This is a genomic window from Aurantiacibacter odishensis (assembly GCF_003605195.1).
Classification (GTDB): Bacteria; Pseudomonadota; Alphaproteobacteria; order Sphingomonadales; family Sphingomonadaceae; genus Alteraurantiacibacter; species Alteraurantiacibacter odishensis.
Window position 1 is genome coordinate 167,374 of sequence record NZ_QYOS01000021.1, and the last position, 55,540, is coordinate 222,913.

A 55,540-nucleotide genomic window follows, 5' to 3' on the forward strand; every position below is an offset into this window, starting at 1 on the left:
ACCCTGCGCTGGGCCTTCCGGCAGAAGCCCGGCGGCTCGCCCTAGCCGAATGCCTCCGCGCGGCGGAGAAGCTGGTAGGCCTCCACCACCCGCTGCAGGCGGTTCTCGTAGGCCCGGTCCCCGCCGTTGCGATCGGGGTGATAGCGGCGCACCAGTTCGGAATAGCGTCGCCGCAATTCCGGGCGGTCGGCCTTCGGGCCGAGGCCCATGACGTTCAGCGCCTCGCGCTCCTTCGGGGTGAAGCGGCTGTGCTCGGCATAGGTGCGCCCCTGCGCCGCCTTGCGGATATCCGCCGCACGTGCGCCGATGGCGTCCAGCGGATCGTGGAAGTCCGCCCAGCGCGGCATTCCGTCCATTCCCGCCGTCGGCCTGAACGCAGGGCTCTCGCTGTTCCACCCGGCACCCGGAGCCTGCGCAGCATAGATCTCGTCCGCGTTCATGCCTTCGAACCAGTCGTAGCCCGCGTTGAATTCGCGCACGTGTTCCAGGCAGAACCAGCGCCATTCGCCCGGCCCGTCGAAAGAGTTGCCGCGCGTGCCAGGTGCGCGGAATTCGCCCGGTTCGCGGCAGGTGGGGTGCTCGCACACTCTCCCTTCGCTCTCGTAGCGGCCGTGGAATCGCTGGTTACGCATGAACGCCCCTTGATGGGGATTGCACCGCGCGATTGGAACCCCCAATTGGGGCGCATGAGCGGACCTGTTGCACAAGAAATCGAAATGCTGCTGCGCGGCGCCCTTGCCCCCACGCGGCTGGAAGTCATCAACGATAGCGCGAAGCATTATGGCCATGCCGGGGACGACGGCAGCGGCGAATCGCACTTTACCGTGATCGTCGAAAGCCCGCACTTCGAAGGGAAGAACCGCCTTGCCCGGCAGCGCATGGTGCTGGGCGCGCTGGGCGACATTCCGGGCGAACGCGTCCATGCCTTTGCCATGAAGTGCTATGCCCCCGGAGAAGCGTCTTGAGCATCGAACTGTGGTACTGGCCGCAGATTCCCGGCCGCGGCGAATTCGTGCGCCTTTTCTGCGAGGCGTTCCAGCTCGAATACACCGACATGGCGCGAGAGCAGAACGCCGACGCGCTGGTGGAGCACATGCATTCGCTGGAAGGCATCCGGCCCTTCGCCCCGCCCTACATCGTCGATGACGAGGTGGTGATCGGCCAGACCGCACTGATCCTGCAATATCTCTCCGACAAGGAAGGGCTCGGCTCGGGCGAGATGGAAGTCGACCTCGGGCTGTTCCAGCTGCAACTCGACATTGCCGATTTCGTGGAGGAGATTCACTCCGTCCACCACCCCGTTGCGAGCGAGCTCTACTACGCCGACCAGATGGAAGCCGCTTTCGAGAAGGCCGGCTATTTCCGCGGCCAGCGCATCCCGAAATACCTGATTCATTTCGACAACGCGCTCGCCGCCAACGGCGGGCCGTTCATGCTGGGGCAGCAGCCCACCCATGTCGACACCAGCCTGTTCCAGATCATGGAGGGGCTGGATTACATGTTCCCCAATTACATGAAGGAAATGCAGGGCACCTGGGCAAACCTGGAAGGGTTGCAGGGCGCGGTGCCGGAAATCGAGCCGCTGGCCGATTACCTCGCCAGCGAGCGGCGCATGGAATTCAACGAGGATGGCATCTTCCGCCATTACGAGGAACTTGACGAACAGTAGGAGCGTCTTCCCACTATGAGCACCGCATCGGACAACATCCTCAAGACCGTCACCCCCGTCAGCCACGACCTTGGCGATTTCACCGTCCGGCGCGCTGTACCGTCGAAGGAATGCCGCATGGTCGGCCCATTTGTGTTCGTGGACCAGTTCGGCCCTGCCCAGCTCGATCTTGGCAGCGGAATGGACGTGCGCCCGCACCCGCACATCAATCTCGCCACGGTCACATGGCTGTTCGACGGTGCGATTGACCATCGCGATTCCATCGGCACCTTCTCCACCATCCATCCCGGCACGGTGAACCTGATGACGGCGGGCAGCGGCATCGTCCATTCGGAGCGCAGTCCGCAAGGGGAGCGCGCCAAGGGGCCGAGCCTTTACGGGATGCAGACCTGGCTCGCGCTGCCCGACGGCAAGGAAGAGATCGACCCGGCTTTCGAGGCGGTGAGCGACCTGCCGTGGATCGACGGCGACGGCGCGCGGGCGCAGGTGATCATGGGCAAGCTGTGGGGCGAACGCGCGCCCACCACGTGCCATGCAGAGACGATCTACGCCGAAATCCTGCTTCAGGAAGGCGGCTCCATCCCAATCGACGCCGAGGCAGACGAGCGCGCGGTGATGCTTGTAGGCGGCGATGCCACCATCGATGGCGTGCCCTTGCAGCTTTACGATCTCGTCGTTCTGAAGCCCGGCGCCGCAATGACGCTCGCCAGCCGCAGTGGCGGGCGTGTGATGCTTTTGGGCGGAGAGGCCTTTGCGACCAAGCGCCACGTCTGGTGGAACTTCGTCAGCTCCGACAGGGAGCGCATCAATCAGGCCAAGGAAGACTGGCGCGAAGGCCGCTTCGCCAGGGTGCCGGGCGACGAGGCGGAGTGGATACCCCTCCCCGACGGCCAGCCCAAGACTGTCAGCTATCCCTGACGGGCGCGATCAGCCTTACTGGCTGGATTGCGCCGCTTCGATGTGCGCGTTGGCGGCAAGGTTCACCCTTTCTGCCAGGGCAGGATCGTTCTGCGTTGCACGGGCCAGCGTGTTGTAACGCTGCGGAGCGACGCCGATCTGTTCCACTGCTTGCTGGACAGTCGCCTGCTTCTCTTCCTGCGGAATGGCCTCGTCTGCGGCGATCTGCTGCACGATCAGGGCAGCAAGAGCGAACTGCGAGACTTCCTCATCCGAAATGTCCGCCGAAGTGGGGAGCGCCTGCTGCGGCGCCTGGGTGGCGGGCGGAGCCGTAGTGGCACTCTCCTGCGCTGCCACCCCGACCGGCGCTGCCAAGGCGATTGCGGCAAGGCTCGAGCAAATAAAACGCATAAATTATCTCCGTTTGCGTGGCGACAGACCTAATTCGGGTGAACTCCCACGCAATTCGAGTTGGGCGGACCGTGGCACCATCAGGTTGGGCCGAGCAGTATCTGCAATTCATCTTCGCACTGCGGCCGAAAGTGATTAAGGCAGGCTGATGCACAAGATTCCCCTGTTTCTCTCCGCCCTCTTCCTTGCCGCTCCCGCCATCGCGCAGGACGCCCCGCCGCAGCCCGAACCGGGCGCGCCGGGCTCTATCGAATGGCACAACGAACAGCAGGCGGCCCTGCATTCGCGCACTCGCGCCGATGGCTGGGCCACGCTGGAAGGCGCGATCAAGTTCCGCCGCATTGAAGGCGACGGCAGCGGCCCCGCCCCGACCGTGCGCGACGAGATCACCATCCACTACACCGGCAGCTTCATCGACGGCGAAGTGTTCGACAGTTCGGTGGAGCGCGGCGAACCGGCCACTTTCCCGCTTTCGGGCCTGATCCGCGGCTGGCAGGTCGCCATCCCCTACATGGGCGTGGGCGACACGGTGGAAATCGCCATCCCCGCCACCTCGGCCTACGGCCTTCAGGGTCGCGGCCCCATCCCCGGCGGGGCGACGCTGCTGTTCACCATCGAACTGCTCGGCATTCCCAGTAAGGACGTGTGAGCGTGAGCGACCTCATCCGCGTGAAGCTGCCCACCGGCATCGAACTGGACGTGTGGGATAGCGGCCCGCGCGATGCGCCCGCGCTGGTATTCCTGCACGGCTTTCCCGAAAACCACCGCACCTGGCGCAACCAGATCGCGCACCTGAACGGCCGCTACCGCTGCATCGCGCCGGACCAGCGCGGATACGGCAATTCGTCGAAGCCCGAAGGGGCCGAGCATTACGAGACGATGGCGCTGGTGCAGGACATCTTCGGCCTGGCCAAGGCGCTAGAGGTCGAGACTTTCACCATCGTCGGCCACGACTGGGGCGGCGCGCTGGCGTGGCTAGTTGCCGCGTTCGGGCAGTCGACCGGCACCGTTACCCGCGCTGTGATCGCCAATGCCCCGCACCCGGTGATCTTCCAGCGCCTGCTGCTGACCGATCCGGACCAGCGCAAGGCGAGCCAGTACATGCGCACGTTCCGCGATCCCGCGCACGACGCGGTGATTGCCGAGCACGGCCTTGCCGGGCTGCTCCAAACGGCGCTGACGTGGAGCGACCGCCCGCAGTACGATCCCAACGAGTTGCCTCTGCTGATGCAGCAATGGCGCGATCCGCAAACCAGCTTCGCCATGCTCAACTGGTATCGCGCCAGCGGCATCTCGGTGCCGTCGATGGACGATCCCTTCGGCCTGCCTCCGGAATATGCGCCGCCGCCTCTGCCGAAGATCGATATCCCCACGCTGGTTGTCTGGGGCACTGGGGACGAAGCGCTGCTGCCCGCCAATATCGACGGACTGAACGAGGTGGTGTCGGACCTGACTCTGGAAAAAATCCCCGGCGTCGGCCATTTCGTACCGTGGGAAGCCCCCGACGCCGTCAGTACGGCGATGGACGGGTTCCTCGAGAGGACTGCTTAACCCTTCTCCTGCCACTCCACCCATGCCCCGTGCGGATGGGCCTCGGCCAGCTTCACTTCGTCCGCCCCGCCGGGCCAGTATCGCACGCGCAATTCGTGCTTGAAGGTCGCGCGGTTGGTCTCGACTTTGATCCATGCCAGCGGTTTTTCCGCCGTTGCCCGCTCGCCCGCAGCCTCCATCGCGGCGGTGATCCGCTCGCGCGTCGCCTGCGGCATGTATTGCCACATCACCGTGTGGAACAATACGCGGGTGACGCCTTCCTCCTGCGGCGCGGCGAGGCGTTCTTCCACGAAGTCACCTGCATCCATCTGCACGAGGTCGGGCGCGGCGCGCTCTGCCATCGCGATCGCTGCGTCCATCCGGGCAAGGCGCTCCATTGCTTCGGGCCAGATATAGCTCTTCAGCCGGATCGCCTGCCGCTCGTCCGTCAGGTCGATGGGCTTGATGTCGCAGCCCTTGATCCCGACGATCTCGACCGGATTGGCAGGCGGCGGATCGCCGCGCCACTCGGGCGCAATCGTGATCGAGGACAGGCTCGGCCCGGCCTTCACGCCGCCAAGATTGTAGAAATAGCGCGCCATCATCGTGTTCACGCCCGCGCTCGCGCCGATTTCGGTCAGCTCGAACTTCGGGCCCAGCTTGCCAGACAGCCACAAGAGCCCCGCCATAACGCTGGCGCTGCGCCCGGCCTCGTTGGTCTGCGGCGGGCCGTCCAGCCACGGCAGCAGGGTGTGATCGTGACGCTGGACGATCTCCACGACGAGGTCGTCCACCTGCCCCTGGTCGGTGATCGCGCCGCGGTACACATCGGCCAGCCGCTCCTCCTCGCCCTTCAGCAGCAGGTAGTGAAACCCGCCTGCTACGCGCAGCGGCATGGCGTCTTCCAGCGTCAGCCCCTGCCAGTTGGCGATGCGGCGTCCGGTGGCGGTCTGCGTCTCCATCACGGCGAGCAGCGAGCGCAGGATGCGCGCGTTGTTGGGAGAGCCCGCACGCTCCATGTGCTGCGCCTGCCACTCGATCGCCTCTGCCACGCTGGCGATCTCCATGACGTTGCCGGTTTCGTTTTCACTCGCCATTCGCATTGCCCTTTTTGCCTCGTGCCCCTAAATCGCGCGGCGATGACCGACAGTTCCGACGAAAACCGCTATGGGCCGCTGATCTTTGCCGTGCCCAAGGGCCGCATCCTCGATGAAGCCCTGCCCGTGATGGCCGATGCCGGCGTCGTGCCGGAAAGCGCCTTTCACGACAAGATGGATCGCTCGCTCAGTTTCGCAGACGAGACGGGCACCATGCGCATCCTGCGCGTGCGCGCTTTCGACGTGGCGACTTTCGTGGCCTTCGGTGCGGCGCAGGTGGGCATCGTGGGGTCCGACGTGATCGAGGAGTTCGACTATTCGGAGCTTTACGCGCCTGTCGACCTCGGCATCGGTGCCTGCCGCCTTTCCGTGGCCGAGCCGAAGGAACCGGTGGAATACAAGTACGGCAAGGCCAGCCACCTGCGCGTTGCGACGAAGTATCCCAGTATCACCAGCCGCTATTTCGAGGCGAAGGGCATCCAGGCCGAGTGCATCAAGCTGAACGGCGCGATGGAACTGGCACCTTCAACGGGTCTCGCGGGCCGGATCGTGGACCTTGTTTCCACGGGTGGCACGCTCAAGTCCAACGGCCTCGTCGAGAAGGACACAATCATGCAGGTCAGCGCCCGGCTGATCGTCAACCGCGCCGCGATGAAGACCGACCCGCGCGTTGCCGCGCTGGTGGAACGTTTTCGCGCGGGCGCCGAAAGGAAGGCCGCCTGATGCGCCGCCTCGATGCCAAGGCCGAAGACTTTGCACCGCAGTTCGCCCGGATCGTGAACGACCGGCGCGAGAGCGACGAGAATGTCGCCACGGATGTGCGCGGCATTATCTCTGCTGTGCGCCAGAAGGGCGACGATGCGCTGGTCGATCTGACCATGCGCTACGACAAGCACGCGCTGACGGCTGACCTGAGCAGTTGGCGCATCGGCAAGGACCAGTGCAAGGCCGCGTTCGACATGCTGATGCCGGACGTGCGCAAGGCGCTCGTCATGGCGGCTGAGCGCATCCGCGCCTATCACGAGGGGCAGCTCCCCAAGGACCGCGACTACCGCGACGAGACGAACGTGCGCCTCGGCGCGCGGTGGAGCGCTGTCGAGGCCGCTGGCCTTTACGTTCCCGGTGGCCGCGCCGCCTATCCCTCCAGCCTGCTGATGAACGCCATTCCGGCCAAGGTCGCGGGCGTCGATCGCCTTGTCGTCACCACGCCCACTCCGCGCGGGCAGATGAACGACCTGGTGCTGGCCGCCGCGCACATCTGCGGCGTGGACGAGGTATGGCGCATTGGCGGGGCACAAGCCGTGGCCGCGCTGGCCTACGGCACGCAGCGTATCCAGCCTGTCGACGTCATCACCGGCCCCGGCAACGCCTGGGTCGCCGAAGCCAAGCGCCAGCTTTACGGCGTGGTCGGTATCGACATGGTGGCAGGCCCCAGCGAAATCCTGGTGATCGCGGACGAGAAGAACGACCCCGACTGGGTCGCCGCCGACCTGTTGAGCCAGGCCGAGCACGATCCCTCCAGCCAGTCCATCCTCATCACCGATAGCGAAGGCTATGCCGCCGCCGTGGAAGACGCGGTGGACGTCCTGCTGGCGCAGCTCGATACGAAGGACGTGGCCCGGCAGAGCTGGGAGGCCCACGGCGTCGTGATCGTGGTAGACAGCCTGCTCGACGATGCGCCCGCGCTGGCGGACCGCCTCGCCGCCGAACACGTGCAGATCGCCACCGACGATCCCGAGGCCATCTTCGACCGCATCCGCCACGCGGGCAGCGTCTTCCTTGGCCGTCACACGCCGGAAGCCATCGGCGATTACGTTGCCGGGCCGAACCACGTTCTTCCCACGGGTCGCCGCGCTCGCTTTTCCAGCGGGCTATCGGTGCTCGATTTCATGAAACGCACCAGCTTCATCTCGCTGGACGAAAAGGCGCTGGGCGAAATCGGCCCCGCCGCCGTGGCACTGGCCGAGATCGAAGGCCTGCCTGCCCATGCCGCCAGCGTAAAGGTCAGACTGTAATGAACACCCCCGCCCGCTCACGCGCCCGCTCAGCGTCGCGCCTCGCCGCCGTGCAGGCGCTCTACCAGCGCCACATGGAAAAGACGCCGACGGCCCGCCTGCTGGACGAATTCCACCAGCATCGCCTCGGCAAGGAAATCGAGGACGAGCAGTACGAGGAAGCCGAAGTCGATTTCTTCGATGACATCGTATCGGGCGTGATCGCCCGCGACGAGGAGATCGACGCGGCATTGACGGCGAAGCTGGCCGAGGGGTGGACGCTGGCGCGGCTCGACAAGACCATGCTTCAGATCCTGCGCTGCGGCACCTACGAACTGATGGCCCGGCAGGACGTGCCAGTTGGCACCGCGATCAGCGAATATGTGGACGTTGCCCACGCCTTCTTTGACGAGCGCGAGGCGAAATTCGTGAACGGTGTTCTCGACGCCGTGGCGAAGGACGTGCGGAGCTGAGCCACGACAGGGGGGTAGTGGCGTGAACGAAACAGATTTCATCGCCGCCCTGCGTCGCCTGCCGCTCCATGTCGGGGCGCGCGGGCTGGAGGATGACGCCGCCGTCCTCGAAATTGGCGGTAAGACACTGGTTCTCACCCACGACACGATGGTGGAGGGCGTTCACTTCCTGTCCGCGCAGGACATGGCCGACGTCGCCTGGAAGCTGGTCGCCACCAACCTGTCCGACCTTGCCGCCAAGGGCGCAGCGCCTGTCGGCGTGTTGCTGAGCCACACTCTTGGCGACGGGGACGAAGCTTTCCTTGCCGGGCTGGACGATGTGCTGGCGCACTACGGCGTGGGCATCCTCGGCGGCGATACCGTTCGCGGCAATGGCCCGCGCACGCTTGGCCTTACCGCCATTGGCGGCGCGACGCATACTCCCGTCCCCAGCCGCGCAAGTGCGCAGGTTAGCCACGGCCTCTACGTCACCGGCACGCTGGGCGCAGCCATGCTGGGTTTCGAGGTGCTGCGCGACGGCACCGATGCAAACCACGCCGCCTACTCCCGCCCATTGGCCCGCGTGGCCGAGGGAGAGGCGCTCGCCCCGCATGTCAGCGCGATGATGGACGTATCGGACGGCCTGCTGCTCGATGCGTTTCGCATGGCCGAGGCAAGCGCGGTAAGCATTGCCATCGATACGGCAGCCTGCCCTGTCGCGGAGCCTGCGCGCATGATGGAATGCCTGACTTGGGGCGACGATTACGAACTCCTGTTCACCCTGCCCGAAGGCATCGCGCCCCCGGTGCAGGCCACCCGCATCGGCACGGTGGAGCCGCGCGGCTTCGCGCCGCTGTTCGTGGATGGAGAGCCCGTGACCAACCGCGACGGCCTAGGCTACACGCACGAGTAGGCCGTGTAACACCCCTAAGTGGATAACGTTCTTTCACGCTTGTGAAAGCCCGGCATTGTGTTAGCCCTATGCCTCTAGGCGGACCCGGCAAACCGGGCCGCTTTCATTTTGGGAAGAGGGGAATAGCAGGTCATGGACCTAATCATCATCGCTATTGTCCTGGGACTGCTGGCCGTCGTCTACGGCTTCATCACCAGTCGCCAGGTTCTCGGGGCCGATGCCGGTAACGAGAAAATGCAGGAAATCGCAGGCGCCATCCAGGAAGGCGCCAAGGCTTATCTCAACCGTCAGTACACCACCATCGGCATGGTTGGCGTGGTCGTCGCGATCCTCGTCGGGGTCTTCCTCGGCCTTTATCCGGCCATCGGCTTCATTATTGGCGCGGTGCTTTCCGGCGTTGCGGGATTCATCGGAATGAATATTTCCGTGCGCTCCAACGTGCGTACGGCAGCCGCAGCGCAGAAGGGGTTGCAGCAGGGTCTTACCCTCGCTTTCCGCGCAGGCGCCATCACCGGCATGCTTGTTGCCGGCCTTGCCCTGCTCTCGATCGCCGTGTTTTTCTGGTTCCTGATCGGTCCGGCAGGCTTTGCCGTAGATAGCGATGAAGTTGTCTACGGCCTCGTCGGCCTCGCTTTCGGCGCCTCGCTGATCTCGATTTTCGCTCGCCTGGGAGGCGGTATCTTCACCAAGGCGGCCGACGTCGGTGCCGACCTTGTCGGCAAGGTGGAAGCGGGCATCCCGGAAGACGATCCCCGCAACCCCGCCGTGATTGCGGATAACGTGGGTGACAACGTGGGCGACTGCGCCGGCATGGCTGCCGACCTGTTCGAGACCTACGTGGTCACCGTCGGCGTGACCATGGTGCTCACCGCCCTGCTGTTCAGCGATGTTCTGGGTGACCTGTTGCTGCCGATGATGGCGCTTCCGCTGCTGATCGGCGGCGCGTGCATCGTCACCAGCATCATAGGCACCTATTTCGTGAAGCTTTCCAGGGGCGGCACGAACGTGATGGGTGCGATGTACAAGGGCTTCATCGTCTCGGCCGTGCTCGCCATCCCGCTGATCTATTTCGTCATCAGCTACGCGCTGGGCGGAATGGGCACTGAAATCGGCGGCGCTGTCGCAGGCGTCGATCCTGGCGCACCGCTGGCCGAGGAAGGCACCGCAGAGCAGGTGACCGGCTTTACCGGGATGGACCTGTTCTGGTGTTCGCTGATTGGCCTCGCCATCACCGGACTCATCATCTGGATCACCGAGTACTATACCGGCACGAACTATCGTCCGGTCCGCTCGATTGCCAAGAGCTCGGAAACGGGCCACGGCACCAACGTGATTCAGGGGCTGGCCATCAGCCTTGAATCCACCGCGCTGCCGACAATCGTCATCGTGGCGGGCATCATCGCCACCTTCCAGCTCGCTGGCCTCATGGGTATCGCCTATGCGGCAACGGCCATGCTGGCACTGGCAGGCATGGTCGTGGCGCTCGACGCCTACGGTCCGGTGACGGACAATGCCGGGGGCATTGCCGAAATGGCAGGTCTGGACGACTCCGTTCGTGAAAAGACCGACGCGCTCGACGCTGTGGGCAACACCACCAAGGCCGTGACCAAGGGCTATGCCATCGGTTCTGCAGGTCTTGGCGCGCTGGTGCTTTTTGCGGCCTACACCACCGACCTTGCAAAGCTGTTCCCCGATGCTGACGTCGATTTCAGCCTGGAGAACCCCTACGTCATCGTCGGGCTGCTGCTGGGTGCATTGCTGCCGTACCTGTTCGGGGCAATGGGCATGACAGCCGTTGGCCGCGCAGCGGGTGACGTCGTGGTCGATGTGCGCGAACAGTTCGCCGCCGATCCCGGCATCATGGCAGGCACCAGCAAGCCGAACTACGCCAAGACGGTGGACCTCGTCACCAAGGCGGCGATCAAGGAAATGATCCTTCCGTCGATGCTGCCGCTGCTGGCACCCCTCGTGGTCTATTTCGCCATCCTGCTCCTCGCCGGGCAGGAGAACGCCTTCGCAGCGGTCGGCGCGCTGCTGCTGGGCGTGATCATCGGCGGTATCTTTGTCGCGCTTTCCATGACTGCCGGCGGCGGTGCCTGGGACAACGCGAAGAAGTACATCGAGGACGGCAACCACGGCGGCAAGGGCTCCGAAGCCCACAAGGCCGCCGTCACCGGCGATACCGTGGGCGATCCCTACAAGGATACCGCGGGCCCGGCCGTGAACCCGATGATCAAGATCACCAACATCGTGGCGTTGCTGCTGCTCGCCGCACTGGCCGGAGGGGCGTAAGACCCTCTCCAGCCTGCCCGAAAGGGTTAACGAAAACCCTGCCCGGTTCGCGCCGGGCAGGGTTTTCTTTACCTTTGCCATTAAACCTTCCTTGTCGCCCCGCCCCCTAGAAGGCGCAATGTCCTTCGACCGATTCCGCGACGAGAGGTTAACCTTTTTCCTTGGCTTATGACGCACCTCTTCCCCGGCTAGGCGCTTTCGACGGCGGCACCATCGCTGCCGTCCGCGGCGTGGCCGCCCCGCGCGTGGCGGTGCAGCAGCGGGCCTGGCGTGAGTTCGACCGGCGGGACCGGATCGCGGCGTGGGATGCGCTGGCCGAGTGGGCGAGCGAGCCCAATCCGTTCTACGAGAGCTGGTATCTGCTCCCCTCCCTGCGCGCGCTGGACAAGGCCGGGGACGTCACCATCCTCACCTTCGAGGCCGATGGACAACTGGCGGGGCTGATGCCCGTGATCCGGTCCGGCGACTACTACGGCCATCCCATTCCCCACCTCGCTAACTGGGTGCATCCCAACGTCTTCCTCGGCCAGCCGCTGGTGGCGCAGGGGTTCGAACACGAATTCTGGCGCGCGCTGCTGGCATGGTGCGATGGACATACGCGCCTGCCGCTTTTCCTTCACTTTGCCCACGTTCCGACGCAGGGCCGGATGCACGATGCCCTTGCCGCCGTGCTGCGCGAAGGGTCGCGCCCGGCAGCCACGGTGTTCGAAGAAGAGCGCGCCATGCTGCGCTCGGCCCAGGATTCCGAAAGCTACTTCGACGCCGCGCTCTCCGCCAAGAAGCGCAAGGAACTGCGCCGCCAGCATCGCCGCCTGTGCGAGGAAGGCGAGATCACTTTCGAGCGCCTGACCGACTACAGCCGCGTTGCCGAATGGACAGCGGAATTCCTGGAGCTGGAGGCGCGCGGCTGGAAAGGCGAAGGGGGCTCCGCCATGCGCAGCCACGCCGCCACGCGGGAGCTGTTCCAGTTCGCAATAGCCGGTTCCGCCGCGCGCGGGCGGCTTGAGCGGCTGGCCCTGCGCCTCGACGGCAAGCCAATCGCCATGCTCGCGAACTTCCTCACGGCGCCTGGAGCCTATTCCTACAAGACCGCGTTCGACGAGGACTACGCCCGCTTCTCCCCCGGCGTCCTGCTGCAGCGCGAGAACCTCGCGCTGCTGGACCGCGACGATATCCAGTGGGCCGATAGCTGCGCCGCGCAGGATCACCCCATGATCGATCATCTGTGGCGCGAGCGCCGGGTGATCCAGCGCCGTTCCATCGGCATCGGAGGTGGCCTGCGCCGTGCCGCCTTCAGAGCACTGATCCGGCTCGAAACCGGACGCGGCGCAAGAGGACTGCAATGAGTCACTACGTCGGCAACCTTCACGGCCGTTCCATCGGCGGAAAGCAGATTTTCCCGGCGCGCAGCCGCGCCTATTTCGCCGCGTCCTATCCCGAGGGGCCGCACAAGCTGACGCACGACATGGTGGAACACCCGCTGCTGGAACTTGATGCGCTGGCCCTGCTGGGCGAAAGCCTGCCTGCCGCGAGCGTGGAATACAATCGCGGGGACCTGCCCATCGGGGTGACCGGAAAACCCGCCGTGCCCGCTCGCAGTATCGGCGACACCATCCGCGAGATCGGCACCGCGAACAGTTGGGCCGTGCTCAAGAACATCGAGCAGGATCCCGCCTATGCCGGACTGCTGCACGAACTGCTGGACGAGCTGCGAGAAGAGATCGAACGAGCCACGGGCGAGCTGCTGACGCCGCAGGGCTTCATTTTCATCTCCAGTCCCGATGCCACGACGCCCTATCACTTCGATCCGGAGCACAACATCCTGCTGCAACTGCGCGGCACCAAGGCGATGACGGTGTTTCCCGCAGGGGAACAGCGCTTTGCACCGGACGAAGTTCACGAAACCTATCACACCGGCGGCGGGCGCGAGCTTGGCTGGCGCGAAGATTTCATGGATTCCGGGCTTACGTTCCAGCTTCACCCTGGCGATGCGATCTACGTCCCCGTAATGGCGCCGCATTACGTGCGCAACGGCCCCGAACCGTCGATCTCGCTGTCGATCACATGGCGCTCTGCCTGGAGTTACGAGGAAGCCGATGCGCGGGCGTTCAATCACCTGCTGCGCCGCGCGGGGATGTCGCCATCATCGACCCGCCGCTGGCCCCGGCGCAACATGGCGAAGGCGCTCGGCGCACGCATTGCCCGGCGGATACCCGGCTTGCTTTAGTCTGCCCGCGCTTGACGAAGGCAAGCGGAAGGGTAATGGCGCACGCAATGGCATCGCAATCAGCCCACACTCCCGAACAACTCGTCGCAGACCTCGTCCTGCTGCTGGATCTGGAACCCAAGGGCGGAGACCGCTTCATCGGTCGCCGCCGCCCCGACGGAACGGGCCGCGTTTTCGGCGGGCAGGCCATTGCGCAGGCGCTGGGCGCAGCGCGGCGCACGGTGGATGACGCGCGCGAGGCGCATTCGCTGCACGCCTATTTCCTGCGTCCCGGCAGCGACGACCTGCCGATCGAATACCGGGTGAAGCGCGACCTTGACGGGCGCAGCTTCTCCAACCGCCGGGTGGTGGCCAGCCAAGAAGGCAAGCCCATCCTGAACCTGACCGTGTCCTTCCAGTTGCCGGTGGACGGCCCTTCCCACCAGGCGCCGCAGATGCCCGACGTTCCGGGGCCGGAAGATCTCGTCTCCGACGCAGAAATTCGCCAAGAGATTGCGGCAGCGCTTCCCGAAGGGCAGTTGCGCACTCTCGCCATGCGCCCCTCACCCGTCGATTTCCGCTCGGTAGAGCCGCGCGACTGGGCACGCCCGGAGCAACGTGACCCGATCAGCCACGTGTGGTTTCGTACGGTGGCAAACCTTCCGGTAGAGGCCGCCGTTCACCGCGCCGTTCTGGCCTACATCTCCGATTTCCAGCTGCTGGCGACAGCTCTCCAGCCGCACGGGAAGAACATTTTCAACCCCGCCGTCAAAGGTGCGAGCCTCGATCACGCGATCTGGTTTCACGAATCTTTCCGGGCGGACGAGTGGATGCTCTATGTCACCGAAAGCCCATGGTCCGGCCACGCTCGCGGACTGGGGCGCGGACAGATTTTCACCCGCGACGGCAGGCTGGTGGCCAGCGTGGCGCAGGAAGGCATGCTGCGCCACACCTGATGCCGTCGCTGGCGCGTTAGTGCGCCATCAACACCGGCATCGGCGGCTCCGCCAGCACGTTACGCGTCACCCCGCCGAACAGCGTTTCCACGATGCGCGGCTGGCCATAGGCGCCCATCACCATGAAGCCCGCCTCGCGCGCCTCAGCCGCCTTGCGCAGCGTTTCGTGAACCGGCTCCTTGCCCAGAGGCAGCTGCACGATCTCGCAATCGATGTCGTGCCGTTCCAGGTAGTCGGCGGCGGAGATTGCCGGAAGCTTCTCGTCCCCCTCCTCCGCCGGGTCGCCCACGCACAGGATATGCACCGCACTCGCTGAGGCCAGCAGCGGCACGGCGGCGCGCATCGCGCGGGCGGCTTCCATCGAGCCGTTCCAGCAAAGGGCCGCTGCCGTGTCGGCGGGAAACCCGTTTGCCGTGTGTGGCACGGCCATGATCGGCGTGCGACAATGAATGGCGAGCGTGCCAGCAATCGAGAAGGAGCGGCGGCCTTCACTGCCGTCGGGAGCACCGCCCACCAGGACGAGATCGTTCAGGGCGGCATGACGGATCAGGCATTGCACCTGGTATCCGGCCTCGACGTGCCAATCCCAGCGCACGTCCTCCTGCTTCAGCTTGCCCTCGATCTTCTCGCGAAACTCCTCGGCCAGTTTCATGCTCGCCTGGGAAACCTCGACCGCCGAAACCCCGAAAGGATCGGTCGGCACGACGAGGTCGAATGTGATCGTCTGCAACACGGTAAGGTGGCCGTTAAAGCGGCGGCACAGGTCGAGCCCCACCTGCAGGCGGGCATCGAAACCGGCATCGTTCATCGCATGGACCAGAATAGAGCGCATGGTGTCTTCCTCCTCGATGCGTCCTTATACCAGACTGGCGGGCCCGATCATTGATGCGCGTCAACAAGGGGAACGCGCTTCGTCCACCCTCGTTATTTCGCCATGGATTTCGCAAAAGAGCAGGCGCGCTTCCGCCGCAGCAAGCCCTCCCGCCTCGGCCGGGGGATCGAGCGGCTGACCCATCCCTTCGGCAAGGCGATTGCCAGCGTGGTGCCCAAGTGGCTGGTGGAGTCGGTGCTGAAAGGTCTCGACACCGCCGTGGCCATGCCGCCGCTGGTGAAATTCACCCACGATCCGGCAGACCTCGAAGCAGCACGCAGGGCCGCGAAAGGCGTTGCTCGCGCGGCCAGCGGCATCAGCGGTGCCAGCGGCGCGGCGGCGGGTTTCGGAGGCGTGGTGACGGCGGGACTGGATATCCCCGCCACCATCGCCATCGCGCTGCGCGTCATCCGCGATACCGGCAAGGCCTATGGCTACCCCGGCGACGGCCCGCGCGAGAAGCTGTTCCGCCTGCAGGTGCTTGAACTTGCCGCACTCAACGAAACCGACGAACGCGACAGGCGCATCGCCGCGCTGGTGGCTGCCATCGGCCCCGACGGCGAACTGATCGAGGCGGACCACGAGGAGATCACCCCGGTGATCGATCAGGCGGTGGAGCGCGTCTCGCGCGCCATCGCGCTCACCTCCTTCCGCAGCCGCGCGGGCATGATCGTGCCCGTCGTCGGCTCGGCCATCGGCGGCATCGTGAACTCGTCGTTCCAGAGCGACGTGGGCAAGGCCGCCCGCTTCGCCTTCCAGGAGCGGCGACTGCAAGCACAGGCCGGCACCACAGGGAGCGCGACATGAGCGACGACATCAAGATCACCGTCACCGAAGATGGCCCCTACAAGGTAGAAGGTCGTGTGCCGCTGGGCGAGCAGAGCATCGCCGTGAACGAACGCGGCGAATCCATCGAATGGCAACCCACCGGCGATTTCGAGCAGAAGAAGACCTACTTCCTCTGCCGCTGCGGCAAAAGCGGCAACAAGCCGTTCTGCGACAACAGTCATGCCGAGGGCTTCGACGGCACCGAAGTGGCGGACCGCGCGCCTTATGCGAAGCAGGCCAAGCGATTGGAAGGCCCGCGTTTTACCCTGCTGGACCAGGAAGACCTCTGCGCCCTCGCCCGCTTCTGCGACACGCACCAGACGGTGTGGGACGAGGTGGAGAAGACCGACGACCCCGAAGTCGCGGCCATTTTCCTCGATCAGGTATCGAACTGCGTGTCCGGTCGCCTGGTGGCAATCGACAATGCCACCGGAGAACCCGTTCACCCGCAGCGCGATCCGCGCATCTCCACCACGCAGGACCCGGCGGAGGAATGCTCCGGCCCGCTATACGTCGAAGGCGGCGTGCGCATGGTTTCCGCCCACGGCGAGAACTACGAACGGCGCAACCGCATGGCCCTGTGCCGCTGCGGGCAGAGCGGCAACAAGCCATTCTGCGATGGCACCCACGTGAAAATCGGCTGGTCCGACAAGGATTGATCGGCGCTAACCGCCGCTTCTAACCACCCGCGTGGTAGAAATCGTAAATCGTCTGCGCCACGCTTTCGCTGACGCCGGGGACGCGCTTCAGATCGTCCAGCGCGGCGGCACGCACCTTGCTGGCCGTGCCGAAATGCAAGAGCAGCGCGCGCTTGCGGCTTGGGCCGATACCCGGAATCTCGTCCAGCGGTGAGGCGGAGATTGCGCGGCTGCGCTTGGCGCGGTGCGCGCCGATGGCGAAGCGGTGCACTTCGTCACGCAGGCGTTGCAGGTAGAACAGCACCGGCGAATTGGTGGGCAGCATCTTCTCGCGCCCATCGGGGAAGTGGAACACCTCGCGCCCCTCGCGCCCGTGGTGCGGCCCCTTGGCAATGCCGATCAGCGGCACGTCCTCGATGCCCAGTTCCTCCAGCGTATCGCGCACGGAGGACATCTGGCCCTTGCCGCCGTCGATCAGCACGAGGTCGGGCCACATGCCCCCTTCGCGGTCCGGGTCTTCCTTCATCGCGCGGTTGAAGCGGCGGGACATGACCTCGCGCATCATGGCAAAGTCGTCGTTCGTCTGCGCTTCGCGGATATTGAACTTGCGATACTGGTTTTTCAGGAAGCCTTCCGGCCCCGCCACCACCATTGCGCCCACGGCCTTGCTGCCTTGGATGTGCGAGTTGTCGTAGATCTCGATGCGCGCCGGAATATCGGGCAGTTCGAGAAAATCCGCCATTTCGCGCATGATCTTCGCCTGCGTGCCGCTTTCCGCCAGCCGCCGGTCGAGCGCCTCCACCGCGTTGCGGCTGGCCTGCTGCATCAGCTTGCGCCGGTCACCGCGCTGGGGGACGCTGATCTCCACCTTGCGGCCCGCAAGTTCGCCAAAGGCTTCTTCCAGCAAGGCTTGTTCCGGCAATTCGCGGTCCACCAGGATGGTGCGCGGGGGCGGCACTTCCTCGTAGAATTGCGCCAGCACGCGGGCCAGCACCTCGTCGAGGTCCGTCTCCTGCGTGTGGGTGGGGAAGAAGGCCTTGTGCCCCCAGTTCTGCCCGCCGCGCACGAAGAATCCCTGGATGCCGATCTGGCCTCCCTTTGCCGCCAGCGCGAACACGTCCGCATCGCCCACGCCATCGGCGTTGACGGCCTGCGAGCCCTGGATGAACGTCGCCGCGCGCAAACGGTCGCGCAGCAGGGCGGCGGTCTCGAAGTCGAGGTCCTCCGCCGCCTTCTGCATCTGCTGCTCGATCCGCGCCTGCACCGCACCGGACTTGCCACCGAGGAAGTCCTTCGCCTCGCGCAGCAGCTCGTCATAGCCTTCCTTGTCAATTCGCCCGACGCATGGCGCGCTGCACCGCTTGATCTGGTAGAGCAGGCAGGGCCGATCCCTGCGGGAGAAAAAGCTGTCCGTGCAGGACCTTAGCAGGAACAGCTTCTGAAGCGCGTTAATCGTCGTGTTCACCGAACCGGCGCTGGCGAAGGGGCCGTAATAGCTGCCCTTGGCCTTGCGCGCGCCGCGGTGCTTCATGATGCGCGGGAAGTCGTGCCCCTCGCGCAGCAGGATGAAGGGGAAGCTCTTGTCGTCGCGCAGCAGCACGTTGTAGGGCGGGCGGAAGCGCTTGATAAACTGCGCTTCCAGCAGCAGGGCCTCTGCCTCGGAATTGGTGGTGACGATCTCCATGCCGCGGCACTGGCTGACCATGCGTTGGAGCCGGTTCGTCAGGTTCTTCACCTGCGTGTAATTCGCCACCCGCGCCTTCAGGCTGCGCGCCTTGCCCACATAAAGCACGTCGCCGCGCGCATCCAGCATTCGGTAGACGCCTGGCTTGGGCTTCAGTGTCTTCACAACTTCGCGGATCGCGGTGACGCCCGCCTCGATATCGGGCTGCGTGCTGCCCTTCACGGTGTAGGTGGCGCGTTCCTCGTTGAAACGCTCTGCACCACGGGGGTCTGAAGGGGATCCGGCTTCGGTTCGCGACATGGTGCCTGAGATAGGTTGTGATGTGGCGCTTGGCAAAGCTTGCGCTCGCCCTCCCCACAGGGCAGCGTGCGTTTTTCCAAGGACAACGGGGCCAGCGCATGAACGAGAAGACTGCCACCCTGCCGCGCACGGTAGGTTTCTGGGGCACGGCGCTGTTCCCGGTGAACGGGATGATCGGATCGGGCATTTTCGCAATGCCTGCCATCCTCGTTGCCGCCGTGGGCAATTTCGCGCCGTGGATGATGCTGCTGGGCGCGCTGCTGATCCTGCCGCTGGCCTGGGTCTTCGCGGCGCTGGCCATGCGGTTCGACGGGCACGGCGGGCCGGTGCTCTATGCCAACGCCGCGTTCGGGAAGTTCCTCGGCTTCCAGTCCGGCTGGATGCGATATGCCAGTGCGGTGGTGGCCGTGGCGGCGAATACGCACGTCGCCATCGCCTATCTCGCGGTGCTGTTTCCGGTGCTGGAAGACCCGCTGATCGGCTCTGCGGCGGTAATCGCTTTCATCGCCTTCGTCACCATCATCAACCTCGTGGGGATGCGCGCGTCGGTGGGGACCCTGGGCGTGATGACCGTGGTAAAGCTGGCCCCACTGGCAGTGCTCGTCGTGTGGGGCCTCGCGACGCGTGACCCGGCGATCGGGTTCACCCTGCCCGAGTTCAGCGATTTCGAAAGCGTCGTGCTGCTGACGTTCTACGCCTACATGGCCTTCGAGAACGGCAACTTCCCAGCAGGTGAACTGAAGAACCCGCGCCGCACGATCCCGCTGGCGCTGATGACCACGCTGGCGGCGGTCGCGCTGTTCTACATGGCGGTAATCTGGGCCTATCTCGCCATCGCGCCCGATGCGGGCGGCGGGGAGAGCGCGCTGGCGGCCGCTGCGAACGAGGTGGCCGGACAGGCAGGTGTTATCGTCATTTCACTGGCGGCGGCGTTCTCCATTTCCGCCAACACCCTGAGCGGCGGCATCGTGGTGCCCCGCATGACTTTCGGCATGGCTGAGCAGGGCACCCTGCCCGCTGCTTTCGCGCACGTTTCGCCCCGCTTCCTGACGCCCGATGTCTCGGTGCTGTTCTACGGCGGCGCGGCTATCTTTTTCAGCTTCTGGGGTGGCTTCGCAGCGCTGGCCGTGGCGAGCACGCTTTCGCGGCTGGTGATGTACCTGCTGTCCGCCCTCGCCCTGCCGGTGCTGGAACGCCGCGATGGTGACAAGGCACCGTGGTGGCACCTGCCCGCCGCCGGGTTGGCCGTGATTGCCACCATCTGGGTCTCCACCCACGCCAGCGTGGAGGCCTACCAGATGCTGGGCCTGATCTTCGTGGTGGGCACAGGGCTTTATTTCGTCGCGGCACGGCAGGACAGAACGGTCGACGCCTCAACACAGGCCTAGGTGCTGGCCCCTAGCTGAAGAGGGCGTGTGCGCTGCCGTCCTCAGCCGCATGAGACACCACAGCAAATCCACTTCCCCCGGTGCCGGCAATGGCTTGCTCGGATGGCTGGGCCTTGGCCGCTACGATCACGGCGAGGACGAACGGCAATCGCGCGAGGACCTGGCAAGGCAGGCCCGCGCCCGCCTGCTGAAGAAGATCGGCGCCTTCCTGCTTGATCACGACCTGGAGATCACGCAGGCCAACCTCGCCGCCGCGCATGGCGCGTTCGCGGGCCTAAACCCGGGGTTGGAACGGCGCATCCGACGACGGCTGGAACGCGGTGAGAGCATCAGCCAGTCATGGCTGGACCGCGCGACTGCCGCAGAAGAGCCGCTTCCGGACGACGCCGTGGACCAGCTGGCGCAGCAACTCGAGGCCGGGATAGACCAGTTCTCCCGCAGCACGCGGACCGCGCGCGATGCCACCAGCGACTATGGCAACGCGCTGGCCGAACACGTCGACGCGCTGGACGCGGCGCCCGGCACGAACGACGTGATCGCCAGCCTCGCCGACTATGCCCGCGCCATGCTGGAACGCTCGCGCAAGGCGGAGGAGGAGTTGCGCATGGCGGAAGAGGAAGCCGCCTCCCTGCGTCGCAACCTCGACCGCGCCCGGCGCGATGCAGAAGTGGATTTCCTGACCGGCCTGCCCAACCGCCGCGCGTTCGAGGCCCTGCTGGAACAGGAATACCGCGAGGCGCAGGCCGCGGTCGAACCGCTGTGCGTCGCCTTCTGCGATATCGACCTGTTCAAGCAGGTGAACGACACCCATGGCCACGATGCGGGCGACAGGGTGATCTGCGTTGTGGCGGACCTGCTGCGCGCGATTTCGGGCGAAAAATGCCACATCGCGCGCCACGGTGGCGAGGAATTCGTGCTGCTGATGCGTGGATGCGGGCCGAAGGACGCCGTCGCCCTGCTGGATGCGGAGCGCGAAACACTGGCCTCTCGCAAACTGGTGAACCGCCGCACCAAGGAGCCGTTCGGCCTGATCACGTTCAGCGGCGGCGTGGCGGACGTGTTCGCCTATCCCGATCCGCGCGCCGCGCTGGCCGCAGCGGACGAGGCCTTGTACGAGGCGAAACAGTCGGGCCGCAATCGCATCATGCTGGCGAAACCGGGCGCATAGGCTTGGACGCGGCCGCGTTTCGCGCCTAACGCCGGGGCCATGAATGCAGGCTACGATGCGATAATACTCGGCGGCGGCGCGGCAGGACTGTTCTGTGCCGCCATTACCGGTCAACGCGGACGAAACGTGCTGGTGCTCGAACGCGCCGCTTCGGTCGGCAAGAAGATCCTCATCTCAGGCGGCGGACGCTGCAATTTCACCAATATCGGTTCAGGCCCTGCCAACTACCTGTCCGCCAATCCGCATTTCGCCAAGTCGGCGCTCAGCCGCTACACCGCGCGCGATTTCCTCGTGCTGGTGGAGAAACACGGCATCGCCTGGCACGAAAAGACGCTTGGCCAGCTGTTCTGCGATGGTTCCGCCAAGCAGATCGTGCAGATGCTGCTGGACGAATCCGCCGCCGGGCCGGGCGCGGTGGACATCCGCTGCGGCGAAGACGTTCGCGACGTGACGCGAGAGGGCGAGTCTTTCACCGTCACCACGCAGAACGGTACCTTCGCCGCCCCGTCGCTGGTGATCGCCACCGGCGGTCCGTCCATCCCCAAGATGGGCGCAAGCGATTTTGCCTACGGTCTTGCCCGCCAGTTCGGCCTGAAAGTGGTCGAGCCGCGCCCTGCCCTCGTGCCGCTGACGCTTGGCGGGGAGGACCTCTTGTTCCGCGAATTGTCCGGCGTCTCCGCAGATGTCGAGGCGACGGCGAACAAGACCACCTTCCGCGAGGCAGCGCTTCTCACCCATCGCGGGCTTTCCGGCCCTGCTATCCTGCAGGTGAGCAGTTACTGGAAGCCCGGCGACCCGGTGACGATCCGCTTCCTCCCCGATGCGAAGCCCGGCTGGCTGCTGGAGGAAAAGCGCGCCCGTCCCTCCCTTCCCCTGCGCGCCGTACTGCGCGATCGCCTGCCGGACCGGCTGGCCGATGTGCTGGCAGATCGGCTCGGCATCGAGGGCGATCTCGGCAACGTGCCCGACAAGGCGCTGCGAACGGCGGAAGATAAGCTCGCGGCGTGGTCCTTTCATCCCAGCGGCACCGAGGGTTTCGCCAAGGCCGAAGTCACCGTGGGCGGCATCGACACGCGCGAGCTTTCGTCGAAGACGATGGAAGCTCGCAAGGTGCCGGGCCTGTTCGCCATCGGCGAAGCGGTGGACGTGACAGGCTGGCTGGGCGGCTACAATTTCCAGTGGGCCTGGGCCAGCGCCCACGCCTGCGCGCAGGCGCTGTAGAGACACTGCCAGGACCGCTCGCAGCGGGCGCAGCTTGCCTGCGCGTCAAGCGAGGACGAAGCCGCACAGGCGGCTTCGTCATCACATCAGAACATCTTGCGGAACTCGATCTCGAAGCTGCGTCCGCGCGGATCGACCAGGAACGGCTGGTAGCGCAGCGGCACCGCGCCGTTACTGTCCGTCACCGTCTGGCGCGCGTCGAACAGGTTGTCGATGCTGAGCCCAAGGCGCGATCCTTCGAAGAAAGGCATATCCCGGACCAGCCCATCGCGTTCCCCAAGGTCCACGAATGCGCGCAGGTTGATGGTCAGGTAGTCGTCGAAGAACAGGTCCGTACTGTCTGCAAGGCCGGTTCCGTCGAGGCGGGATGAACCGGTGTAGTTGGCAAAGGCGATGAGGCCGTAGCCATCGTAGAACACCCCGCCGCGCGCCCGCACGCCGTGGCGCGGATCGCCGCCGCCTGACAGCGCGTCGCCGTCCAGCAGGTCGAGCCGGGGCAGGCCGTCCGCGATCAGCACGGTGTTTTCCAGCTCCAGCGTGTAATCGAGGTTGAAGAACCAGCGTCCGGTCGGCGGGCCGTCGTTGCCGCCGCCCATCATGCGCCCGAAGCGACCGCCGCCACCTCTGCTACCACGATTGCCCTCGCCGCGCGCCTGCTGCGGGGCGGCAGCGTCGGTGCTGCACACACGCTCTCGCGCGGCGGCGAAGCGTTCGGGATCGACCTGGCCGTTCTCGCCCGCCAGCCGCTCCAGCATACGTGGAGGGATGCTGATGGGTTCGCCATCGGGGCCGAGCGGCGGTTCCTCGCCCGCTGCCTGTGCCGACAAGGCGCGGTTGAACAGGTCCACCAGTTCGCCAGGCTCGCGTTCGCAGAAGGTCGCGCGCATCTGCGCCATGCGTTCTGCATTTGGAGGACCGCCAACCGGTCCGCCCGCAGGGCCGCCACGCGCCGCTCCGGAGGGTGGGCCGCCGCGACCTCCTTCTTCATCATCGCCGCCTATCTGGCCCGAAAGGTTCAGGCCGAATTGCAGGCGCCGCTGGTCGCGCTCGGCAAAGGTGACGAAGCGATCGTCCAGTTCCACCAGACGGCCCGTCGCATCGCGGGTGACGCGGCCGGGAAATGCCGCTTCGATCTCCGGCGAGAGCGTCGGCAGGCCGTTGGTCACGTCGGTGGAGTGGTTGTCGTAGTAGTCGATCGAAACGCTGCCGCGCTCGATGAAGGGCAGTTCCCAGTTCACGCCGAATGACCAGTCGCTCTGGTCCTGCGCGGGCAGGTTCGGGTTGCCGCCGCTGATGACGGTGGCGAGCACCGTCTCGTTGTTGGCAATGTCGAACACCGGCACGTTCGGCGTCGCAATCGCCGGGCTGCCAAGCTGGCTGAGCGAGGGCGCGACCTCGCGGTTGATGTGGTTTGCACTGAAGGTGAGCGTATCGGTCACGCCCCATGTCAGGCCCACGGTCCAGTCCTGCAGGGTGCCGAAATCCGAAAGGTAATCGACGCCCGCATTCAGGTTCAGCGTCAGATCGCCGACCGCGCCGAGAAAATCCTCGCGGCGGCTGGTGAGCGGGATCGAGACATTCGCCCCGCCGGTCACGCGCCCCCGCGTCAGCTGCGTATCGCCGGTGAGCGAGCGGGTGTCGCTGCTCTCGATGCGGTTCCAGTTGTATCCGCCGCGCAGCGTCACCGACACTTCGCCTGCGGGAAGGTAGATGGGATTGCCGCGCGCGGTGGCGAGAGCGTTGACGGTGTAGGTATCGAGCAGGGCCTCATCGAAGCCTGCATCGGCAAAGGTGCCGAGCGGACCGTCGATCGCTACCAGCCCGGCGGCCGCATCCTCCACCAGCTGCTGCGTATCCACGCGCTCTGCGGTACGGGTGATGCCATCGACATAGGTGCCGTCCAGCGTGCCGGTCACTTCCCAGTCGCCAAGGCCGAGGTTCAGCGTGCTGCCGAAGGAATAGTTCTCCGTGCGCGCATCCACCGTCAGCGGATCGGCGGCGTTGAAGGTGCGCAGCAGCGAATTGCCCTCGTCATCGGTCAGCACCACGGAATCGAGCCCTTGCAGGCGCAGCGAATCCTCGCGCTCGTACGTGGCGTTGAGAGACAGCGAATTGCCGCTGTCGCCCAGCTGCGTGGTCCAGTTCGCGGTCGCCTCCACACCGGAGCTGTCGGAGACCAGGCTACGGAACTGCGCCGGGTCAGGGTCTCCCGCCAGCCGCTGCTCGCTGTCGTCGGCCTGGATGATGCCGCGCTCGGCTTCGGTCAACGTGCTGGAGTTATCCCACTCGAGGTTGAGATTGAGGCGGCTCGGCCCGTCGATGCGCAGGTAAGTGCCTTCCACTTCCTGCTGCGAGAACCCGCCACGGAAGGGCTGGCCATATTCCAGCTCGATCTCCTGGCTGGAGAAATTGTCCTTGAGGATGAAGTTCACCACCCGCTGGTCCGGCGAATAGCCATAGCGCTGGGCCACGTCTTCGCTGAATACCTCGGTCCGCTCGATGGCTTCGGGCGGATAGCTTCGCAATTCGCGGAAGGACGAGATGCGCACGCCATTCACCAGGATCACGGGGCCACCCGCGCCGCCGCGACCGCGCGAGGAATTCACCTGCGGCCCGAGCGCCTGCAACAATTCCTCGATGGAGCCGGCGCCGTAGGCCGCGATATCCTCTTCATCGAGTTCCAGGATCGGCGGTTCGGGCGCATCCACCCCGTCCACCAGCCGCGCACCCAGCACGACGATGGTGTTGATGTCGTCATCGACGGGCGGTGCTGGATCATTCCCGTCCTGCGCGGTGGCAGGAGCAGGATCGGGCGGCACTTCCTGGGCATGGGCGGGACTTGCAAAACCGGCACAAAGCGAGGCAGCGATGGCAAGCGCGCTGCAGGACTGAAACTTGGACAACTCGTGAAATCTCCGGGCAAATCAACGTCCGCCCCCCGCGGCGGCTATGCGGCTCAACGCGCGAACAGGCAATAAGGCCCCTTGTCGTATTTTGTCGCAGATGTATCGCAGGTTGCGGGCCATTTCAGGCCATGTGCATGGCGCATCTTCCATTTTGCGCCCGGTATCGCTACATGGCGCGCCCAAGGACACGAGCGGAAGCAATGTTGCCAACGCTTGAAAGCACTTAAGCTGAAACAAGGACCGGATTACTGGATGGCTAAGGAAGAACTTCTCGAAATGCGCGGCAAGGTGGTGGAACTGCTGCCCAACGCAATGTTCCGCGTCGAGCTCGAGAACGGCCACGAAGTCCTGGGCCACACCGCCGGCCGGATGCGCAAGAACCGCATCCGCGTGCTGGTGGGCGACGAAGTGCTGTGCGAACTGACGCCTTACGACCTGACCAAGGCGCGCATCACCTACCGCTTCATGCCGGGCCGCAGCGGCCCGCCGGGATACAACGGCTAAGGCGCCGTCTTGCGCGCCCGTGGCTGACGCCTCCCCGAAACTCACACTCGCATCTGCCAGCCCGCGCCGCCGTGAATGGCTGGCGCGCCTCGGCATTGCGCCCGATGCCGTCGCCCCTGCCGATATCGACGAAACGCCGCGCAAGGCCGAATTGCCGCGCGCCTATGCGCAGCGCATGGCGCGGGAGAAGGTGCAGGCGGTCGACGGAGCAGGCCATTTCGTGCTGGCGGGCGACACCGTGGTCGCTGCCGGGCGCCGCATCCTGCCCAAGGCCGAGGACGAGGCGACCGCACGCGAATGCCTGGCGCTGCTCTCCGGCCGCCGCCACCGCGTGCTTTCCGCCGTCGCCCTCGCCCATCCCGACGGGACGATCCGCGAAAGGCTGAGCGAGACGCAACTGAAGTTCAAGCGCCTCTCCGAGCAGGAGATAGAGGCCTACATCGCCAGCGGCGAGTGGCACGGCAAGGCGGGCGGCTATGCCATCCAGGGCATGGCAGAGGCGCTGATCCCGTGGATACAGGGCAGCCACTCGGGCGTCGTTGGCCTGCCGCTGTATGAAACGCGCGCCTTGCTGAAGGCGGCAGGGTTTCCCATTGGCTGAAAGCTGGCTCGTCGAGCAGGGGATCGGCGAGGAACGCGCCATCCTTTATCGCTCAGGGCACGCCGTTGCCGCCCGGATGCGCTGGCCCGGAGGGCTGGAGCCTGGCGCGGTTGTCCAGGGCGTGCTGATTGCGAAACCCAAAGGCTCGACCCGCGGCCGCGCCGCATTTCCCGGCGGGGAAGAGGCGCTGGTCGACAAGCTGCCTCGCGATGCCAGCGAAGGCGCGCAGATGCGCTTCGTCGTCACCCGCGCCAGCGTGGGCGAAGCGACGCGGCGGAAGCTGGCGCAGGTCCGGCCGACCGACTTGCCCGAGCGCCCTGCCCTGTCGCTGGCCGAGACCCTCTCCGATGCGAAGATCGTGCGAACCTTTCCGACAGGCGACTGGGAAGAAATCCGCGAACTTGCTGTCGAAGCCGTGGTCGATTTCGCCGGAGGCTCGCTGCACTTCGCGCCGACCCCGGCCATGGTCGTGGTCGATGTGGATGGACACCTGCTCCCGCGCGATCTGGCGCTCGCCGCCGTGGAGCCGCTGGCGCGCGGCATTCGGCTGTTCGGTCTCGGCGGCATCGTGGGCGTCGATTTCCCGACCCTCCAGGCAAAGGCGGACCGCAAGGCCGTCGATGCCGCCATCGAGACGGCGCTTGCGGACTTCGACCATGAACGCACCGCGATGAACGGCTTCGGCTTCGTGCAGATCGTCTCCCGGTTCGATCGACCCTCGATGCTGCACCTCGTCCAGCACGACCCCGCGGGCGCCGCTGCACGCCTTCTGCTGCGCCGCGCCGAGGCTGTGGAAGGCGCAGGCCGGATCGAACTCGCCGCCCATCCCGCCGTGATCGCGCGCCTTGCCGACGAATGGCTGTCCGAACTGCGCCGCCGAACGGGCCGCGGAGTCTCGACAAGGCCCGATCCCGCCCTTGCGATAGCGGCTCCGCACGCCCAGCTTGTGCCTCTATGAGCACCAAGCCCTGCCCGATCTGCAAGAAACCCCGCAGCGAAGAGTTTCATCCGTTCTGCTCCAGTCGCTGCCGCGACCGCGACCTGGCGCAGTGGTTCAACGATGGCTACGCCGTGCCCGGCGAACCCGCCCCGCCCGAAGATATCGCCAAGGAAGACTGATTTGGGGGCTTGCCAAGCCCGCGCGGCTTCGCCATAGGCGCGCTTCACTTGCTCGCCGGGCGCTTCGAAGATGCCCGCTCGCGAACAGGATGCCTGGGTAGCTCAGGGGTAGAGCAGACGACTGAAAATCGTCGTGTCGGTGGTTCGAATCCGCCCCCGGGCACCATTTTTGCCCCTCGCAAGAATGGACCTATTTCACCCCAAAACGTGCTCCCAGGCCGCGCTGATCACCACGCTGCCCTCGCCAACGGCGCTCGCCACGCGCTTGACCGAGCCTGATCGCACGTCGCCGATGGCAAAGATGCCGGGCGTCGAGGTTTCAAACTGGCTGCGCCCGCCTGCCCCTTCCCCGGTGATCACGAACCCTCGTTCGTCCAGCTTCGCATGGCCTTCCAGCCAGCCGGTGTTGGGCGCGGCACCGATCATGATGAACAGGCCATTGGTGTCGATCCGTGTCTCGCCGTCGGGTCCGCTAAGGGTCACGCCCTGCAATCGCTCGTCCCCGCGCAGGGCGCTGACTTCGGTTTCGTAGTGGATGGTGATGCCGGAATCGTTCTCCAGCCGCTGCGTCAGGTAATCGCTCATCGACTTGGCCAGGCTATCCCCGCGTACCACGAGGTGGACGTGGCTGGCGTGACGGCAGAGGAACATCGCCGCCTGCCCCGCCGAATTCCCGCCGCCCACCACCACGGCGTCGCTGCCCTTGCAGAAGCGCGCCTCCATGTCGGTGGCGGCGTAATAGATGCCCGCGCCCTCGAACTCGACCAGCCGGTCCAGCGGCAGGCGACGGTATTGCACGCCCGTTCCCACCACGACCGACTTCGCGCAGACCTGCGCCCCGTCGTCCAGCGTGGCGCAGAACAGGCCGTCGTCGCGCTTTTCCAGTGCCTCGACCCGGCGCGGCATGGCGAAGCGGGTGCCGAATTTCAGCGCCTGGATCTCGCCGCGATAGACAAGGTCCGCGCCCGATATGCCGGTTGGAAAGCCCATGTAGTTCTCGATCCGGCTGCTGGTGCCTGCCTGCCCGCCGATGGCGGTATCCTCCACCAGCAAGGCGCAAAGTCCCTCTGCCCCTGCATAAACAGCCGCGGCCACGCCGCCCGGCCCGCCGCCTACGATCAGCACGTCGTAGATCGTCTCCCGGCAGCTATCGATATCGAGGCCGAGACGGCGGGCCACCTTGCCCGGCGTCGGGTCCGCGATCACCTCGTCCTTGTTGAAGATGACAGCGGGCATGTGTTCGACGAGCGTGCACAGTTCCACGCTCTCCTCGTCCGAGGCGTCGAGGTCGTAGCTCTGGTAAGGCAGGCGGTTGCGCCTGAGGAAGCTTTCCACCCGCTGCACCGCTGCATCCTTGTCCGCCCCAACCAGCTTGATGGAACTGCGGTTCTCCTCGAAGGTGCGACGGCGGCGTGCGGCGAACACCGTAATGATGTGGTCGGAAAGCTCCGGCACTCGGCGCATCAGCGCCAGCATGTCCTCGCGCGGGGCGGCCAATACGCGGGTGTCCTTCGCCGCGCGCATTGGCAGTGTCCAGGCACCGGCGTTGAGGAACCCGATCTCTCCCATGAACTGCGTCGGGCCGAGGGTGGATTCGATCATCCGCACGCCGCTGTAAGGATCGACGATCTCTATCTCGCCATCCAGCACGTAAATGAATTCGTCCATCGCATCGCCGACCTCGGCAATGGTCTCGCCCGCCTCGTAGGTGCGCTCCGCCGCGATATCGCGGATCATGGCGACGTGGCCGTCGGCCAGCGGCACGCGCTTCATCGTTTCAAGGTCGGCGCCGATCGATTCCATGCCGCGTTCTCCTGTTGATCGGCTCCAATATCAGCCAATTGACGCCAGTGTTGCAATCAATCGGGCACCGCGTCCCAGCCAAGCGGCGCGCCGCGATAGAAGGCGTCGATGTGAGCGATGGCTCCTGACCTGTCGAAAGCGAAAAGGAAAACACCGTTCACCGACATCGGCGTGATCATGTTGTCGAGGACACGGCCGTCGAATTGCTCGCTGGGATCCGCGTCTTGCGCGACTCCGCGCGGGCCGGGATAGGCGATTTCGATTCCCTCTGGCGTGGTGAACGAAAGCTTCGTGCCCGGCTGGTCCAGCCGCACGAAGGCGATACCGGTTGCCCGCTCCGGATCGAGATGCAACTGAAGGTTGGCCAGTTCATAGTTGGAGTAGAAGCCGCTCAGCACCTGCTCCCGGCATCCCAGCGCATAGGGGCTGAAAGACGGTTGCGACGGGTCGAGGATGGCGCTGTCCGCCACGCCGGTCGCCCGCTGTCCGTTGTCTTCGCGCACACAGGACTCCGAGAAGGCGAACCTTGCCAGCAATTCGTGCCTGAGTTGCGGCGCATCGGCGGCCATTGCCTCGAGGTAGTTCGTCATGCTTTCCGCCATGAGGGCGGCATCCACGTTTGCTGCGCCTGCAACGAAATGGACAGCCGGACCGACGTTCCCACCACCCATCGTGAAGGGTAACATCGGTTGCAGCAGCGTGATCGTGCCGCCCCTGTCGCCGCCGAATTCCTCGCGGATCGGCAGCACGTCGATACGGGCGATCTTGCCCTCGCGCGCCAGCAGGCGATAGGCCATCACCCCGCGCACGCCGTTTTCCTCGTATTCGACCACGCGAACGACTTCGTCCGGCCCGTCGATCCCCACGCGGTAATCGAGCGTGAAGGCGCCCGCGAAAGCGGCGGGGCTTACGCCCTCCACAGCGGTGGTGGTGCGCCACATGCCGTCCCACGGATCGAGCTGCGCGCCGTTTTCGATGTAGGTGAAATCCTCCGTCAGATCGAGAACGCGGTAGTCTCCTGCAACCAGCGCATACTCGAAGCGATCGGCCAGCAGCGCGGCGTCGGGCATCTCGCTATCCTGCGCGAGGGCAGGCGCGGCCAGCAGCGCCGCTGCCGCCAAGAACCACCGCGCGCTCATCGGATCACCTCCACGTCCTCGGCATCCGGCCACGGAGGCGCGTTGCCGTAGGGCGTCTCGATCAGCGTCATCTCGATGCGGTGGATCATGCCGTCCTTCAGCTTGAACCCCTCAACCACGGTCAGCCCGCGCGGCACGTTGAAGTACGGCGGCACGACGAAGGTGTTGCCGGTGGAAAGCGGCAGCTCGCGCACGCTGCCGTCATGGTCAAGATAGACCATCGCCAGCACCGCCTGCCGCTCCTCGTCCAGCACCAGGAAACGCCGGTCGCGGATATCGGTGACGAAGCCGAGGAAGCCCATGCCGAACTGGCGGCGACAGTCCAGGCTGCGGAAATCGGTGTCCTGCGAATGTCCATAGGCTTCGCGCGTAGGCAGGTTGGTGGTCTTCAGGCCGTGCTCCAGCCGGTCGCAATCGGGGTGGAAGAAGGTGTAGTCGGCGCGCCCGTCGTTGCGGACCATGGCGGTGAAATAGCGGTTCACCACGCTCACCATGTCGTCGCGGCTGAGGCGGTCCTCTTCGGGCACCACTTCCAGCCACGTCGCCTCGGCCTGCCCCATCGCCTCGTAACGGGCATGGCCGCCGGGATCGCGGATATAGAGCGTCTCGATCTCGTGGATCTCGCTGTCCACCACGCGCAGCCGCAGGTCCAGCATGGCGGGTGCGCCGTGTTCCGTCACCGTGGTGATCGCGCCGACATTGCCGGTGTGGGGGTCGGCGAAGACGTGGCGGTAAGTGCCGGTGGAATCGATGGTGGCCCAGCTTCCCTGCCCCGGCTGCAACTCCACGCCGTTCTCAGCGAAGCGCACGCCGTCCGCCAGAGGAAGCGCCTCTAGGTCCTTCGCCACCATCGCATCGAGGTATGCGTCGACATACCCCTCCAGGCATTCGCGCGGGCAGCCGTTGTCATGCGCCAGCACCGCCTTTGGTCCCGTTGCGGAACCGGCAGCCGCCACCAACATTGCCAATACGGACAGAATCAATCTACGCATAACCCCTCCCTCGCCCGCGAACCTAGCGGCGAGCGGCCATGCGGCAAGCGAAAGGACCAAGAATGGCGCGCATCCTCGTTCTCTACTATTCCTCCTACGGACACATCTCGACCATGGCGGAAGCCGTAGCCGCCGGTATCCGCGATGCAGGCCACGAGGCCGATATCCGCCGCGCGCCCGAAACCGCGCCGGAGGAAATCGTGAAGAACTTCGGCTTCCAGACCAACGACGAGCATCCGCTGATCGAAGGGCCCGATGCGCTGGGCAGCTATGATGGCATCGTGCTAGGCGCGCCCACCCGTTTCGGCCGCCTGCCAAGCCAGATGGCTGCCTTCCTCGATACCTGCGGCGGCGTGTGGGCATCGGGCGCGCTGATCGGCAAGCCGGGCGCTGTGTTCACCAGCAGCAATTCGCAGCACGGCGGACAGGAGACGACGCTGTTCTCGATGATCACCAACCTACTGCACTTCGGCATGAGCATCATCGGCTTGGACTATGGCTTTGAAGGCCAGAACGGCGTGGACGAGGTGAAAGGCGGCGCGCCCTACGGTGCCACCACCATCGCCGGGCCGGACGGCAGCCGTCAGCCAAGCGAAAGCGAGATCGAGGGCGCGAAATACCTCGGCAGGCGCGTGGCGAATACGGCGGCGAAGCTTTCCGCCTGAAGCCGCTGGAATTCCGCTTGAATTGGTCTTAGCGTCCCCCGCCAGATGGGGGACACCGGGACACCGCAGCTATTTGACGCCATGCGCTTTTCCGGCACATGGCGCGATTACCAGGCACGCGTGCTGGAGGAGATGGACGGCTACCTGGACGACGGGCGGCTGCACATCGTTGCGGCCCCCGGCAGCGGCAAGACGGTGCTGGGGCTGGAAGCGATGCGCCGGGTGGGTCGCCCGGCGCTTGTCCTCTCCCCCAGTCTGACGATCCGCAACCAGTGGGCGGACCGGCTGGCGCCGCTGTTCCTGCCCTCGCTCGATTCGCACCGCGCGCGCATCTCGCGCGACATCGCCGTGCCTGCCGACATGACAATCGGCACCTATCAGTCGCTCCACGCCGCTTATACACGCGACAGCGATTTCGCGGCGCTTTCCGCGCTTGGTCCCATCACGCTGGTGCTGGACGAATGCCACCACCTGCGGCGCGAGTGGTGGAGCGCGCTGTTCGCCCTGCGTGACAGACTGGAACACGTCAGCGTCGTGGCGCTGACAGCCACGCCGCCCTACGATGCCGCCCACGCCGAGTGGACCCGCTACGAGAGCCTATGCGGCCCCATCGACGCGGAAATCGGCGTGCCCGAACTTGTCCGCAACGGCGATCTCGCCCCGCACCAGGACCACGTGCATTTCAGCCAGCCCGATGCCGACATCGTAGAGGCGCTGATCCGGCGGCGCGATGCGGTTTACGCGCTGGCCGCGCGGATCGGCAACGATACGGACCTGCCGGAAATGCTGCTGGCGCACCCGTTCCTTAGCGAACCCTACCAGCACCAGGAAGCGATCTTCGAGGCGCCGGAGCAGCTTTCCGCCATGCTGTTCTACCTCGCCTCGCGCGGGTTTGCCCTCCCGCAAGAGCCGCTGGCAATGCTGGGAGTGAACCGCGAGATCGTGCCCGACTTCAACCACATCTGGCTGGAGCCGATGCTGGAATGCCTGCTCCACCGCAAGATCGCCGAATGGCGGCTGGACGAAGGCCGGGCCAGGGCGTGGAAGAGTGCGCTGTCCGAAGCGGGCCTCATCACCAATCACCGTGTCGACTTTTCCGAAAGCGTCGATCTCGCGCGCCTGCTGGCGGGCAGCACGGGCAAGCTGCACTCGGTAGCGGAGATCGCCCGCGCCGAAAGCGAGGTTCTGGGCGATGCGCTGCGCATGGCGGTGCTGACCGACCACGTGCGAGCTGCCGAACTGCCACGCGACCCCGACGCGCCTTATGCCCCCTCGCGCCTTGGTGTGGTGCCAATCTTCGAGTCTCTGCGCCGCGCCGGCATCGACCAGCCGCTGGGCGTTTTGACAGGTTCGCTGGTTATCGTGCCGGAGGCCGCGCGGCAGGCAGCGCATGTGTTGGCGCAGGAGTGCGGTATACCTGCAATCGCCCTGACCTTTACCGCCCTCCCCGGATGCCCCGGTTATTGCAAGCTGGACCTTGCCGCCGCTGCCGACCGGGGACGCGTCGCGCTGGTGACGCGGCTCGTCGGCGCAGGGCATATCCGCGTGCTGGTGGGCACGCAGGCGCTGCTGGGTGAAGGGTGGGATGCGCCCTCGATCAATTCGCTGGTACTAGCGAGCAACGCGGCAAGCTACATGCTCTCCAACCAGATGCGCGGGCGCGCCATCCGCACCGATCCCGCAGCGCCGGACAAGGTTGCCAACATCTGGCACCTCGCCACTATCGACCCTGCCGACCTCGATGGCGAAGCCGGACCGGATTTCTCGCGCCTCGTCCGCCGTTTTTCCATGTTCGACGGTGTGGCCGAGGACGGCACCACGGTGATCGAGAACGGTATCGACCGGTTGGACCTGGCGATGGGGCAGGCGCTGGACGATCGCAATGCCCTCACCATGGCGCGTGCGCGCAACCGGACTGGCACGGCGCGCCAGTGGAGCAAGTCGCTTGGCGCAGGCACACCACGCTCGCAAGTGCGCGAAGTTGCGGAAGTCACCGGCAATGTCGGCAGCGCCACGCTGCACGTTCGCAATACGCTGAAGACCACGGCGATCAGCAGCCTTGGCGGCGCAGTGCTGACGGCAGGTCTCAGCGTCTTCGGCCTGGGACTGGTCGACACGCTCGTTATCGGTGGCGGCGCAGCGCTGCTCTACGCGGCTCCGGGCCTCTACAATTCCGCACGCCTGTGGGTGCGCAACGGCACGCTGGAAAAACGTCTTGGGCAGGTGGGCGAGGTGCTGGTTGAAGGGCTTGCCCACTGCGGCAAGCTGTCGCGCGAGAAAAACGCCTATACCGTCAGGGTCGAGGAAGGACTCAAAGGCCGCCATGCCATCACCATCGAAGGCGGCACGCGGGCGGACCAGCACCGCTTCGTGGATGCCATGATGGAGCTTCTCGGTCCCGTGCAGAATCCGCGATATATCCTGCGTCGAGAGGGGCAATCGCTGGGTTTTCGGCAGCTGGATTACCACGCCGTGCCCACGCCGCTGGGCGCGAACAAGGAAGAGGCTGAGCTGTTCTGCAATCTGTGGACGAAACGCATTGGCCCAGCCCGGCTGATCTTCACCCGCTCCGCCCATGGGCGCAAGGTGCTGCTGCGGGCGCGTACGAAGTCGATGGCGGCAGGACTGCAATCTCCGGTGGAACGGCGCAGCATGTGGCTTTAGCCGCGCGCTGCCGCTAATCCCGCCTTCATGGAACACGAAAGCGCCGGACTCTCGCCCTTCGATCTTGCCGCCATGCTGGTGGTGGCAAGTGCCCTGCTGGGCTGGTTCAATCACCACTTCATCAGGCTGCCACATGTCGTCGGCCTGACGGTGATGGGCGCGATTGCTGCCATCGGTCTGCTGGCGGCCAATGCCCTCCTGCCCGGCGTGACGCTGGACGATACCGTTGCGCGGCTGCTGGCGGAAATGAACTTCACCGACACGCTGCTCCAGGGGATGCTCAGCTTCCTGCTGTTCGCAGGCGCGTTGCATGTCGATCTCGATCGGCTGAAGGCGGACTGGGTGCCGGTGCTTCTCCTCTCAACCGTCGGGGTGATCCTGTCCACCGTGATCGTTGGCGTGCTGGCCTGGGGGCTCGGCATGGTGATGGGCCTGCCGCTGGCGCCGATCTGGTACTTCGTCTTCGGCGCGCTGATCGCGCCCACCGATCCCGTCGCCGTGCTGGGCGTGCTGAAGGAAGAGAAGGTGGACGAGAGCCTTCAGGCCAGCGTCGCAGGGGAAAGCCTCTTCAACGACGGTGTGGGCATCGTGGTGTTCACCATCCTGCTGGGCGCGGCGGTCACAGGCAGCGATTTCAGCCTCGGTGAAGGCGCGCGGCTGTTCCTGATCGAAGCGGGCGGCGGCCTGCTGGTGGGCATCGTGTTCGGCTACGTCGGCTTTCGCGCCATGCGCTCTATGGACGAATATGCGCTGGAGGTGACGATCACCCTGGCCGTGGTGATGGGAGGATATGCGCTGTGCACCGCGCTGCATATCTCCGGCCCGCTGGCCATGGCCGTGGCGGGCCTGCTGATCGGCAACCACGGCGTCACCTACGCGATGAGCGACGTGACCCGCGACTATGTGATCCGGTTCTGGGAAGTGGTGGACGAATTGCTCAATTCCGTCCTGTTCCTGCTGATCGGACTGGAAATGATCGTGCTGGTGCCCGGCGTTGACGAACTGGGGCTGGCGCTTGTGGCCATACCCATCACCCTGTTCGCCCGCGCCGCGGCGGTGACGGTTTCCACCCGCTTGGTGCCCGCCGCGCGGCCCAAGGCGGAAGGGGCATGGGGCGTCTTGTGGTGGGGCGGCCTGCGCGGCGGCATTTCCATCGCTCTCGCGCTGTCGCTGCCTGCCGGCCTAGTGCGCGACCTGCTGCTGGCCGCCACATTCGGTGCGGTGCTGTTCAGCGTGCTGGTGCAGCGCATGACGCTGGGCCGTGTGATAGAGCGCGGCAAGGTGCCGCACGAGGCTCATCACCCGGCCGATCAGCGCACGCCGGGCGGGCTGGAGTAGCGAAAAGGGCGCCGCAGCCAGACCGCAGCGCCCTCCTTCGATGTAAAGACGATTACGCTTGTACGCGAGTGACCGTTGCAGTCTCGCCGGTTTCCCGGTCCGTCGACGTCCACACGCCGTCGTCGCCCACGACTTCGTCGTTGCAGCTTTCTTCCTCGCCTTCCCCGGTGGTGCACCATACGTTCGGGCCATCCGTGCGCCAGGTTCCGCTGCCGGTCTCACCGTTGGAGGATGTCCAGCTGTAGGTGCCGTCCTCGTTCACCGTCTCGGTAACGATATCGCCGTTTTCCAGTACGACTTCGTAGGTGCCGGGTGCAGGCTGGCCGTCGGCGGCAAGCTGCACTTCCATCGCCGGTTCCTCGACTGCGACTTCTTCTTCAGCCACCGGCTCTTCGGTGGCCGGTTCGGCGCAGGCCGCAAGGCCAAGCACGGCGACAAATGCAAACGTCCTTTTCATTGATATTCCCCCCTTCGTTGATGAAGGCGCGGAGGCTAGCACGCAATCGGCCCCCGCAAAGCGCTATCGCGCATATGGCTGGATTGTCTGGCAAAGGCTCGGCCACAATGCCCGGCTCTTACCCTGCGACTCGGCGCACGGTGTCTCCGATTGCCCCCTCCGCCACTTCGGTGTATAGCGCCCGTTCAAACGCGCCCCGGCACTTTCGCGAACTTCCATCGCGTCGCCGGGGCGCAGTCTTTTTTGCTGTTGAAAGGTCCGTGCCCATGTCCCGCCGTCGCCAGATCTACGAAGGCAAGGCCAAGATTCTTTACGAAGGCCCAGAACCCGGCACGCTGATCCAGTATTTCAAGGACGATGCCACCGCCTTCAACGCCCAGAAGAAGGGCACGATCAACGGCAAGGGCGTGATCAACAACCGCATCAGCGAGTATATCTTCACGCGCCTCGCGCACATCGGCATCCCCACCCACTTCATCCGCCGCCTGAACATGCGCGAGCAGCTGGTGCGGCAGGTGGAGATCATTCCGCTGGAAGTGGTGGTGCGCAATGTGGCTGCCGGCTCGATTGCCAAGCGCCTCGGCATCGAGGAAGGCGAGATGCTGCCGCATACGCTGATCGAATACTACCTGAAGGACGATGCACTGGGCGATCCGCTGGTTTCGGAAGAGCACATCGCCGCCTTCAACTGGGCCGGCCACGAGGAGATGCAGGATATCGCCGCCATGGCCATCCGCATCAACGATTTCCTCTCCGGCATGTTCGCCGCAGTCGATATCCGGCTGGTGGATTTCAAGCTGGAATTCGGCCGCATCTACGATGGCGATTTCAGCCGTGTGATCCTGGCCGACGAGTTCAGCCCCGACAACTGCCGCCTGTGGGACTTCAACACCGGCGAGAAGATGGACAAGGACCGCTTCCGCCGTGACCTGGGCGGAGAGGAAGAGGCCTACCAGGAAGTGGCCCGCCGTCTCGGCGTGCTGTCGGGCGAGGACAACGGCCCCGGCGAAGTGCTGGACATGGATGCCCACCGCTCGCGCCTGCGCACCCCTGCCCCGAAGGCGACCGGGCCCAAGCCGAAAAAATAAGACCTGTGCACGGTCACAGTGCACGGGTCATTGCCCCTTAAGCTTGCAGGTGCCATGAAGGCGGGCATGAATTCCCGTTCCTTCGCGGCACTTGCCGCCGTTCTCGCCCTTCCCCTCCTCGCCGTTCAGCCCGTCTACGCGCAGGCGCCCGAACTCGCGCAGCAGCCGTGGGACGCGGCATCCGGCATTCCCGCCGAAGTGGTCGACGCCTTCCCCGATCTTGCGGGAAGCGACCTGCCGTTCGACGGCGAATACGTGGTGGGCGAGCTTGACAACGGGATGCGCTACATCATCCGGCCCAACGCCACCCCGCCCGAACAGGGCAAGGTGCAGCTGTGGGTGGACTTCGGCTCCGCCGCCGAACGCGCGGACGAACAGGGCTATGCCCATTTCATCGAACACATGGCCTTCAACGGCACCACCAATGTGCCCGAGGGCGAAATGGTGCGCCTGCTGGAGCGCGAGGGACTGGCCTTCGGCGCGGACACCAACGCCTCAACCGGGTTCGACTCCACCCATTACCGACTGGACCTGCCGCGCAACGACATGGCACTGCTCGACACCGCACTGATGCTGATGCGCGAGACCGCCAGCGAGATCCTGTTCGAGGACGAAGCGGTGAACCGCGAGAAGGGCATCCTCCTGTCAGAACGCCGCGTGCGCGACACCTACCAGCTGCGCAACACCATCGACACGCTGGGCTTCCTTTACCCCGGCAGCCGCATTTCGGAGCGCCTGCCCATCGGCACGGCCGAGACGATCGAGGCTGCCGACGGCGCCTCCCTGCGCGCGCTCTACGAACGCTACTACCGGCCCGAGAACGTCACCGTGATCGTGATCGGCGACTACGACCCGGCTGAGGTCGAGGCCGCCATCGCCGAGCACTTTGCCGACTGGCAGGGCGAGCCCGCGCTGGACAACCCGCCGCTCGGCCCGGTGGACCTCTCCCACGACGGCGCGACGGACATCTTCCTCGACCCGGCGCTGTCCGAACAGATCACCGTTGCCGCCAACGGCGAATGGCAGGGCGAGACGGACACCGTCGCCAGCCGCCGCGAGCGCGTGCTGCGGCAGATCGGCTACGGCATCGTCAACCGCCGCCTGCAACGCCTCGCCCGGCAGGAAGACCCGCCGTTCCGCGGCGCCGCATTCGGTACCAACGATTTCTTCAAGGAAGGCCGCACCACCAACCTGATCGCCGCCGCAGCCGACGGCGACTGGCAGCGCGCCCTTGCCGCCGCGCAGGAGGAATATCGCCGCGCGATGGAATTCGGCTTTACCGAGGCCGAAGTGGCCGAACAGGTCGCCAATCTCGACCAGGCGATCCAGTCCAACGCCGCAGGCGCCGCCACGCGCGATAACAATTCCTTCGTCACCGGCGCCGTCACCCTGCTGCGCGACGGGCAGGTGCCCACCACGCCCGCCAGCGCGCTGGAACGCTGGAACGAGCACAAGCCGCTGATCACGCCCGATGCGGTGCTGGCCGCGCTGAAGGCAGAGGCCGTGCCGCTGGAAAACCCCCTGATCCGCTTTCAGGGCCGCACCGCGCCCGCGGGCGGCGAGGAAGCCCTGCGCGCCGCGTGGGAAAGCGGCATGGACATGGCGCTGGAAGCCAGTGAGCAAGTCGAGGCAGTCGAGTTCGCCTACACCGATTTCGGCACGCCGGGCGAAGTCGTGTCCGATACCGTGGACGATCGCCTCGATATCCGCACCATCCGTTTCGCCAATGGCGTGATGCTGAACCTGAAACCGACAGACCTGCAGGAAGACCGCGTGCTGGTGCAAGTGAACATCGACGGCGGCGATCTGCTCGATACCCCGGAGAACCCGCTCGCCACCGCCATGTTCAACTCGCTGCCCGTGGGCGGGCTTGGCGAACACACGCTGGACGAATTGCAGACGGTGCTGGCCGGTCGGCGCGTCGGCCTTGGCGTCAATTCGTCGGACGACACCTTCACCATGTCCGCCGCCACGACCCCGCGCGACCTTGAGCTGCAATTGCAGGTCTACACCGCCACCATCACGGACAGCGCCTTCCGCCCCACCGGCGAAGCGCAGTATTACCGCAACGTGGAGGATTTCTTTGCGCGGCTGAACGCAACGCCGTCTGCCGCTTTCAGCAACGGGATCGGCACGATCCTTTCGGACGGCGATCCCCGTTTCTCGTTGCAGCCCAAGGAAAACTATCTCGCCCTCACCTTTGCGGGCCTGCGCGATGCCGTGTCTGACAGGCTCGCCAACGGCGCCATCGAAGTGGCGCTGGTCGGCGATTTCGAGGAGCAGGAGGCCATCGACCTCGTCGCCAGCACGCTGGGCACCCTGCCGCCGCGCGAGGAAAGCTTCGGTGACTACGCGCAGGAACGCCAGCGCGCCTTCACGCAGGATCGCTCGCCCCGCACGCTCTACCACACCGGTCCGGACGATCAGGCCATGCTGGTGATGGTATGGCCGACCCGCGACGATTCCGACCATGTCGAGACCCTGCAACTCGAAATGCTGGAGCGGGTGCTGCAACTGGAAGTGACCGACGTGCTGCGCGAGGAACTGGGTCAGACCTATTCCCCCGGCGTCGATGCCGACCAGAGCCGCACCTACGAGGGCTATGGCACGTTCGATATCTCCGCCCAGGTGGATACCGGGCAAGTCGATGCCGCGCGCGATGCCATGCTGTCAGCGGTGGAGACGTTGCGTGCCGCACCGGTGGACGAGGACATGCTGCTGCGTGCCCGCCAACCGCTGCTCGAAGCCTACAGCAACGCGCTCGACACCAACAACGGCTGGATGAACTTGGTTGACCGCGCCCAGACGGAAAGCGAGCGTATCGAACGCTTCCTGGCGGGCGAGGAGCGCCTGCGCGCCGTTACGCCGGAAGACGTGCTGGCCGCGGCGCAGCGTTACCTCGATCCGGCCCAGCGCGTGGAAATCCGCGTGCTGCCGGAGCCGGAGAGTGACGAATCCTAAGCGGGTATCAGCGTCGAATGGATGTGCAATTCGCCCAGCAAGGTCTTGTGAACCGGGCACTTGTCGGCAATTTCCATCAGGCGCTGGCGCTGCTCCTCGCTAAGGTCGCCCGATAGCTCTATCGCCCGATCGATCACCTGAATCGGCATGCCGTCCTTCTCGCAATCGACGCAATCGGTGTGATGATCGCGGCTGTGTTCCAGTTCGATCCGCACGCTTTCCAGCGGCCACTTCTTGCGCTCCGCATACATCTGGATGGTCATGCTGGTGCAGGTGCCAAGCGCCGATAGCAGCAGGTCGTAAGGTGTCGGCCCGTGGTCGCTGCCGCCGTAGCTTACCGGCTCGTCGGCGATGAATTCATGGCTGGCCGTGCGCACCCACTGGGCGAACTTGCCGCCAGCGGTCGAGACTTCCACCGTTCCGGCAAAGTCCTCGCGCGGCTCTTTCGGCAGGTCGGCAAGGTAGGGCGTGGCCCATGCGGCAATCATGTTCGCGGCATATTCGGCGCTGCCCGCTTCAGTCAGCAGGTGATCGGCGCTGTCGAGCGCGACAAAGCTCTTGGGGTGCTTCGCCTTTTCGAAAATGAGGCGCGCGTTCTCGATCCCGACGACTTCGTCCTGCGGTGTGTGCATCACCATCAGCGGCAGGCCCAGGTTCGCGATACGCTCCCCCTGCGGCTGGTCGCGCCCTTGCTCCAGGAAAGCGCGGGCAATGCGGAACCGGCGTCCGGCGAGTGTCACATGGCCCTCGCCGTCCTCCTCGATATCGTCGATGGCATCGCCGAAATGCTCGAAAACGTGGGCGGCATCGTATGGGGCGTTCAGCGTGGCGACGCCGCGCGCCTGCGGTACGTGCTCCGCCGCGGCCAGCACCGCCGCTCCCCCCAGCGAATGGCCCACCAGCAGCACCGCCGGCAGGCCGCGATCGGCCAGGGCCCTTGCCGCGCAGGTCAGGTCCTCCACGTTGGTGGCGAAGCCGGCATTGGCAAAGTCGCCGTCGCTGCCACCAAGGCCGGTGAAATCGAACCGCAGGACGGCAAGACCCTTGGCCGCGAGGGCGGAGGCGACGCGCGTGGCGGCGTGGCTCTGCTTGGTGCAGGTAAAGCAGTGCGCGAACAGCGCGGCGGCGCGCGGCTTCGTGTAGAGCGGCATTTCCAGCCGCCCGTCCAGCGTCTGCCCGTTCTTGCCGGTGAAGGTGAATTTCTCGGTCGCGATCATGTGCTGCAAGCCCTCCTGCCGCGCGGCTTTCCTACACGCGCCATGGCACACCAATGCACAGGTCGATGCAACCGTTTCAATCCTTCTTGATGCCCCCGCCGGTCTGCCTGGAATTCCCGGTCCGCTTTTCTGCTTCAGGACACTGTTCCATGTGTTCCAGGTTAGTTGGATTTGGCGCGCAATTCCCCGGCGGAATGGGCCGCCGCCCCTTGCCCATCGCGGCGGCAATCGCCATAGGCTGCGGCGAAACCATCCGAGACTTGCCGCGAAAGGTCCGATCCATGAAAGTCCGTATCCATGTCAGCCTGAAGCCCGGCGTGCTCGATCCGCAGGGCCGCGCCGTGCACCACGCGCTGGAGGGCCTCGGCTACAAGGGCGTGGAAGACGTGCGCATCGGCCGCTTGGTGGAAATGGACGTGGCCGACGACACCACGGACGCCGCTCTGGACGAGATGTGCCAGAGGCTGCTCGCCAACATGGTGATCGAGAACTACCGCATCGAGAAGGTCGCCTGATGAAGACCGCAGTCGTCACATTCCCCGGATCGAACTGCGACCGCGACATTTGGGTCGCACTGCGTGACGTATCCGGCAAGGAGCCGGTGAAGGTGTGGCACGGCGATGCCGACCTGCCCGCCGGCCTCGATTTCATCGCCCTGCCCGGCGGGTTCTCCTACGGCGACTACCTGCGTTCGGGCGCAATGGCGGCGAACAGCCCGATCATGCGCTCCGTCGTGGCCGCGGCAAAGCGTGGGGTGCCGGTGCTGGGCGTGTGCAACGGCTTCCAGGTGCTGACCGAGGCGCAATTGCTGCCCGGCGCGCTGATGCGCAACGCCGCGCAGACCTTCATCTGCCGCACCGTGCCGCTGGTGGTGGAAAACGACACCAGCCTGTTCACCAGCGTCTACACCAGGGGCGAGACGATCCACATCCCGGTCGCCCACCACGACGGCAACTATTTCGCCGACGATGACACGCTGGACCGGCTGGAAGGCGAAGGCCGCGTGGCTTTCCGCTATGCCGAGAACTGCAACGGCTCGCGCCACGACATCGCGGGCGTGCTGAACGCGAAGGGCAACGTGCTGGGCATGATGCCCCACCCCGAACGCGCCATCGAAGCCGCCCACGGCGGCAGCGACGGACGCCGCCTGTTCGAAAGCGTGATCGGCAGTCTGGTCGGGGCCTAGGCGGCCCTAGTTCCGCGGCCCTTCACCACCAGGGAGCGGGCCTCGACAGCCTTCATCGGGCGGCCGAAGTAGTAGCCCTGGATCTTGGTGCAGCCCAGCTCGCGGATCAGCGCGGCCTGTGTGGCGTCCTCGACACCCTCGGCGGTCGTCGTCATCTCCAGGCTGCGGGCCATAGCCACCACGGCGCGGATGATGGCGAGGCTCTCCTGGCTCTCCTGCGTGGCACCCTGCACGAAGCTCTTGTCCACCTTGATCGTGGAAAAGCGCAGCGTGCGCAGGTAGCCGAGCGAGGAATAGCCGGTGCCGAAATCGTCCAGCGCGACCGAGCAGCCCAGCGCAAGGATCTCCTCCAGCGTCTGGCGCGCGGTGCGGCCATCGCGCAGGAACACGCTCTCGGTAACTTCCACCTCCAGCCGGTGTGCCGGCAGCCCGGTATCGGCGAGCGCACGCACCACGCTGTTGGCGAAGTTGGGCTCGAGCAATTGCTCGCCCGAAACGTTGACCGCCACCTTGATGTCGTCCGGCCAGCGGGTCGCCTCGCGGCAGGCCTCCTGCAGCACCCACTCCCCGATGGGCACGATCAGGCGGGTATCCTCTGCCAGCGGGATGAACTTGGCCGGGCTTACGAAACCATGCTCTTCGCTGTTCCAGCGCAACAGCGCCTCGAAACTGACCACGGTCTCGCTGCGGGCGTTGACCACGGGCTGGAAGTTCAGTTCCAGCTCGTTCTTCCCGATGGCCCGGCGCAGGGACAGCTCCAGCTTGCGGCGCTCCTCCGCGTCGGCGTGCAGCGAGGGGAGATAACGGTAGTGCGTATTGCCGCCCTCGTCCTTCGCCCGGTAGAGCGCGAGGTCGGCGTTGCGCATCAGCGTTTCCACCGAATTGCCGTCACGCGGACCCACGGCAGAGCCCACGCTCGCCCCGATGAACAGGGTATGGTTGTCGATCACATAGGGCTGCGAAAGCGTCTCGATAATGGCGTCGGACAAGCGATCCACCCGGCCCTTGTCGGTGGCATCGCGAATGACGACGGCGAATTCGTCACCGCCCAGTCGTCCGCAGCGCTCGTTCTCGGTCATCACTGCATCGAGGCGCTTCGAGACTTCGGCCAGCAGGCGGTCGCCCAGCTGGTGTCCCAGGGAATCGTTCACCGCCTTGAACCGGTCGAGGTCGATCATCAGGAAGGCGCAGCGCGTCTTCCACTTGTCGGCATAGCGCATGGCCTCGCCAAGCGCTTCTGTCAGCATCAGGCGATTGGGCAAGCCCGTCAGCGTGTCGTAGCGGGCAAGGTAGGCGATCTTCTCGTCGCGATCACGCTGCTCGGTCACGTCGGAACCAACCCCGCGGAAACCGATATAGCTGCCGTTGTCATCATATATCGGCGTGCCCGAAAGCTCCCACCAGCGGCGACCGGCTTCGAGGTAGACCTGCACCAGCAGGTTGGAGAAATGCTCGCGCCGCTTCAGCTTCTCCGCCAGTTCATGCAGGCTGCGCGGAAACTCCCCGCTTTCCCACGAAGACCCGGCAATCAGCTTGATGAAGCTCTCCCCCTCGATATCCTGCGGGGTGGAGCCGAAGGCGAAAGCGAAACGCGGCGATGCGGAACGGATGCGACGGTTCGTGTCGACCTGCCAGAGCCAGTCCGATTCCTTTTCCTCGAACTCGCGCAGCAGCAGGGAGACGACCTCGTCCTTCTCCGCCACGCCCGCTTCGGCAATCTTGGCGGAAAGGTAGGTGCGCGCAGAGCGGAGCGCACCGGCAACGATGGTAACGGTGTAGGCAGCTGCGGCGATGGCGAAGATGAAGTCGCCAGTAAGCAGGAAAGATGCGACGCCCGCCGCGCCAACCACAAGGTCGAACAGCACCGTGGCGACCGGCGCCGTAGCCATGGCGGCGGCACTACCAGCAATCAGCATCGCGGCAATCGCCCAGAGCGCGTAGTGATCCGTCGTCGTCCCCTGCGGGACGAAGAACATGAGCGCCGCGACCCAGGGGATGGTGCACCCGCCCACGCCAAGGGCCTGGCGGGTGAATTCGTTCCACTGCACGCCGCGCTTCTCGATATCGATGAAGTTGCGATCGATCCGCGTGACGTTCCACACCGCTGCAACGACACTGAGCATCCAGATCCCCAGGATCCAGTGCGCTATCGTGTTGAGATAAAGCGAAACTGCCAGCAGAGCGGCCAGGCCGTGAGCGGCAATTCGGATCAGCGAGACCTTGTGAAGTTCCGAATACTGGAGCGTGCGCAGCCGGGTCCAGTCACCCTCGCCGGGTTCGCGCAGGCCAATGACCTGCAGGAAACTCATCTGCAGCGGGAGGCTGGGGAGTCCAGAATGCTTGTCGCTCACACGACCGCGATAACCGCCAATAGTTATTGCCCGGTAAAGTCAGCCGCGATTATCCAGTAACCTGCTGAATTCTATTCGACAGTCACCGATTTCGCGAGGTTGCGCGGCTGGTCTACATCGGTGCCCTTGGCCACGGCGACATGATACGCCAGCAATTGCACCGGAACGGCATAGACCAGCGGAGCGATGAGCGGATGCACCTTGGGCATCTCGATCACTGCCATACAGCCTTCGCCCGCCTGCTCGATCCCGGCCTTGTCGGAAATCAGAACCACCTTGCCGCCGCGCGCCTGCACTTCCTGCATGTTGGAGACGGTCTTCTCGAACAGCGGCCCGGAAGGGGCGAGGACGATCACCGGCACCTTGTCGTCGATCAGTGCGATGGGGCCGTGCTTCATCTCGCCACTGGCATAACCCTCGGCGTGGATGTAGCTGATTTCCTTCAGTTTCAGCGCCCCTTCCAGCGCCAGCGGGAAATCCGCTCCGCGACCGAGGTAAAGCACGTCACGCGCAGGCGCGATCAGGTGCGCCATGTCGGCGATTTCCTCGTCGTGATCCAGCGCGGCGTTGAGGCACGCTGGCGCTTCCAACAGGTGATCGACGATGATCGCTTCCTCGCGGTGGTTCAGCAGCCCCTTCTTCACCGCGAAATGCGCCGCCAGCGCCGCCAGCACGGCAAGCTGGCAGGTGAAAGCCTTGGTTGAGGCAACGCCGATTTCCGGCCCCGCGTGTGTCGGCAACAGCAGGTCCGCCTCGCGCGCCATGGAACTGGTGGGCACGTTGACCACGGCGGCGATCACCTGTCCCTGCTTGCGACAGTGGCGCAGTGCGGCCAGCGTGTCCGCAGTTTCGCCACTCTGCGAGATGAACAGCGCCAGGCCGCCATCGGGCAGCACGGGTTCGCGGTAGCGGAACTCGCTGGCGTAATCGATATCCACCGGGACGCGGGCGAACTGTTCGAACCAGTATTTCGCTACCATTCCAGCGTAATAGGAAGTACCGCAGGCGACGATCGTGATGCGGTCGATGGCGGAAATGTCGAAATCGATCTGCGGCAGGGCCACGCGCTGTTCGCCGGGGCGCAGATAGCTGCGAAGGGTCTGCGCCACCACTGTGGGCTGCTCGAAAATCTCCTTCTGCATGAAGTGGCGATAGTTGCCCTTCTCGATCGCCGCGGCAGAAGCGCCGGAGGTCTGCACCTCGCGCTCGACCTCGTTGCCGTCGAGATCGCGGATTTTCGCGCCCTCGCGCGTGATCGTCACCCAGTCGCCTTCCTCGAGATAGGCGATCTGCTGGGTGAGCGGGGCCAGCGCCAGCGCGTCGGAGCCGAGGAACATCTCGTCCTCGCCGTAGCCGACGACCAGCGGCGAACCGAGGCGCGCCCCGATCAGCATGTCAGGGTGATCGCGAAAGGCTATCGCCAGCGCGAAGGCACCGCGCAGGCGCGGCAACACGGTCGCCACGGCGTCTTCGGGAGACATTCCTTCCTCGATCCGGCGCGAGATCATGTGGACGACCACTTCGGTGTCGGTCTCGCTCTCGAATTGGCGCCCCTCAGCGCGCAATTCGTCGCGCAGTTCCTTGAAATTCTCGATGATGCCGTTGTGCACCAGCGCGACGTGTTCGGTCGCGTGCGGGTGGGCATTCTTTTCCGTGGGAGCGCCGTGAGTTGCCCAGCGGGTGTGGGCAATACCCGTCTCGCCCGCGGCGGGATTGTTCGCCAGTTCCTCGACCAGACCATTCAGCTTGCCTTCCGCCCGGCGGCGTTTCAGCTTCCCGTCGTGGACCGTGCAGATGCCTGCGCTATCATAACCGCGATATTCCATCCTGCGCAGACCGTCGACCAGCCGCGCCGCCACGTCGCGATGACCGACAATTCCGATAATTCCGCACATAAATTCAGTTCCTTGTCCCTAATGAGGGAAATTCTGGTCCACGAACATGTGGGCGAATTGCACCGGTTCGGGCTCGTGTCCGTTCTCTGCGATGAACCTCGCGCGTCCCTTGTCCCACATCTCGACGATCGCAGGCTGCATGCCTTCAGGGAACTGCATCCGCTGCGCGACGATATCCTGCCAACTGCCTGTGCCGCCGAAGGTTTCGCGGAAGTAGGGTTCTGCCTCCACAAGCCACTTCGCGTTCGCCTCGTCCAGCTTGCCGATGGCATCCAGCACGTAACTGTCGAGCAGGCGAAGGAAGGGCTTGCCCTCGTAGCGATCGGTCACTTCTTCTTCTCGGCTTTCTTGCGCTTCATCGTATCATGGAAGCGGTCGGCCCAGCCCGGCTTCACCAACTGGTCTGCCCGCACCATGCGAAGTTCGCCGTCGGCAACGTCGCGCGTTACCGCGCTTCCTGCCGCCACGATGGCATCGGCCCCGATGCTGACAGGCGCGATGAGCGCCGAATTGGAGCCGATGAAGGCGCGCGGTCCGATGGTGGTCTGGTGCTTGAAATAGCCGTCGTAATTGCAGGTGATCGTTCCCGCTCCGATGTTTGCGCCAGCGCCCACGGTGGCGTCACCCAGGTACGTGAGGTGATTGGCCTTGGCCCCCTCGCCCAGCGTTGCCTTCTTGATCTCGACGAAGTTGCCGACCTTGCTGCCCTTCTCCAGCACTGCACCAGGGCGAAGGCGGGCATAGGGGCCGACTTCCGCGCCCTCGCCCACAGTTGCGCCTTCGAGATGGCTGAACGCGCGGATTGTCGCGCCGCTCGCCACTGAAACGCCCGGGCCGAACACCACGTTGGGTTCCACCACCACATCGGAGGCAAGATCGGTGTCGTAGCTGAAGAACACCGTATCGGGAGCGCGCAGTGTCACGCCTTCCGCCATCACTTCTTCGCGCCGCAGTGCCTGCCACTGCGCTTCTGCGGCGGCGAGTTCGGCGCGGCTGTTGATGCCTGCAACCTCGTCCGCATTGTCGCAGGATACGACCGCGCAGTTGTGGCCATCGGCAATGGCGATGTTGACGATGTCGGGGAGGTAATACTCGCCCTGCGCGTTCTCGTTTCGCACTCGGTCGAGCAGTGCGAAGAGGTCTTCGCTGCGCGCCGCCAGCAATCCGGAATTGCAGAGAGTGCACGCACGTTCGTCTTCGCTCGCGTCCTTGTACTCCACCATTTTGAGGATGCGGCCCTGCTGCGCGATCACGCGGCCGTAGCGCAGCGGATCGTCCGGCTCGAAGCCCAGCACCACGGCGGCGGGGGAATCGACGGCGCGCAGCCTGTCGATCATGGTCTGCATCGTTCCGGCTTTCACGAAGGGCACATCGCCGTAGAGCACGAGCACGTCGCCCTCGAAGCCTGCGAGAGCCTTCTGTGCCTGCTGCACCGCATGGCCTGTGCCCAGCTGCGGTTCCTGAACCGCGAAGTCCACCCGTCCCCCGAGCCGCTCTTCAAGCTGTTCGCGCGATTCGCCGACGATGGTAACGAGCTTTTGCGGACCAAGCGTCTCGACGCTGGCCAGCAGGTGCTCGATCATCGGCCTTCCGGCCACCTGGTGCAGCACCTTGTGCAGGCTGCTTTTCATGCGGGTGCCCTTGCCCGCGGCAAGGATGATGGCGGCGATGGGTCTGTCACTCATGACAGGCGCCATGCCAGCAATTGATTGCAGTTTCCATATCTCTCCCCCACATGCCCTCGCGATGAGCAAATTTCCTTTCGATATCGTCCTTTTCGACCTCGACGGTACGCTGGTGGACAGCGCCCGAGACCTGTGCCCCGCTGTCAACCACGCGCTCGGCGCGATCGGTCGTGACGGCGTGAGCGAGACGGCCACGCGGAACATGATCGGCGGCGGCACGGACATGATGCTGACCCGCGCGCTGGAAGCCACGGGCGGACTGGTGGACGAGGCGACATACAAGGAACTGAGCGGCGCGCTGCTGGAGTTCTACTGGGACAATATCGCCAACAACACGGTGCCCTATCCCGGCTGCCTCGGCGCGCTGGATCAGTTGGCGGGGCGTGGCTGCAAGCTGGCGGTGGTGACGAACAAGAGCGAGAAACCGGCGCGCGAACTGCTGGATGCGCTTGAGATGACGGACCGTTTCGCCGCGATCTACGGCGGCGACACACTGGGCCGGGAACGCGCCAAACCAAAGCCCGATATCCTGCACGCTGCGATTGCGGACTGCGGTGGCGGACGCGCGGTGATGGTCGGCGATTCGACTTACGACGTGCGTGCCGGAAAGGCAGCAAGCCTCCCGGTTGTCACCTGCCGCTACGGCTATCACGACGTGCCGGTCCACGAATTGGGCGGTGACGTGATGATCGACCATTTCGACGAACTGGTCGGCGTACTGGAAGACCTCTAGCGGTTTCGCCGGCGCCTACTGATCCACCGCTTTCAGCAAGCGCCTCTCCACCGGAGCGAGCACATTGTTCAGCTCGTGGCCGCGCTTCAGCACCTGTCCATGCTCTCCGAATAGCGCCCACATGCCCTGCTTCTGGTGCAGCGCCGGGCGCTTCTCCAGTCGCATCTGCGGCACATCGGCGGTGCGGCGGAAGGCAGCGAAAGTGGCGCAATCGCGGGTGAAATCCATCGCGTAATCCCGCCACTCGCCAGCAGCCACCATCCGGCCGTAGAGATCGAGGATGTGGGTAAGCTCCTGCCGATTGAAGCCCACCTGTTCGGGAGAGCCCTGGCCGGGAAATGCAACGATATTCGGCCCTGCCGGGGCAGCCATCAACTGCGGGCCCCGGTCTTGCGCGTTTTCTCCCCGCCGTCGTCTGGCGCGGGCAGGCTTTTGCGAAGCTGTGCCATCTCGTCGCGCAGAAGCTGGATCTCGGCTTCGAGCACCTGCACCCGTTCGCTGGGCACGGGTTCGCAAGGTTCGTCGCAAGGCGTGCCATAGGGGATAAATTCGCGCAGCCAGGTTTCGGCAGGCACCAGGGTGGAGCGCGCCTTCAGGCCGATCATCGTCGCGCCTTCCGGCACATCGTCCGTCACCACGGCATTTGCACCCACGCGCGCCCGTTCGCCGACAGTGATCGGGCCGATCACCTGCGCGCCGGAACCGATGATGACATTGTCGCGCAGCGTCGGGTGGCGTTTGCCGCCCTGGCCGCTGGTGGGATTGGTGCCGCCCAGGGTCACGCACTGGTAGATCGTCACGTTGTCGCCGATTTCGGCGGTTTCGCCGATTACGGTAAAGCCGTGGTCGATGAAGAAGTTCTTGCCGATTTTCGCGCCGGGATGAATGTCGATCGCGGTCATCCAGCGAGAAATATGGTTCACCAGTCGGGCGAGGAAGAACAGCTTCGCCTCGAACAGCCAGTGGGCGATCTTGTGCATGCCGAGGGCCAGAACCCCCGGATAAAGCAGGATTTCCCACCGCGAACGCGGCGCGGGATCGCGCGCGCGGATCGAGTCCAGATAGGCGACAAGCCGGTCGAACATAGCACTCAGTTTCCCATCAAAACCCGCTCAGATCAAGCGCGGCTCCTCCGGCCCGTGCACCGCTTCCAGTGCCGCGCGCCAGATTCCAAGGGTAGGTGGGGCCTTTCGCTCCAGAGACAAGCGGTCGATGGTCGCGACCAGCTTTTCCAGTTCCTCCTGCGAGCGCGATGCGCGCGGAACGAGATATTCGGCGGCATCGGCAGGCAGAGGCAATCCGCGCTCCTGTGCGAGGGAAAGCAGCAGATCGCGCGCCATGTCATCGTCCGGCTGGCCGATTTCCAGTTGCAGCGAACCGCCAAGGCGAGAGCGCAGGTCCGGCAAGGCAATGTCCCACGGCGGCTCTCCGCCGACGATCAGCAGCGGCGTGCCTTGCTCCTGCGCGCGGTTCCAGCGGTGGAACAGCGCATCTTCCGGCATCGCCTGCCCGTCATCGACGGCATCGCCCTTGCCGCTTCTCGCGAACCACAGTGCCAGCAGGGACTTTCCGGATCGCGGCGGCCCCGTCAGCACGGCCGTGCGATATGGCCAGGCCTCAGGCGCCAGCAGGGCTTCGGCCACGTGGGCGTTGGCATTGCCCAGCACGATCCGCGCAGGGCCGTTGCCGCCGGCTGCAAGGGGAAGTGCAATCTGGCTCATCCCGAGCCCCTTAGCGCGAAATGCCGAGCGCGTTCTGCCCTTCGTTGACAGCCCAGCCACGCTGCCGCAGCGCGGCGGCCAGGGCCGAGATGTCTCCGGCATAGGTTACATCGAACACGGAAGCGCCGCCGATTGCTGTCGAGCGGACCGAGACCCGCGTTACGCCGGGCACTGCGCGAAGTGCGGTGATGGCGCCGTCGAAGTCGGACGCATCGGGCGTTGCCACCTGCACGCCGTAGCTCGCCGTGGGCACGGTAGTCTCGACCGGCTGGGGCTGGCCCGCACCGTCTATCGATACGTCCGTCGAGGTTTCGCCCTCGCCCGCAGCGGCCGCCTGGTCCGCCAGTTCTGCCGAACGCGCCGCTTCAAGCAAAGCGCGCACTTCATCGCTGATTTCGATATTGTCGAGCGTAAGCGTTGGGTCGGGCCGGAGGGTGCCGTCAGCCAGGGCACGCGCGAAAATCTCGTCGAAACGCGTGACGGCACGTTTGAGCATGTCCGGAAGTTCCTCGCCGCTATCGGCGCGCATCGTGAACTCGCCCAGGAAACGATTGTCGGGACCATAACGCGCGGTAAAGCGCCCTTCCACGGGGCCGCCCGGCCATTCCCAGCGCAGGTTGGCTATCGGCACGATCACGTCTGCTGCGCCGAACTGATCCAGAATGTTATTCCACCATGCGCGGCTGCGACGACCGGTCTGCCCGTACGTCAGCAGCAGCGATTCGCCGCCCGAACCGGCAGGGCGGACATAATCGATTGTGCTGGAGCCGAACTGGTACTCGGCCCAGGCTCGCTGCCATGGGTTACGCACCTCGAACATGGTCTCCGTGCCGCCCGAAATCAGCACCGGCAGGGTCAGCATCGGGGCGGAACGCGAACTTTCGCCACCTGCGCCAAGCAGTGCGCCCGCACGCTGGCGGTCGAAAATCACGCCCAGCCGAGCGATGTAGCGGCGCGGACCGATGTTCTCTTCTTCCACCACGATGGCGGCCACCAGCGATTCGAGGCGCGAATCGGGTATATCCGGCCCATCGAGCCGTTCCCACGCGATGCGCTGGGCCTCGCGCCAGCCGTTGGCGCGGGCTTCTTCTGCGTTGTCGCCGCGAACGTCCACCTCGATACCGTCCACCTCGATGTCGCTGCTGCTGGCGACGGGGGCAATCCCCCGCTCGCCAGATACCTGCGCATAGAGCGCGGCCGCGGCGATAAGGGCGAGCACAAGCACGGCTATCACCGCAATCGCGGTGGGCAGGCGCTCATTTGTGGGGCGAGAAGAGGGAAAAACGATGTTCATGGGGGAATTCGCGGGTCTTTTGCCCAAAGGCGAGTGGAATTCCAAGCGCGAATGCGTATGGCAGGTGCATGAATTCGGACAAGCAATCCTATACCTACGAACAGGCCGGCGTTTCCATCGATGCGGGCAACCGGCTGGTGAAAGCCATCGGACCGCTGGTGAAAGCCACGATGCGCCCCGGCGCGGACGGCGAAATCGGCGGGTTCGGCGGCTTCTTCGATCCCAAGGCTGCGGGCTACAAGGATCCGCTGCTGGTGGCCGGAAACGACGGGGTCGGCACCAAGCTGAAGCTGGCGATCGAGACCGACCGGCACGATACCGTCGGCATCGATCTTGTCGCCATGTGCGTGAATGACCTCATCGTGCAGGGGGCTGAACCGCTGTTCTTCCTCGATTACTTCGCCACCGGCAAGCTGGAGAACGGCATTGCCGAGCGCGTGATTGCGGGCATTGCGCAGGGCTGCAAGGAAGCAGGCTGCGCGCTGATCGGCGGCGAGACGGCGGAAATGCCGGGCATGTATGCGCCGGGCGATTACGACCTGGCGGGATTCTGCGTCGGCGCGGTGGAGCGCGGCGAGCAGCTTACCGGAGAGCGCGTGGCTCCCGGCCACGTGCTGCTGGGGCTTGCCAGTTCGGGCGTCCATTCGAACGGGTTCTCGTTGGTGCGCCGCCTAGCGGAAGACAAGGGCTGGAAGCTCGACCGCCCTGCCCTGTTCGATCAGGACCGCCTGCTTATCGATCACTTGATCGAGCCGACCCGCATTTACGTGAAGAGCCTGCTCCCCACCGTGCGCGCGGGCCACATCGATGCCCTCGCCCACATCACCGGCGGCGGCCTGCTGGAGAACCTGCCGCGTGTGTTGCCCGAGGGTGCACGCGCAATGGTGGATGCCGACAGCTGGGAACAGCCGCGCCTCATGGCTTTCCTCCAGGCCCAGGGAAATATCGAGCCGGGCGAGATGGCGCGCACGTTCAACTGCGGTATCGGCATGGTGCTGGCGGTGACGCCCGACAAAGTCGATGCTGTCACTGCGGCTCTCACCGAAGCGGGCGAGAGCGTGTTCCGTATCGGCGAGATCGTCGAAGGCCAGCGCGGCTGCACGGTCAAGGGCTCTGCGGGCACCTGGTCCGCTCGAAGCGACTGGACCGCGGATCACGATGCCTGAGCAAAAGGCGAGAATCGCCTGCCTGCTGTCCGGCAACGGCACGACGATGTCGGCGCTGCTATTCCAGTCGCGCCTGCCCGATTGCCCCTACGACATCGTGCTGGTTGCCAGCAACAATCCCGATGCGCCCGGTCTGAAGATCGCCGCGGCGGAAGGCATTGCCACGTTCAGTCACGATCATCGCGGTATGGATCGGCGGGAGCACGAGAAAATCATGGATGCCGCCTTGCGCAAATCAGGCGCGGAATACCTCGCACTGTGCGGTTATATGCGCATCCTGACGGCGGACTTCGTGAAAGGCTGGGAAGGCCGGATGGTCAACACCCACCCCAGCCTGTTGCCCAAGTACAAGGGCCTGGATACGCACCAGCGCGCTATCGAGGCGGGCGAGGACTATGGCGGCTGCTCGGTGCATGTCGTGACTCCCGAACTCGACGGCGGGCCGCTGCTGGGACAGATGCCGGTCGCCATCCTGCCAGCGGACACGCCGGAAAGCCTCGCGCACCGTGTCATCCTCGCCGAGTACCAGCTCTACCCCCGCATGGTGGCCGATTACGTCGGGCGGCATTACCGGGCGGACTGGCTGCTGGAGAAAGTGCGTGAACTCGCCATGGGCCTGCCGGAAGCGGAGGAGCGCGAGAGCCACGGCGCACCGGGCTGGCGCAGCGGCGGCAAGAGCGGAAAATACTTCGCCTACCTGTCCGAGAAGCATCACGGCGAACCGCACATCGGCCTGCTGGTGAAAACCGGCGGGCCGGACGAAGTCGCCGACCTTGCCGAGACCGCACCCGAAACCTATTACCGTCCGGCCTATTACGGAGCGAGCGGATGGGTCGGGATCATTCTCAACAGGCCGGGCGTTGATTGGGACCATGTTGCTGAATGGCTTGAAAGAAGCTGGCGCTCCGTTGCCCCAAAGCGCCTCACGAAGCTGCACGATGCCGCAGACGAATTCTGACGCATGAGCCTGCCGCCTCGCCCACATCCCTGTGCCCGTTCCCCGCGCGTCGATCGCGTGAACGGCTGGCTGGAGACGGCCTGGCGAAAGGGGCTCAGCTATCGCCCCTCACTCGATCCCGATGACCTGTGGAGCAAAGCTCTGCGTGATGCTCCTGCGGCGGGCGAACGGGGTCCGCGCAGCGAGGCCGACTGTGCCGATTTTCGCCTTCGCCTCGAAATCCTGTGCGAATCGCTGATGTCCGAAGCGCAGCTGAACCCGCTCGGCCTCACCATGGCACACGGCCAGCTTGTTCGGGCAATCCGGCAGCGGCTGGAACTCGGCGCGCTGTGGCAAGCCGAGCCCGATTTGCTGGAAACGCCGCTGGCATCGCCCGTGATCGTAGTGGGCCACATGCGTAGCGGCACCACGCGCGTCCATCGCCTGCTCGCCGCAGACCCTTCCCTGTCCGCCACCCGTTTTTGCGATAGCTGGCAACCCGTGCCTCGCACGCCCGATACGCGGCCCGCCTGGTCAGCCCTGTCGCTCCTGTGCGCCCGTGCGCTGGATCCTTGGATCGACACCATCCACCCCTTCGGCGTC

The 55,540-nt window shown here is 65.3% G+C and carries 53 protein-coding genes and 1 tRNA gene (2 of these 54 running past the window's edge); 35 read left to right on the forward strand and 19 right to left on the reverse strand.

Annotation, left to right across the window (positions count from 1 at the left end):
• Positions 1-45, forward strand: the end of a protein-coding gene (locus D4Q51_RS05140) for an oxygenase MpaB family protein (RefSeq protein WP_120076678.1). It extends 816 nt beyond the left edge of the window; the window shows 45 of its 861 coding nt (coding positions 817-861); its start codon lies beyond the left edge, outside the window; its stop codon occupies positions 43-45.
• Here the strand turns inward: D4Q51_RS05140 and D4Q51_RS05145 are convergent.
• Positions 42-632 (reverse strand): J domain-containing protein, encoded by a 591-nt coding sequence (locus tag D4Q51_RS05145; protein ID WP_120076679.1) that lies wholly within the window; start codon positions 630-632, stop codon positions 42-44. The two genes, D4Q51_RS05140 and D4Q51_RS05145, sit on opposite strands and share 4 nt — an antisense overlap.
• Before the next feature lie 54 nt (positions 633-686).
• Between D4Q51_RS05145 and D4Q51_RS05150 the strand changes: the two genes are divergently transcribed.
• From D4Q51_RS05150 to D4Q51_RS05160, 3 genes are read left to right on the forward strand one after another with little or no spacing between them, the layout of a single operon-like run.
• On the forward strand, positions 687-965 hold the full coding sequence (locus D4Q51_RS05150; RefSeq protein WP_205689438.1) for a BolA family protein: 279 nt from the start codon (positions 687-689) through the stop codon (positions 963-965).
• Positions 962-1,669: a glutathione S-transferase gene (locus tag D4Q51_RS05155; protein ID WP_120076680.1), complete on the forward strand. Its 708-nt coding sequence runs from the start codon at positions 962-964 to the stop codon at positions 1,667-1,669. The genes D4Q51_RS05150 and D4Q51_RS05155 overlap by 4 nt, the downstream gene beginning before the upstream one ends.
• 15 nt (positions 1,670-1,684) lie before the next feature.
• Positions 1,685-2,587, forward strand: a complete 903-nt coding sequence (locus tag D4Q51_RS05160) for a pirin family protein (protein ID WP_120076681.1) — start codon at positions 1,685-1,687, stop codon at positions 2,585-2,587.
• A gap of 15 nt (positions 2,588-2,602) precedes the next feature.
• Here the strand turns inward: D4Q51_RS05160 and D4Q51_RS05165 are convergent, their stop codons facing one another.
• Positions 2,603-2,977 (reverse strand): DUF4168 domain-containing protein, encoded by a 375-nt coding sequence (locus tag D4Q51_RS05165; RefSeq protein ID WP_120076682.1) that lies wholly within the window; start codon positions 2,975-2,977, stop codon positions 2,603-2,605.
• 148 nt (positions 2,978-3,125) lie between these two features.
• On the opposite strand from D4Q51_RS05165, the gene D4Q51_RS05170 reads away from it, so the two are divergent.
• Together D4Q51_RS05170 and D4Q51_RS05175 are read left to right on the forward strand one after the other, a co-directional pair.
• Positions 3,126-3,626 carry an FKBP-type peptidyl-prolyl cis-trans isomerase gene (locus D4Q51_RS05170; protein WP_120076683.1) on the forward strand — a complete coding sequence of 167 codons (501 nt, stop codon included), beginning with the start codon at positions 3,126-3,128 and terminating at the stop codon, positions 3,624-3,626.
• A 2-nt stretch (positions 3,627-3,628) separates the two neighbouring features.
• A complete protein-coding gene (locus D4Q51_RS05175; protein ID WP_120076684.1) occupies positions 3,629-4,528 on the forward strand; it encodes an alpha/beta fold hydrolase in 900 nt (299 codons plus the stop codon).
• Here D4Q51_RS05175 and D4Q51_RS05180 read toward each other — a convergent pair.
• The gene (locus D4Q51_RS05180) at positions 4,525-5,604 is read right to left on the reverse strand and encodes a DUF2332 domain-containing protein (protein ID WP_240624573.1); all 1,080 of its coding nucleotides are present in this window, start codon (positions 5,602-5,604) and stop codon (positions 4,525-4,527) included. The genes D4Q51_RS05175 and D4Q51_RS05180 overlap by 4 nt on opposite strands.
• Positions 5,605-5,646: 42 nt before the next feature.
• Here D4Q51_RS05180 and hisG point away from each other — a divergent pair, with 42 nt between their 5' ends.
• The 8 genes from hisG (at position 5,647) to D4Q51_RS05220 (ending at position 14,417) form a co-directional block, all read left to right on the forward strand.
• Positions 5,647-6,327 (forward strand): ATP phosphoribosyltransferase, encoded by a 681-nt coding sequence (gene hisG, locus D4Q51_RS05185; RefSeq protein ID WP_120076685.1) that lies wholly within the window; start codon positions 5,647-5,649, stop codon positions 6,325-6,327.
• Entirely contained in the window at positions 6,327-7,619 is a 1,293-nt protein-coding gene (gene hisD, locus D4Q51_RS05190) for a histidinol dehydrogenase (protein WP_120076686.1), read from the forward strand. Before hisG ends, hisD begins: the two co-directional genes overlap by 1 nt.
• On the forward strand, positions 7,619-8,071 hold the full coding sequence (gene nusB, locus D4Q51_RS05195) for a transcription antitermination factor NusB (RefSeq protein WP_120076687.1): 453 nt from the start codon (positions 7,619-7,621) through the stop codon (positions 8,069-8,071). Before hisD ends, nusB begins: the two co-directional genes overlap by 1 nt.
• Before the next feature lie 22 nt (positions 8,072-8,093).
• Positions 8,094-8,963, forward strand: a complete 870-nt coding sequence (thiL, locus tag D4Q51_RS05200) for a thiamine-phosphate kinase (protein WP_120076688.1) — start codon at positions 8,094-8,096, stop codon at positions 8,961-8,963.
• A 132-nt stretch (positions 8,964-9,095) separates the two neighbouring features.
• The gene (locus D4Q51_RS05205; protein ID WP_120076689.1) at positions 9,096-11,255 is read left to right on the forward strand and encodes a sodium-translocating pyrophosphatase; all 2,160 of its coding nucleotides are present in this window, start codon (positions 9,096-9,098) and stop codon (positions 11,253-11,255) included.
• Positions 11,256-11,416: 161 nt separating this feature from the next.
• Positions 11,417-12,601 carry a GNAT family N-acetyltransferase gene (locus D4Q51_RS05210; RefSeq protein WP_240624574.1) on the forward strand — a complete coding sequence of 395 codons (1,185 nt, stop codon included), beginning with the start codon at positions 11,417-11,419 and terminating at the stop codon, positions 12,599-12,601.
• Positions 12,598-13,482 carry a JmjC domain-containing protein gene (locus D4Q51_RS05215; protein ID WP_120076690.1) on the forward strand — a complete coding sequence of 295 codons (885 nt, stop codon included), beginning with the start codon at positions 12,598-12,600 and terminating at the stop codon, positions 13,480-13,482. Before D4Q51_RS05210 ends, D4Q51_RS05215 begins: the two co-directional genes overlap by 4 nt.
• A 47-nt stretch (positions 13,483-13,529) precedes the next feature.
• The gene (locus D4Q51_RS05220) at positions 13,530-14,417 is read left to right on the forward strand and encodes an acyl-CoA thioesterase (RefSeq protein ID WP_240624575.1); all 888 of its coding nucleotides are present in this window, start codon (positions 13,530-13,532) and stop codon (positions 14,415-14,417) included.
• A gap of 16 nt (positions 14,418-14,433) precedes the next feature.
• On the opposite strand, the gene D4Q51_RS05225 is transcribed toward D4Q51_RS05220, so the two are convergent.
• On the reverse strand, positions 14,434-15,249 hold the full coding sequence (locus D4Q51_RS05225; RefSeq protein ID WP_120076692.1) for a universal stress protein: 816 nt from the start codon (positions 15,247-15,249) through the stop codon (positions 14,434-14,436).
• A gap of 102 nt (positions 15,250-15,351) precedes the next feature.
• Between D4Q51_RS05225 and D4Q51_RS05230 the strand changes: the two genes are divergently transcribed.
• Positions 15,352-16,095: an EcsC family protein gene (locus tag D4Q51_RS05230; RefSeq protein WP_120076693.1), complete on the forward strand. Its 744-nt coding sequence runs from the start codon at positions 15,352-15,354 to the stop codon at positions 16,093-16,095.
• Entirely contained in the window at positions 16,092-16,775 is a 684-nt protein-coding gene (locus D4Q51_RS05235; RefSeq protein ID WP_205689439.1) for a CDGSH iron-sulfur domain-containing protein, read from the forward strand. Before D4Q51_RS05230 ends, D4Q51_RS05235 begins: the two co-directional genes overlap by 4 nt.
• Before the next feature lie 19 nt (positions 16,776-16,794).
• Here the strand turns inward: D4Q51_RS05235 and uvrC are convergent, their stop codons facing one another.
• Complete coding sequence (gene uvrC / locus D4Q51_RS05240) at positions 16,795-18,738, reverse strand: excinuclease ABC subunit UvrC (RefSeq protein ID WP_120076694.1); 1,944 nt, start codon at positions 18,736-18,738, stop codon at positions 16,795-16,797.
• Positions 18,739-18,836: 98 nt separating this feature from the next.
• On the opposite strand from uvrC, the gene D4Q51_RS05245 reads away from it, so the two are divergent.
• The 3 genes from D4Q51_RS05245 to D4Q51_RS05255 are packed head-to-tail and all read left to right on the forward strand — an operon-like array spanning position 18,837 to position 22,515.
• Complete coding sequence (locus tag D4Q51_RS05245) at positions 18,837-20,126, forward strand: APC family permease (RefSeq protein ID WP_240624576.1); 1,290 nt, start codon at positions 18,837-18,839, stop codon at positions 20,124-20,126.
• A 49-nt stretch (positions 20,127-20,175) separates the two neighbouring features.
• Positions 20,176-21,294, forward strand: a complete 1,119-nt coding sequence (locus D4Q51_RS05250; RefSeq protein ID WP_120076696.1) for a GGDEF domain-containing protein — start codon at positions 20,176-20,178, stop codon at positions 21,292-21,294.
• A 39-nt stretch (positions 21,295-21,333) separates the two neighbouring features.
• Positions 21,334-22,515, forward strand: coding sequence for a BaiN/RdsA family NAD(P)/FAD-dependent oxidoreductase (locus D4Q51_RS05255; protein WP_120076697.1), 1,182 nt, complete (start codon positions 21,334-21,336; stop codon positions 22,513-22,515).
• Positions 22,516-22,601: 86 nt separating this feature from the next.
• Here D4Q51_RS05255 and D4Q51_RS05260 read toward each other — a convergent pair whose 3' ends face one another.
• Entirely contained in the window at positions 22,602-25,418 is a 2,817-nt protein-coding gene (locus D4Q51_RS05260; protein WP_120076698.1) for a TonB-dependent receptor, read from the reverse strand.
• Between the two features lie 255 nt (positions 25,419-25,673).
• Here D4Q51_RS05260 and infA point away from each other — a divergent pair, with 255 nt between their 5' ends.
• The 5 genes from infA to D4Q51_RS05285 all read left to right on the forward strand — a co-directional run bounded on the left by infA (position 25,674) and on the right by D4Q51_RS05285 (position 27,811).
• Positions 25,674-25,925: a translation initiation factor IF-1 gene (gene infA / locus D4Q51_RS05265; protein ID WP_119585286.1), complete on the forward strand. Its 252-nt coding sequence runs from the start codon at positions 25,674-25,676 to the stop codon at positions 25,923-25,925.
• A gap of 19 nt (positions 25,926-25,944) precedes the next feature.
• The gene (locus D4Q51_RS05270) at positions 25,945-26,526 is read left to right on the forward strand and encodes a Maf family protein (RefSeq protein WP_120076699.1); all 582 of its coding nucleotides are present in this window, start codon (positions 25,945-25,947) and stop codon (positions 26,524-26,526) included.
• Complete coding sequence (locus D4Q51_RS05275) at positions 26,519-27,484, forward strand: ribonuclease E/G (RefSeq protein ID WP_240624577.1); 966 nt, start codon at positions 26,519-26,521, stop codon at positions 27,482-27,484. The genes D4Q51_RS05270 and D4Q51_RS05275 overlap by 8 nt, the downstream gene beginning before the upstream one ends.
• Positions 27,481-27,645 carry a DNA gyrase inhibitor YacG gene (locus D4Q51_RS05280; RefSeq protein ID WP_120076700.1) on the forward strand — a complete coding sequence of 55 codons (165 nt, stop codon included), beginning with the start codon at positions 27,481-27,483 and terminating at the stop codon, positions 27,643-27,645. The genes D4Q51_RS05275 and D4Q51_RS05280 overlap by 4 nt, the downstream gene beginning before the upstream one ends.
• A gap of 91 nt (positions 27,646-27,736) precedes the next feature.
• Positions 27,737-27,811: transfer RNA gene (locus D4Q51_RS05285), tRNA-Phe, on the forward strand.
• Positions 27,812-27,840: 29 nt separating this feature from the next.
• On the opposite strand, the gene D4Q51_RS05290 is transcribed toward D4Q51_RS05285, so the two are convergent.
• The 3 genes from D4Q51_RS05290 to D4Q51_RS05300 are packed head-to-tail and all read right to left on the reverse strand — an operon-like array spanning position 27,841 to position 31,579.
• The gene (locus D4Q51_RS05290; protein ID WP_120076701.1) at positions 27,841-29,448 is read right to left on the reverse strand and encodes an FAD-dependent oxidoreductase; all 1,608 of its coding nucleotides are present in this window, start codon (positions 29,446-29,448) and stop codon (positions 27,841-27,843) included.
• A 56-nt stretch (positions 29,449-29,504) separates the two neighbouring features.
• On the reverse strand, positions 29,505-30,587 hold the full coding sequence (locus D4Q51_RS05295; RefSeq protein WP_120076702.1) for a hypothetical protein: 1,083 nt from the start codon (positions 30,585-30,587) through the stop codon (positions 29,505-29,507).
• A complete protein-coding gene (locus D4Q51_RS05300) occupies positions 30,584-31,579 on the reverse strand; it encodes a DUF8021 domain-containing protein (protein ID WP_162925153.1) in 996 nt (331 codons plus the stop codon). Before D4Q51_RS05300 ends, D4Q51_RS05295 begins: the two co-directional genes overlap by 4 nt.
• 62 nt (positions 31,580-31,641) lie before the next feature.
• Here D4Q51_RS05300 and wrbA point away from each other — a divergent pair, with 62 nt between their 5' ends.
• From wrbA to D4Q51_RS05315, 3 genes are all read left to right on the forward strand, one after another.
• Complete coding sequence (gene wrbA, locus D4Q51_RS05305; RefSeq protein WP_120076704.1) at positions 31,642-32,244, forward strand: NAD(P)H:quinone oxidoreductase; 603 nt, start codon at positions 31,642-31,644, stop codon at positions 32,242-32,244.
• Between the two features lie 81 nt (positions 32,245-32,325).
• Positions 32,326-34,908, forward strand: coding sequence for a DEAD/DEAH box helicase family protein (locus D4Q51_RS05310; protein WP_162925154.1), 2,583 nt, complete (start codon positions 32,326-32,328; stop codon positions 34,906-34,908).
• 27 nt (positions 34,909-34,935) lie between these two features.
• The gene (locus D4Q51_RS05315) at positions 34,936-36,246 is read left to right on the forward strand and encodes a cation:proton antiporter (RefSeq protein WP_120076706.1); all 1,311 of its coding nucleotides are present in this window, start codon (positions 34,936-34,938) and stop codon (positions 36,244-36,246) included.
• A gap of 52 nt (positions 36,247-36,298) precedes the next feature.
• On the opposite strand, the gene D4Q51_RS05320 is transcribed toward D4Q51_RS05315, so the two are convergent.
• The gene (locus D4Q51_RS05320) at positions 36,299-36,703 is read right to left on the reverse strand and encodes an immunoglobulin domain-containing protein (RefSeq protein WP_120076707.1); all 405 of its coding nucleotides are present in this window, start codon (positions 36,701-36,703) and stop codon (positions 36,299-36,301) included.
• A 266-nt stretch (positions 36,704-36,969) separates the two neighbouring features.
• On the opposite strand from D4Q51_RS05320, the gene purC reads away from it, so the two are divergent.
• Together purC and D4Q51_RS05330 are read left to right on the forward strand one after the other, a co-directional pair.
• Positions 36,970-37,791 carry a phosphoribosylaminoimidazolesuccinocarboxamide synthase gene (gene purC / locus D4Q51_RS05325; protein WP_120076708.1) on the forward strand — a complete coding sequence of 274 codons (822 nt, stop codon included), beginning with the start codon at positions 36,970-36,972 and terminating at the stop codon, positions 37,789-37,791.
• A gap of 66 nt (positions 37,792-37,857) precedes the next feature.
• Entirely contained in the window at positions 37,858-40,752 is a 2,895-nt protein-coding gene (locus tag D4Q51_RS05330) for a M16 family metallopeptidase (RefSeq protein ID WP_162925155.1), read from the forward strand.
• On the opposite strand, the gene D4Q51_RS05335 is transcribed toward D4Q51_RS05330, so the two are convergent.
• Positions 40,749-41,969 carry a bifunctional alpha/beta hydrolase/OsmC family protein gene (locus tag D4Q51_RS05335; RefSeq protein ID WP_120076710.1) on the reverse strand — a complete coding sequence of 407 codons (1,221 nt, stop codon included), beginning with the start codon at positions 41,967-41,969 and terminating at the stop codon, positions 40,749-40,751. The two genes, D4Q51_RS05330 and D4Q51_RS05335, sit on opposite strands and share 4 nt — an antisense overlap.
• Positions 41,970-42,250: 281 nt before the next feature.
• Between D4Q51_RS05335 and purS the strand changes: the two genes are divergently transcribed.
• Complete coding sequence (gene purS, locus D4Q51_RS05340; RefSeq protein ID WP_120076796.1) at positions 42,251-42,484, forward strand: phosphoribosylformylglycinamidine synthase subunit PurS; 234 nt, start codon at positions 42,251-42,253, stop codon at positions 42,482-42,484.
• Positions 42,484-43,155 (forward strand): phosphoribosylformylglycinamidine synthase subunit PurQ, encoded by a 672-nt coding sequence (gene purQ, locus D4Q51_RS05345; RefSeq protein ID WP_120076711.1) that lies wholly within the window; start codon positions 42,484-42,486, stop codon positions 43,153-43,155. Before purS ends, purQ begins: the two co-directional genes overlap by 1 nt.
• Here the strand turns inward: purQ and D4Q51_RS05350 are convergent.
• The 4 genes from D4Q51_RS05350 to glmU form a co-directional block, all read right to left on the reverse strand.
• Positions 43,152-45,464, reverse strand: coding sequence for a putative bifunctional diguanylate cyclase/phosphodiesterase (locus D4Q51_RS05350; RefSeq protein ID WP_120076797.1), 2,313 nt, complete (start codon positions 45,462-45,464; stop codon positions 43,152-43,154). The genes purQ and D4Q51_RS05350 overlap by 4 nt on opposite strands.
• A 113-nt stretch (positions 45,465-45,577) precedes the next feature.
• Positions 45,578-47,401 (reverse strand): glutamine--fructose-6-phosphate transaminase (isomerizing), encoded by a 1,824-nt coding sequence (glmS, locus tag D4Q51_RS05355; protein ID WP_120076712.1) that lies wholly within the window; start codon positions 47,399-47,401, stop codon positions 45,578-45,580.
• 18 nt (positions 47,402-47,419) lie between these two features.
• Positions 47,420-47,731 carry a hypothetical protein gene (locus tag D4Q51_RS05360; RefSeq protein ID WP_120076713.1) on the reverse strand — a complete coding sequence of 104 codons (312 nt, stop codon included), beginning with the start codon at positions 47,729-47,731 and terminating at the stop codon, positions 47,420-47,422.
• Positions 47,728-49,086: a bifunctional UDP-N-acetylglucosamine diphosphorylase/glucosamine-1-phosphate N-acetyltransferase GlmU gene (gene glmU, locus D4Q51_RS05365; RefSeq protein WP_120076798.1), complete on the reverse strand. Its 1,359-nt coding sequence runs from the start codon at positions 49,084-49,086 to the stop codon at positions 47,728-47,730. Before glmU ends, D4Q51_RS05360 begins: the two co-directional genes overlap by 4 nt.
• A gap of 61 nt (positions 49,087-49,147) precedes the next feature.
• Between glmU and D4Q51_RS05370 the strand changes: the two genes are divergently transcribed.
• Positions 49,148-49,819 (forward strand): HAD-IA family hydrolase, encoded by a 672-nt coding sequence (locus D4Q51_RS05370; protein WP_120076714.1) that lies wholly within the window; start codon positions 49,148-49,150, stop codon positions 49,817-49,819.
• Between the two features lie 15 nt (positions 49,820-49,834).
• On the opposite strand, the gene D4Q51_RS05375 is transcribed toward D4Q51_RS05370, so the two are convergent.
• The 4 genes from D4Q51_RS05375 to D4Q51_RS05390 are packed head-to-tail and all read right to left on the reverse strand — an operon-like array spanning position 49,835 to position 52,834.
• Positions 49,835-50,191, reverse strand: coding sequence for a DUF2794 domain-containing protein (locus D4Q51_RS05375; RefSeq protein ID WP_120076715.1), 357 nt, complete (start codon positions 50,189-50,191; stop codon positions 49,835-49,837).
• On the reverse strand, positions 50,191-50,904 hold the full coding sequence (gene epsC / locus D4Q51_RS05380; RefSeq protein WP_120076716.1) for a serine O-acetyltransferase EpsC: 714 nt from the start codon (positions 50,902-50,904) through the stop codon (positions 50,191-50,193). The genes D4Q51_RS05375 and epsC overlap by 1 nt, the downstream gene beginning before the upstream one ends.
• A gap of 27 nt (positions 50,905-50,931) precedes the next feature.
• Complete coding sequence (locus tag D4Q51_RS05385) at positions 50,932-51,540, reverse strand: HdaA/DnaA family protein (RefSeq protein ID WP_120076717.1); 609 nt, start codon at positions 51,538-51,540, stop codon at positions 50,932-50,934.
• Positions 51,541-51,550: 10 nt separating this feature from the next.
• Positions 51,551-52,834, reverse strand: a complete 1,284-nt coding sequence (locus tag D4Q51_RS05390; protein ID WP_120076718.1) for a heavy-metal-associated domain-containing protein — start codon at positions 52,832-52,834, stop codon at positions 51,551-51,553.
• Positions 52,835-52,902: 68 nt separating this feature from the next.
• Here D4Q51_RS05390 and purM point away from each other — a divergent pair, with 68 nt between their 5' ends.
• The 3 genes in view from purM to D4Q51_RS05405 are tightly spaced (at most 3 nt apart) and all read left to right on the forward strand, a layout consistent with a single transcriptional unit that may run on beyond the window.
• Positions 52,903-54,000, forward strand: a complete 1,098-nt coding sequence (purM, locus tag D4Q51_RS05395) for a phosphoribosylformylglycinamidine cyclo-ligase (protein ID WP_120076719.1) — start codon at positions 52,903-52,905, stop codon at positions 53,998-54,000.
• Complete coding sequence (purN, locus tag D4Q51_RS05400) at positions 53,993-54,958, forward strand: phosphoribosylglycinamide formyltransferase (RefSeq protein WP_120076720.1); 966 nt, start codon at positions 53,993-53,995, stop codon at positions 54,956-54,958. Before purM ends, purN begins: the two co-directional genes overlap by 8 nt.
• 3 nt (positions 54,959-54,961) lie before the next feature.
• On the forward strand, positions 54,962-55,540 hold the 5' end (the start) of the coding sequence (locus D4Q51_RS05405; RefSeq protein WP_120076721.1) for a sulfotransferase family protein. The gene runs 624 nt beyond the window's last position; only the first 579 of its 1,203 coding nucleotides appear in the window; the start codon lies at positions 54,962-54,964; the stop codon falls past the right edge of the window.

Excerpts from the sequence above, each read along its gene's own strand:
- D4Q51_RS05145 (WP_120076679.1), bottom strand. The coding sequence starts at position 632 with ATGCGTAACCAGCGATTCCACGGCCGCTACGAGAGCGAAGGGAGAGTG.
- D4Q51_RS05150 (WP_205689438.1), top strand. The coding sequence starts at position 687 with ATGAGCGGACCTGTTGCACAAGAAATCGAAATGCTGCTGCGCGGCGCC.
- D4Q51_RS05160 (WP_120076681.1), top strand. The coding sequence starts at position 1,685 with ATGAGCACCGCATCGGACAACATCCTCAAGACCGTCACCCCCGTCAGC.
- D4Q51_RS05165 (WP_120076682.1), bottom strand. The coding sequence starts at position 2,977 with ATGCGTTTTATTTGCTCGAGCCTTGCCGCAATCGCCTTGGCAGCGCCG.
- D4Q51_RS05170 (WP_120076683.1), top strand. The coding sequence starts at position 3,126 with ATGCACAAGATTCCCCTGTTTCTCTCCGCCCTCTTCCTTGCCGCTCCC.
- D4Q51_RS05180 (WP_240624573.1), bottom strand. The coding sequence starts at position 5,604 with ATGGCGAGTGAAAACGAAACCGGCAACGTCATGGAGATCGCCAGCGTG.
- hisG (WP_120076685.1), top strand. The coding sequence starts at position 5,647 with ATGACCGACAGTTCCGACGAAAACCGCTATGGGCCGCTGATCTTTGCC.
- hisD (WP_120076686.1), top strand. The coding sequence starts at position 6,327 with ATGCGCCGCCTCGATGCCAAGGCCGAAGACTTTGCACCGCAGTTCGCC.
- nusB (WP_120076687.1), top strand. The coding sequence starts at position 7,619 with ATGAACACCCCCGCCCGCTCACGCGCCCGCTCAGCGTCGCGCCTCGCC.
- D4Q51_RS05205 (WP_120076689.1), top strand. The coding sequence starts at position 9,096 with ATGGACCTAATCATCATCGCTATTGTCCTGGGACTGCTGGCCGTCGTC.
- D4Q51_RS05215 (WP_120076690.1), top strand. The coding sequence starts at position 12,598 with ATGAGTCACTACGTCGGCAACCTTCACGGCCGTTCCATCGGCGGAAAG.
- D4Q51_RS05220 (WP_240624575.1), top strand. The coding sequence starts at position 13,530 with ATGGCATCGCAATCAGCCCACACTCCCGAACAACTCGTCGCAGACCTC.
- D4Q51_RS05225 (WP_120076692.1), bottom strand. The coding sequence starts at position 15,249 with ATGCGCTCTATTCTGGTCCATGCGATGAACGATGCCGGTTTCGATGCC.
- D4Q51_RS05230 (WP_120076693.1), top strand. The coding sequence starts at position 15,352 with ATGGATTTCGCAAAAGAGCAGGCGCGCTTCCGCCGCAGCAAGCCCTCC.
- D4Q51_RS05235 (WP_205689439.1), top strand. The coding sequence starts at position 16,092 with ATGAGCGACGACATCAAGATCACCGTCACCGAAGATGGCCCCTACAAG.
- uvrC (WP_120076694.1), bottom strand. The coding sequence starts at position 18,738 with ATGTCGCGAACCGAAGCCGGATCCCCTTCAGACCCCCGTGGTGCAGAG.
- D4Q51_RS05245 (WP_240624576.1), top strand. The coding sequence starts at position 18,837 with ATGAACGAGAAGACTGCCACCCTGCCGCGCACGGTAGGTTTCTGGGGC.
- D4Q51_RS05250 (WP_120076696.1), top strand. The coding sequence starts at position 20,176 with ATGAGACACCACAGCAAATCCACTTCCCCCGGTGCCGGCAATGGCTTG.
- D4Q51_RS05255 (WP_120076697.1), top strand. The coding sequence starts at position 21,334 with ATGAATGCAGGCTACGATGCGATAATACTCGGCGGCGGCGCGGCAGGA.
- infA (WP_119585286.1), top strand. The coding sequence starts at position 25,674 with ATGGCTAAGGAAGAACTTCTCGAAATGCGCGGCAAGGTGGTGGAACTG.
- D4Q51_RS05280 (WP_120076700.1), top strand. The coding sequence starts at position 27,481 with ATGAGCACCAAGCCCTGCCCGATCTGCAAGAAACCCCGCAGCGAAGAG.
- D4Q51_RS05290 (WP_120076701.1), bottom strand. The coding sequence starts at position 29,448 with ATGGAATCGATCGGCGCCGACCTTGAAACGATGAAGCGCGTGCCGCTG.
- D4Q51_RS05295 (WP_120076702.1), bottom strand. The coding sequence starts at position 30,587 with ATGAGCGCGCGGTGGTTCTTGGCGGCAGCGGCGCTGCTGGCCGCGCCT.
- D4Q51_RS05300 (WP_162925153.1), bottom strand. The coding sequence starts at position 31,579 with ATGCGTAGATTGATTCTGTCCGTATTGGCAATGTTGGTGGCGGCTGCC.
- wrbA (WP_120076704.1), top strand. The coding sequence starts at position 31,642 with ATGGCGCGCATCCTCGTTCTCTACTATTCCTCCTACGGACACATCTCG.
- D4Q51_RS05310 (WP_162925154.1), top strand. The coding sequence starts at position 32,326 with ATGCGCTTTTCCGGCACATGGCGCGATTACCAGGCACGCGTGCTGGAG.
- D4Q51_RS05315 (WP_120076706.1), top strand. The coding sequence starts at position 34,936 with ATGGAACACGAAAGCGCCGGACTCTCGCCCTTCGATCTTGCCGCCATG.
- D4Q51_RS05320 (WP_120076707.1), bottom strand. The coding sequence starts at position 36,703 with ATGAAAAGGACGTTTGCATTTGTCGCCGTGCTTGGCCTTGCGGCCTGC.
- purC (WP_120076708.1), top strand. The coding sequence starts at position 36,970 with ATGTCCCGCCGTCGCCAGATCTACGAAGGCAAGGCCAAGATTCTTTAC.
- D4Q51_RS05330 (WP_162925155.1), top strand. The coding sequence starts at position 37,858 with ATGAATTCCCGTTCCTTCGCGGCACTTGCCGCCGTTCTCGCCCTTCCC.
- D4Q51_RS05335 (WP_120076710.1), bottom strand. The coding sequence starts at position 41,969 with ATGATCGCGACCGAGAAATTCACCTTCACCGGCAAGAACGGGCAGACG.
- purS (WP_120076796.1), top strand. The coding sequence starts at position 42,251 with ATGAAAGTCCGTATCCATGTCAGCCTGAAGCCCGGCGTGCTCGATCCG.
- purQ (WP_120076711.1), top strand. The coding sequence starts at position 42,484 with ATGAAGACCGCAGTCGTCACATTCCCCGGATCGAACTGCGACCGCGAC.
- D4Q51_RS05350 (WP_120076797.1), bottom strand. The coding sequence starts at position 45,464 with ATGAGTTTCCTGCAGGTCATTGGCCTGCGCGAACCCGGCGAGGGTGAC.
- glmS (WP_120076712.1), bottom strand. The coding sequence starts at position 47,401 with ATGTGCGGAATTATCGGAATTGTCGGTCATCGCGACGTGGCGGCGCGG.
- glmU (WP_120076798.1), bottom strand. The coding sequence starts at position 49,086 with ATGAGTGACAGACCCATCGCCGCCATCATCCTTGCCGCGGGCAAGGGC.
- D4Q51_RS05370 (WP_120076714.1), top strand. The coding sequence starts at position 49,148 with ATGAGCAAATTTCCTTTCGATATCGTCCTTTTCGACCTCGACGGTACG.
- D4Q51_RS05375 (WP_120076715.1), bottom strand. The coding sequence starts at position 50,191 with ATGGCTGCCCCGGCAGGGCCGAATATCGTTGCATTTCCCGGCCAGGGC.
- epsC (WP_120076716.1), bottom strand. The coding sequence starts at position 50,904 with ATGTTCGACCGGCTTGTCGCCTATCTGGACTCGATCCGCGCGCGCGAT.
- D4Q51_RS05385 (WP_120076717.1), bottom strand. The coding sequence starts at position 51,540 with ATGAGCCAGATTGCACTTCCCCTTGCAGCCGGCGGCAACGGCCCTGCG.
- D4Q51_RS05390 (WP_120076718.1), bottom strand. The coding sequence starts at position 52,834 with ATGAACATCGTTTTTCCCTCTTCTCGCCCCACAAATGAGCGCCTGCCC.
- purM (WP_120076719.1), top strand. The coding sequence starts at position 52,903 with ATGAATTCGGACAAGCAATCCTATACCTACGAACAGGCCGGCGTTTCC.
- purN (WP_120076720.1), top strand. The coding sequence starts at position 53,993 with ATGCCTGAGCAAAAGGCGAGAATCGCCTGCCTGCTGTCCGGCAACGGC.